Annotated in this window: 55 protein-coding genes (2 of these 55 only partly in view); 27 read left to right on the top strand and 28 right to left on the bottom strand. The window is 62.3% G+C overall.

From position 1 onward, the window contains the following. The 5 genes from VWY60_RS08195 to VWY60_RS08175 form a co-directional block, all read right to left on the bottom strand. Positions 1-624: the 5' portion of a GcvT family protein gene (locus VWY60_RS08195; protein WP_416540249.1), read on the bottom strand. Its footprint begins 1,794 nt before the window's first position; 624 of the gene's 2,418 nt are visible here — the first part of the coding sequence; it begins with the start codon at positions 622-624; its stop codon lies beyond the left edge, outside the window. Positions 625-810: 186 nt separating this feature from the next. Then, on the bottom strand, positions 811-2,121 hold the full coding sequence (locus tag VWY60_RS08190) for an HlyC/CorC family transporter (protein WP_340545425.1): 1,311 nt from the start codon (positions 2,119-2,121) through the stop codon (positions 811-813). A 95-nt stretch (positions 2,122-2,216) separates the two neighbouring features. Continuing rightward, the gene (locus VWY60_RS08185; protein ID WP_416536053.1) at positions 2,217-3,224 is read right to left on the bottom strand and encodes a site-specific tyrosine recombinase XerD; all 1,008 of its coding nucleotides are present in this window, start codon (positions 3,222-3,224) and stop codon (positions 2,217-2,219) included. A gap of 24 nt (positions 3,225-3,248) precedes the next feature. Then, positions 3,249-4,997 carry a hypothetical protein gene (locus VWY60_RS08180; protein ID WP_416540248.1) on the bottom strand — a complete coding sequence of 583 codons (1,749 nt, stop codon included), beginning with the start codon at positions 4,995-4,997 and terminating at the stop codon, positions 3,249-3,251. Further along, complete coding sequence (locus tag VWY60_RS08175) at positions 4,987-5,136, bottom strand: hypothetical protein (RefSeq protein ID WP_340545428.1); 150 nt, start codon at positions 5,134-5,136, stop codon at positions 4,987-4,989. The genes VWY60_RS08180 and VWY60_RS08175 overlap by 11 nt, the downstream gene beginning before the upstream one ends. 81 nt (positions 5,137-5,217) lie before the next feature. On the opposite strand from VWY60_RS08175, the gene VWY60_RS08170 reads away from it, so the two are divergent. Both VWY60_RS08170 and aroB read left to right on the top strand, forming a co-directional pair. Beyond that, a complete protein-coding gene (locus VWY60_RS08170; RefSeq protein ID WP_340545429.1) occupies positions 5,218-5,808 on the top strand; it encodes a shikimate kinase in 591 nt (196 codons plus the stop codon). After that, complete coding sequence (gene aroB, locus VWY60_RS08165; RefSeq protein ID WP_374015288.1) at positions 5,808-6,935, top strand: 3-dehydroquinate synthase; 1,128 nt, start codon at positions 5,808-5,810, stop codon at positions 6,933-6,935. The genes VWY60_RS08170 and aroB overlap by 1 nt, the downstream gene beginning before the upstream one ends. A 143-nt stretch (positions 6,936-7,078) precedes the next feature. Here the strand turns inward: aroB and VWY60_RS08160 are convergent, their stop codons facing one another. Continuing rightward, complete coding sequence (locus VWY60_RS08160) at positions 7,079-9,301, bottom strand: methyl-accepting chemotaxis protein (protein ID WP_416540247.1); 2,223 nt, start codon at positions 9,299-9,301, stop codon at positions 7,079-7,081. 272 nt (positions 9,302-9,573) lie between these two features. Next, on the bottom strand, positions 9,574-10,101 hold the full coding sequence (ssb, locus tag VWY60_RS08155; RefSeq protein ID WP_416540245.1) for a single-stranded DNA-binding protein: 528 nt from the start codon (positions 10,099-10,101) through the stop codon (positions 9,574-9,576). 342 nt (positions 10,102-10,443) lie between these two features. Here ssb and VWY60_RS08150 point away from each other — a divergent pair, with 342 nt between their 5' ends. After that, positions 10,444-11,028 (top strand): lytic transglycosylase domain-containing protein, encoded by a 585-nt coding sequence (locus tag VWY60_RS08150; RefSeq protein ID WP_340545432.1) that lies wholly within the window; start codon positions 10,444-10,446, stop codon positions 11,026-11,028. 296 nt (positions 11,029-11,324) lie between these two features. Next, a complete protein-coding gene (locus tag VWY60_RS08145; RefSeq protein ID WP_416540244.1) occupies positions 11,325-11,699 on the top strand; it encodes a hypothetical protein in 375 nt (124 codons plus the stop codon). A 27-nt stretch (positions 11,700-11,726) separates the two neighbouring features. Here the strand turns inward: VWY60_RS08145 and VWY60_RS08140 are convergent, their stop codons facing one another. The 6 genes from VWY60_RS08140 to miaA all read right to left on the bottom strand — a co-directional run bounded on the left by VWY60_RS08140 (position 11,727) and on the right by miaA (position 20,650). Next, a complete protein-coding gene (locus VWY60_RS08140) occupies positions 11,727-13,814 on the bottom strand; it encodes a dipeptide ABC transporter ATP-binding protein (RefSeq protein WP_416540243.1) in 2,088 nt (695 codons plus the stop codon). 102 nt (positions 13,815-13,916) lie between these two features. Next, positions 13,917-15,359 (bottom strand): ABC transporter permease, encoded by a 1,443-nt coding sequence (locus VWY60_RS08135; RefSeq protein WP_416540242.1) that lies wholly within the window; start codon positions 15,357-15,359, stop codon positions 13,917-13,919. Between the two features lie 14 nt (positions 15,360-15,373). Next, the gene (locus VWY60_RS08130; protein ID WP_340545436.1) at positions 15,374-16,426 is read right to left on the bottom strand and encodes an ABC transporter permease; all 1,053 of its coding nucleotides are present in this window, start codon (positions 16,424-16,426) and stop codon (positions 15,374-15,376) included. 139 nt (positions 16,427-16,565) lie between these two features. Continuing rightward, positions 16,566-18,236, bottom strand: coding sequence for an ABC transporter substrate-binding protein (locus VWY60_RS08125; RefSeq protein ID WP_340545437.1), 1,671 nt, complete (start codon positions 18,234-18,236; stop codon positions 16,566-16,568). A gap of 410 nt (positions 18,237-18,646) precedes the next feature. Continuing rightward, a complete protein-coding gene (locus VWY60_RS08120; RefSeq protein ID WP_340545438.1) occupies positions 18,647-19,471 on the bottom strand; it encodes an AraC family transcriptional regulator in 825 nt (274 codons plus the stop codon). A 306-nt stretch (positions 19,472-19,777) separates the two neighbouring features. After that, positions 19,778-20,650 (bottom strand): tRNA (adenosine(37)-N6)-dimethylallyltransferase MiaA, encoded by an 873-nt coding sequence (miaA, locus tag VWY60_RS08115; RefSeq protein WP_416540241.1) that lies wholly within the window; start codon positions 20,648-20,650, stop codon positions 19,778-19,780. Between the two features lie 146 nt (positions 20,651-20,796). On the opposite strand from miaA, the gene pyrH reads away from it, so the two are divergent. The 13 genes from pyrH (at position 20,797) to lpxB (ending at position 33,322) form a co-directional block, all read left to right on the top strand. Further along, positions 20,797-21,546, top strand: a complete 750-nt coding sequence (pyrH, locus tag VWY60_RS08110; protein ID WP_340545440.1) for a UMP kinase — start codon at positions 20,797-20,799, stop codon at positions 21,544-21,546. A gap of 275 nt (positions 21,547-21,821) precedes the next feature. Next, a complete protein-coding gene (gene frr / locus VWY60_RS08105; RefSeq protein ID WP_340545441.1) occupies positions 21,822-22,385 on the top strand; it encodes a ribosome recycling factor in 564 nt (187 codons plus the stop codon). A 9-nt stretch (positions 22,386-22,394) separates the two neighbouring features. Next, positions 22,395-23,153 carry an isoprenyl transferase gene (locus VWY60_RS08100; RefSeq protein WP_416540240.1) on the top strand — a complete coding sequence of 253 codons (759 nt, stop codon included), beginning with the start codon at positions 22,395-22,397 and terminating at the stop codon, positions 23,151-23,153. Beyond that, on the top strand, positions 23,150-23,941 hold the full coding sequence (locus VWY60_RS08095) for a phosphatidate cytidylyltransferase (RefSeq protein ID WP_416540239.1): 792 nt from the start codon (positions 23,150-23,152) through the stop codon (positions 23,939-23,941). The genes VWY60_RS08100 and VWY60_RS08095 overlap by 4 nt, the downstream gene beginning before the upstream one ends. Then, on the top strand, positions 23,941-25,113 hold the full coding sequence (dxr, locus tag VWY60_RS08090; RefSeq protein ID WP_416540238.1) for a 1-deoxy-D-xylulose-5-phosphate reductoisomerase: 1,173 nt from the start codon (positions 23,941-23,943) through the stop codon (positions 25,111-25,113). Before VWY60_RS08095 ends, dxr begins: the two co-directional genes overlap by 1 nt. Positions 25,114-25,117: 4 nt before the next feature. After that, positions 25,118-26,467, top strand: coding sequence for an RIP metalloprotease RseP (rseP, locus tag VWY60_RS08085; protein WP_340545445.1), 1,350 nt, complete (start codon positions 25,118-25,120; stop codon positions 26,465-26,467). Between the two features lie 187 nt (positions 26,468-26,654). Further along, positions 26,655-26,780 carry a hypothetical protein gene (locus tag VWY60_RS08080; protein WP_340545446.1) on the top strand — a complete coding sequence of 42 codons (126 nt, stop codon included), beginning with the start codon at positions 26,655-26,657 and terminating at the stop codon, positions 26,778-26,780. 125 nt (positions 26,781-26,905) lie between these two features. Continuing rightward, the gene (gene bamA, locus VWY60_RS08075; protein ID WP_340545447.1) at positions 26,906-29,302 is read left to right on the top strand and encodes an outer membrane protein assembly factor BamA; all 2,397 of its coding nucleotides are present in this window, start codon (positions 26,906-26,908) and stop codon (positions 29,300-29,302) included. Between the two features lie 5 nt (positions 29,303-29,307). After that, positions 29,308-29,958, top strand: coding sequence for an OmpH family outer membrane protein (locus tag VWY60_RS08070; RefSeq protein WP_340545448.1), 651 nt, complete (start codon positions 29,308-29,310; stop codon positions 29,956-29,958). 137 nt (positions 29,959-30,095) lie between these two features. After that, positions 30,096-30,560, top strand: coding sequence for a 3-hydroxyacyl-ACP dehydratase FabZ (fabZ, locus tag VWY60_RS08065; protein WP_340545449.1), 465 nt, complete (start codon positions 30,096-30,098; stop codon positions 30,558-30,560). A 5-nt stretch (positions 30,561-30,565) separates the two neighbouring features. Then, a complete protein-coding gene (lpxA, locus tag VWY60_RS08060; protein ID WP_340545450.1) occupies positions 30,566-31,351 on the top strand; it encodes an acyl-ACP--UDP-N-acetylglucosamine O-acyltransferase in 786 nt (261 codons plus the stop codon). A gap of 4 nt (positions 31,352-31,355) precedes the next feature. Further along, positions 31,356-32,144: an LpxI family protein gene (locus VWY60_RS08055; protein WP_416540237.1), complete on the top strand. Its 789-nt coding sequence runs from the start codon at positions 31,356-31,358 to the stop codon at positions 32,142-32,144. Further along, positions 32,141-33,322, top strand: a complete 1,182-nt coding sequence (gene lpxB, locus VWY60_RS08050) for a lipid-A-disaccharide synthase (protein ID WP_416540236.1) — start codon at positions 32,141-32,143, stop codon at positions 33,320-33,322. The genes VWY60_RS08055 and lpxB overlap by 4 nt, the downstream gene beginning before the upstream one ends. Before the next feature lie 272 nt (positions 33,323-33,594). On the opposite strand, the gene mnmA is transcribed toward lpxB, so the two are convergent. Further along, positions 33,595-34,740: a tRNA 2-thiouridine(34) synthase MnmA gene (gene mnmA / locus VWY60_RS08045; RefSeq protein WP_340545453.1), complete on the bottom strand. Its 1,146-nt coding sequence runs from the start codon at positions 34,738-34,740 to the stop codon at positions 33,595-33,597. Between the two features lie 149 nt (positions 34,741-34,889). Between mnmA and VWY60_RS08040 the strand changes: the two genes are divergently transcribed. From VWY60_RS08040 to VWY60_RS08020, 5 genes are all read left to right on the top strand, one after another. Further along, the gene (locus VWY60_RS08040; RefSeq protein ID WP_040104126.1) at positions 34,890-35,168 is read left to right on the top strand and encodes a DUF1153 domain-containing protein; all 279 of its coding nucleotides are present in this window, start codon (positions 34,890-34,892) and stop codon (positions 35,166-35,168) included. A gap of 125 nt (positions 35,169-35,293) precedes the next feature. Next, entirely contained in the window at positions 35,294-36,013 is a 720-nt protein-coding gene (gene ctrA, locus VWY60_RS08035) for a response regulator transcription factor CtrA (protein ID WP_340545454.1), read from the top strand. A 202-nt stretch (positions 36,014-36,215) separates the two neighbouring features. After that, positions 36,216-38,411 carry an NAD-dependent DNA ligase LigA gene (ligA, locus tag VWY60_RS08030; protein WP_416540784.1) on the top strand — a complete coding sequence of 732 codons (2,196 nt, stop codon included), beginning with the start codon at positions 36,216-36,218 and terminating at the stop codon, positions 38,409-38,411. Beyond that, positions 38,408-40,498: an ATP-dependent DNA helicase RecG gene (recG, locus tag VWY60_RS08025; RefSeq protein ID WP_416540235.1), complete on the top strand. Its 2,091-nt coding sequence runs from the start codon at positions 38,408-38,410 to the stop codon at positions 40,496-40,498. Before ligA ends, recG begins: the two co-directional genes overlap by 4 nt. Positions 40,499-40,689: 191 nt before the next feature. Beyond that, the gene (locus VWY60_RS08020; protein ID WP_024097384.1) at positions 40,690-40,812 is read left to right on the top strand and encodes a hypothetical protein; all 123 of its coding nucleotides are present in this window, start codon (positions 40,690-40,692) and stop codon (positions 40,810-40,812) included. Between the two features lie 368 nt (positions 40,813-41,180). Here VWY60_RS08020 and VWY60_RS08015 read toward each other — a convergent pair whose 3' ends face one another. Beyond that, positions 41,181-41,633, bottom strand: a complete 453-nt coding sequence (locus tag VWY60_RS08015; protein WP_340545456.1) for an iron-sulfur cluster assembly scaffold protein — start codon at positions 41,631-41,633, stop codon at positions 41,181-41,183. Positions 41,634-41,692: 59 nt separating this feature from the next. On the opposite strand from VWY60_RS08015, the gene hisI reads away from it, so the two are divergent. Next, a complete protein-coding gene (hisI, locus tag VWY60_RS08010; RefSeq protein ID WP_416540234.1) occupies positions 41,693-42,070 on the top strand; it encodes a phosphoribosyl-AMP cyclohydrolase in 378 nt (125 codons plus the stop codon). Between the two features lie 57 nt (positions 42,071-42,127). Here the strand turns inward: hisI and gluQRS are convergent, their stop codons facing one another. From gluQRS to VWY60_RS07990, 4 genes are all read right to left on the bottom strand, one after another. Further along, positions 42,128-43,003: a tRNA glutamyl-Q(34) synthetase GluQRS gene (gene gluQRS / locus VWY60_RS08005; protein WP_416540233.1), complete on the bottom strand. Its 876-nt coding sequence runs from the start codon at positions 43,001-43,003 to the stop codon at positions 42,128-42,130. Next, positions 43,000-43,614 (bottom strand): class I SAM-dependent DNA methyltransferase, encoded by a 615-nt coding sequence (locus VWY60_RS08000; protein WP_416540232.1) that lies wholly within the window; start codon positions 43,612-43,614, stop codon positions 43,000-43,002. The genes gluQRS and VWY60_RS08000 overlap by 4 nt, the downstream gene beginning before the upstream one ends. Before the next feature lie 33 nt (positions 43,615-43,647). Further along, positions 43,648-44,991 (bottom strand): methylenetetrahydrofolate--tRNA-(uracil(54)-C(5))-methyltransferase (FADH(2)-oxidizing) TrmFO, encoded by a 1,344-nt coding sequence (gene trmFO, locus VWY60_RS07995; protein WP_416540231.1) that lies wholly within the window; start codon positions 44,989-44,991, stop codon positions 43,648-43,650. Between the two features lie 365 nt (positions 44,992-45,356). Continuing rightward, on the bottom strand, positions 45,357-46,145 hold the full coding sequence (locus VWY60_RS07990; RefSeq protein ID WP_416540230.1) for an enoyl-CoA hydratase: 789 nt from the start codon (positions 46,143-46,145) through the stop codon (positions 45,357-45,359). A 128-nt stretch (positions 46,146-46,273) separates the two neighbouring features. Between VWY60_RS07990 and VWY60_RS07985 the strand changes: the two genes are divergently transcribed. Next, positions 46,274-46,696 carry a PaaI family thioesterase gene (locus VWY60_RS07985; RefSeq protein WP_416538703.1) on the top strand — a complete coding sequence of 141 codons (423 nt, stop codon included), beginning with the start codon at positions 46,274-46,276 and terminating at the stop codon, positions 46,694-46,696. A gap of 3 nt (positions 46,697-46,699) precedes the next feature. On the opposite strand, the gene asd is transcribed toward VWY60_RS07985, so the two are convergent. The 4 genes from asd to VWY60_RS07965 form a co-directional block, all read right to left on the bottom strand. After that, positions 46,700-47,590 (bottom strand): archaetidylserine decarboxylase, encoded by an 891-nt coding sequence (asd, locus tag VWY60_RS07980; protein WP_416538704.1) that lies wholly within the window; start codon positions 47,588-47,590, stop codon positions 46,700-46,702. 185 nt (positions 47,591-47,775) lie between these two features. After that, complete coding sequence (gene speE, locus VWY60_RS07975; RefSeq protein WP_416540229.1) at positions 47,776-48,630, bottom strand: polyamine aminopropyltransferase; 855 nt, start codon at positions 48,628-48,630, stop codon at positions 47,776-47,778. Beyond that, positions 48,627-49,148 (bottom strand): adenosylmethionine decarboxylase, encoded by a 522-nt coding sequence (speD, locus tag VWY60_RS07970; RefSeq protein WP_340545465.1) that lies wholly within the window; start codon positions 49,146-49,148, stop codon positions 48,627-48,629. The genes speE and speD overlap by 4 nt, the downstream gene beginning before the upstream one ends. Positions 49,149-49,360: 212 nt before the next feature. Next, on the bottom strand, positions 49,361-49,594 hold the full coding sequence (locus tag VWY60_RS07965) for a DUF1127 domain-containing protein (RefSeq protein ID WP_416540228.1): 234 nt from the start codon (positions 49,592-49,594) through the stop codon (positions 49,361-49,363). Positions 49,595-49,685: 91 nt separating this feature from the next. Between VWY60_RS07965 and VWY60_RS07960 the strand changes: the two genes are divergently transcribed. Continuing rightward, positions 49,686-51,101: a PLP-dependent aminotransferase family protein gene (locus VWY60_RS07960; RefSeq protein WP_416540227.1), complete on the top strand. Its 1,416-nt coding sequence runs from the start codon at positions 49,686-49,688 to the stop codon at positions 51,099-51,101. A 96-nt stretch (positions 51,102-51,197) separates the two neighbouring features. Here VWY60_RS07960 and VWY60_RS07955 read toward each other — a convergent pair whose 3' ends face one another. After that, positions 51,198-51,722 (bottom strand): hypothetical protein, encoded by a 525-nt coding sequence (locus tag VWY60_RS07955; RefSeq protein ID WP_340545468.1) that lies wholly within the window; start codon positions 51,720-51,722, stop codon positions 51,198-51,200. A 296-nt stretch (positions 51,723-52,018) separates the two neighbouring features. On the opposite strand from VWY60_RS07955, the gene rplM reads away from it, so the two are divergent. Beyond that, positions 52,019-52,477 (top strand): 50S ribosomal protein L13, encoded by a 459-nt coding sequence (gene rplM / locus VWY60_RS07950; RefSeq protein ID WP_260101830.1) that lies wholly within the window; start codon positions 52,019-52,021, stop codon positions 52,475-52,477. A 5-nt stretch (positions 52,478-52,482) separates the two neighbouring features. Further along, entirely contained in the window at positions 52,483-52,968 is a 486-nt protein-coding gene (gene rpsI / locus VWY60_RS07945) for a 30S ribosomal protein S9 (protein WP_416536010.1), read from the top strand. A gap of 101 nt (positions 52,969-53,069) precedes the next feature. On the opposite strand, the gene VWY60_RS07940 is transcribed toward rpsI, so the two are convergent. The 4 genes in view from VWY60_RS07940 to metA are tightly spaced (at most 60 nt apart) and all read right to left on the bottom strand, a layout consistent with a single transcriptional unit that may run on beyond the window. Next, positions 53,070-53,687: a TetR/AcrR family transcriptional regulator gene (locus VWY60_RS07940; RefSeq protein ID WP_340545469.1), complete on the bottom strand. Its 618-nt coding sequence runs from the start codon at positions 53,685-53,687 to the stop codon at positions 53,070-53,072. Continuing rightward, positions 53,680-54,549 (bottom strand): polyphosphate kinase 2, encoded by an 870-nt coding sequence (gene ppk2, locus VWY60_RS07935; RefSeq protein ID WP_340545470.1) that lies wholly within the window; start codon positions 54,547-54,549, stop codon positions 53,680-53,682. The genes VWY60_RS07940 and ppk2 overlap by 8 nt, the downstream gene beginning before the upstream one ends. A 60-nt stretch (positions 54,550-54,609) precedes the next feature. Continuing rightward, on the bottom strand, positions 54,610-55,614 hold the full coding sequence (locus VWY60_RS07930) for an alpha/beta fold hydrolase (RefSeq protein WP_416538707.1): 1,005 nt from the start codon (positions 55,612-55,614) through the stop codon (positions 54,610-54,612). Beyond that, positions 55,604-56,418: the 3' portion of a homoserine O-acetyltransferase MetA gene (gene metA / locus VWY60_RS07925; RefSeq protein WP_340545472.1), read on the bottom strand. 103 nt of this gene lie beyond the right edge of the window; the window shows 815 of its 918 coding nt (coding positions 104-918); the start codon falls outside the window, past its right edge; the stop codon is at positions 55,604-55,606. The genes VWY60_RS07930 and metA overlap by 11 nt, the downstream gene beginning before the upstream one ends.

The raw sequence follows: 56,418 nt of genomic DNA, 5'->3' as shown, positions 1-56,418 counted from the left end.
GCGCGCCCAGAGGCCGCCGGCGTTGACGATATGTTCGGCGTGCACTGTGCCCTTGTCCGTGACCACATCCCAGCTGCCATCGGGGCGCTGGCTGGTCTCGATCACCTTGCAGTGGGTTTCAATCGTGGCGCCGCCCATGCGCGCGGCGCGGGCATAGGCGTGGGTGGTGCCGGAGGGGTCGAGGTGGCCATCGAGCGGGTCATACAAACCGCCGATGATGCCGTCGATATTGGTGACCGGGGCGATTTTCTTGATCTCCTCGGGAGAGATGATCTCGGTTTCCAGCCCCATGAACCGGTGCTTGGCGCGCTCCGCCTTCAGCATGTCGAAACGTTCCTGGTTGTCCGCGAGGGTGACGCCGCCGACATGGTGCAACCCGCAGGACATGCCGGTGATTTCCTCCAGCTCCTTGTAGAGCTTGATGGTGTAGCCCTGCAGCGCCGCCATGTTGGTGTCGCCGTTCAGCGTATGGAAGCCGCCAGCCGCGTGCCAGGTGGAGCCTGAGGTCAGCTCCGAGCGTTCCAGCAGCAGGACATCGGACCAGCCGAGCTTGGTCAGGTGATAGAGCACCGAGCACCCCACAACGCCGCCACCGATCACCGCTACCCGTGTTGTCGTCTTCATCTTGCATCCCCCACTGGCTGTTTGCGGTTATTCTGGACAGATGTGTTTAGTAGTCCAGCAAAAACGCGACATCAGCCGTCGGGATTGAGCGCTGCGAGGACGAACCGGGCGTCAGCCGTGGGGCGCTGCATCAAAAAAGCCGCCACCCGGTGGGGCGGCGGCTGATGATGCGGGGGCGCGGTTGCGTTATTGCAGCGGGCGGATTTTCAGCTCCGTCACGCGGTTGCCGTCGCGGGCGGTGACCTCAAAGCGGAAATTATGGAAGGAAAAGACCTGCCCCACGACGGGGATTGTCTGCGCCTCGTGAATGACCAGACCGGCGATGGTGTTGGCCTCGTCATCGGGCAGCGACCAGTCGGTTGCGCGGTTGAGATCGCGAATGGTGGTGGCGCCATCGACCAGATAGTTGCCGTCGCTGGTTTTCTTCACCACGGTTTCCTCATCCGGGTCGAATTCATCGGTGATCTCGCCGACGATTTCCTCAAGGATGTCTTCCAGGGTGATCAGGCCCTGCAGGGTGCCGTATTCATCGACCACCAGCGCAAAATGGGTGCGTGCGCGCAGGAACTGGCGCATCTGTTCATCCAGTGTGGTGGTTTCCGGGACGAAATAGGGCGGTTTGGTCACGCTGGTGATATTGAAGTTGCGCAGCGAGGCGGCATCGCCGTCGGGGCCGCCGATCTGGGCGTACATCTCCCGCAGAAGATCCTTGGCATGGAGCACGCCTATGATGTTCTCCGGCTCGTCCTTGAACACCGGCAGGCGGGTGTGCGGCGAGGTCAGACATTGTTCGAGGATCTTCTGTGGCTCAAGGCTGGCGTCGATCATCTCGATATTGGAGCGGTGCAGCATGATTTCCTCGACAAAGCGGTCGGAGAGATCAAGGGCGCCAAGGATCCGGTCGCGGTCTTCCTTTTCGACCACGCCTTCGGAGTGGCCAAGGTGCAGGGCGCCGGCGATTTCCTCGCGGACGGCCATGATGTGGCTGTTGGGGTCGATGCGTACGCCAAACAGGCGCAGCACACCGCGCACCAGAAGGCGGACGGCCCCCACCACGGGGGCCAGCAGCGTGACCAATATGCCAATCGGAGGGGCAACGGCGGCGGCGGCTTTCTCGGCATTGGAGATGGCGTAGGTCTTGGGCAGGACCTCGGCAAAGATCAGCACCAGAAGGGTCATGACGAGGGTGGCCAGCGCGACACCGCTTTCGCCCAAGGCGCGGGTGAACAGCGCGGTGGCCAGCGAGGTGGCGAGGATATTCACCAGGTTGTTGCCCAAGAGGATCGAGCCGATCAGCCGTTCGCTGTCTTCGGTGATCGCCAGTGCACGTTTGGCGCCGTTGGAGCCCTTGTCGGCCTGCGAACGCAGCTTGCCCCGCGAAGAGGCTGTCAATGCGGTCTCGGAGCCAGAGAAAAACCCCGACAGAACCAGCAGAAAGACAATTGCGCCGGCGGTGGTCCAGAAGGTGGAATCGACAAAGGTCGTGGTGCTGTCCATCAGAGTCCCGAAAGAAATGTTGTGATCCCCATGGTTATGGGGTGCCGACCGCCCTGTCGCAAGGGGGGAGGTGGCGCGCTCGCGCCGTGCGGGAGCTATTCTGTTCCCGACAGGTCGGTTTTACCCGGTGGGGCGGGGTGATCGGCAGCCCCGGCAGGGCGGGCCAGCGGGTGATGGTCCAGCACCAGCTCGCTCAGCCGGGCGTCCAGCACATGGGTGTAGATCTCGGTGGTGGCAATATCGGCATGGCCAAGCAGTGCCTGGATCGCCCGCAGATCGGCGCCATTGGTCAGAAGATGCGTGGCAAAGGCGTGGCGGAGGGTATGGGGCGACACCGCTTCGGGTGCGATGCCCCCGGCGACGGCAAATTCCTTGATCAGCAGATAGAACCGATGCCGGGTCAGATGGCCGGATTTGCCACGCGACGGGAACAGGAAACGCGAGGGGGCGGCCCCTTTGGCAACGGCGGCCTCCTCAGCGGTGTCGCGCGCGGTAAGCCAGGCCGCCAGCGCATCGCGGGCCGGCGGCGACAGCGGCACCATGCGTTCCTTGCCGCCCTTGCCCAGCACCAGCAACATGCGCGGATCGCCCCGCGCGGCCGCCACCGGCAGGCCGACCAGCTCGCTCACCCGCATGCCGGTGGCATAGAGCAGCTCCATCAGGCAGGTGTTGCGCAGCCGGTCGGCGGTGCTGCGGCCAGACTGGCGGGCGGCATAGAGCAGCCGGTCGACCTCGATCACCTCAAGGGTCTTGGGCAGGGCCTTCTGGCGTCCCGGCCCCTTGATCTGGATCGCGGGATTGTCGCTGCGCCAGCCTTCGTCAAAGGCAAAGCGGTAGATCTGCTTGATCGCGGAGAGGCGGCGGGCGCGGGTGGCGCGGGCCAGCCCTTCGGCGTCGCAGGAGATCAGATAGGCCTCGATATCATCGCGGGAGGCCCTGCCAAAACCGAGGTTTTTATGGGCAAGCCAGCTGGCGACATCCTTCAGATCGCGGCCATAGGCCAGCAAGGTGTTGCGCGCCGCACCGAGATCGGCGGCCTGCGCATCCAGAAAGGTGGAGATCCATTGCAGATCATCCTGCGGGGCATGGGCGGGGCTGCTCATCGGGGAGGGGCCATGGCGGCGGGCCTAACGGCGGTTCAGCAGCAGTAGCTGCAAGGCGGCGCGGCGGGCGGTATCCTCGAGTCCGACGGCGCGGAAGGTTGCCAGCGCATCGGTGAGATCGCCGAGATTGCCCTCGGCGCCCTGGGCAAAGAGCTGCATCGCGCGCAGGATCGATTCGCCGAGCTGGCCATTGTCCAGCAGGCGCTGAAGCTTGCGGGGGGCAGCGCTTTCGGGGGCAAAGACGGCGGCGATCGCCTGCTCAAGACCGCTATGTGCCAGCTCGGCCGTGGGCACGCCCTGCGCCACCGCCGCGACAAATGCGGCGTGGCCCTTCAGATCCGGCAGGCTGTGGGAGGCGGTTTCATAGGTCGGGGCCAGCAGGCGGATGCGCCAGGCCAGCTGTGCGGCGCTGCCCTCCAGCGGGATCCGCGCCAGCCGGTCGGCAAAAAGATCGGCAAAGGCGGTTTCGATCTCTGCGGTGCGCATGGCCTGCCAGACCTTTGGCAGGGTCTTGCTGACGGCCTCGGCGCTGCCGGTTTCGAGTGCGGTTTCAAAGCGTTGCAGCGCCGCAACCCGGTCCCAGATGCCGCCGGACGCCGCGGGGGCGCGTTCGGAGTAGAGCCCCAGCAGATGATTGGGGTTCAGCGCGCCGATGCGGGTCAGCCGTTCAGCCGCTTCCAGCTGCGCCTTCCAGCCGGCGATATCGCGCAGATCTGCCGCTGCAAACGCGCGGGGCAGATTGGCGGTCGGGCGGCGTTCTCCAATGGTTTCATACAGGCGGAAGGTCAGCGGATCCGGCGATTTGGGCGCTCGCAGGGGGGCGGCATCCTCGAACACATCGGGGTTGAGGAAGCGGTCCAGAAGATCGAGCTGGCGGCTGTCGACCAGTTCAAGCGCATGGGCGGCCTCCAGCAGCAGCGCGGCGGTCGGCCAGTCGCCGAGTCGGGCGGCGCAGAAGATGCGGGCGGCGTAATCCGGCGCCAGATGCGGCTGTTCCTGCAGGGCACGGCAGGCGGTCTGCTCGTCACCGGTCAGCAGGGTGGCGTCGAACCAGCGCTTGAACCGGGCGGTGCTGCGGGTGGGGCCTGCCTGTTCGGCGAGGGCCTGCGCCGGGTCCGGGGCGCCAAGATCCATCAGCCGGTCCAGCCGCGCCAGCAGCAGCGTCTCGCCGCCCTCGGCAGGCGGGCGGGTTTCCGACAGCAGCAGGGTGAACATCAGCGACTGCATCGCCGGGGAGTTGCGCACAGGCACGGCGGCCAGCAGGGTGGCCAGCTCCTCGGCGCTGCTGCCGCGCCACAGGTCGACGGGCAGTCCGGTGGAGGCGGGTTTGACAAGGCCGACGGGCGCAACAAGGCTGGCGAGCGGCGTCACGGTGACCTCGGGGCGTCGGGCAGACCCGGCGACGGGTGGTTCCAGCAGAACGGTGCCGGGCAGCCCTGCATCCGGCGCCGGCGTGGCTAGCCAGTCGATGGCGGCGAGCGGATCATCCGGTTTTGCGGCCCGGCTGCCCGGTCGCGGCGTCTTGGCCGCGGGGGGCGTGGTTGATGGGGGGGTGGCAGCGGGTGCGGGGGGGCGCGTGGTCGCGGGCGATTGTGCCGGGGCCGAAGCGGCAAGGCCAACGCCGACCGCCACCCCGAGGCTCAGCGTCAGGGGGCGGGTCAGGGACGCGATCTGCGCCAGTCGCTGGGTGATCAGGGCGGGGGCGGCCTCGCATTCTCTGCCCGAGGGAGAGAGCGCAGGGGCCGACTCACCGCGCCGTTTTCTAGTCGGCATTCAGAACCACCGGTTTGCGGACCTCGGAGGTGGGGGCGTCGAAATCCGCCCCGAACCACGGCCCGACATAGGCATAGATCACCAATCCGATCGCTGCCAGTATAACTAAATAAAGTAGGTATTTGATCAATCGCCCCATGGGTGTCCCGCTGACTGCTTCTTTGGCTTTTGTGCAAGTTATATATGGCCTTTTTAGCAATATCACGTCATTCACTGAAGAATGAGCGAAAAAGAGCAAACACTCAGTGGCGCGGGTGACCGCCGGGTGCCCGGAGCGCTGAAGAAGACCATCGTCATGGTGGGGATGATGGGGGCAGGGAAGACGGCCGTGGGCCGGGCCCTTGCTGCCCGTCTGAAGGCCCCGTTTCTGGACAGCGATCACGAAATCGAGGCCGCGGCCAACCGCACCATTCCCGAAATCTTTGCCCGCGATGGCGAGCCGTTCTTTCGGCAGAAGGAGCGCCAGGTGATCCGGCGTCTTCTGGATGAGGAGCGTGGCGTGCTATCCACCGGCGGTGGTGCGTTCCTGGCCGAGGAAAACCGCAGGATCATCTCCGAACGCGGGGTTGCGATCTGGCTGAATGCGGATCTTGAGGTGCTGTGGAACCGGGTCAAACACCGCGACACGCGGCCCCTGCTGCGCACCAAGGATCCCCATGCGACGCTGTCGGCGCTCTATCATGAACGGGTGCCTTATTATGCGCAGGCGGATCTGACCGTGGTGTCGGACGGGCAGGCGTCGATAGATGAAATGGTGAACCGGGTGATCGAGGCGCTGCGCGCCCGCCCGGACGTGCTGGAGTGGATATGATGGTGCAGTTCAGCTTGGAACGGGTTGTGCATGTCGACCTGGGCGAGCGGGCCTATGACGTGGTGATCGGGCCGGATCTTCTTGCGGATGTGGGCGCGCGGCTGAAACCATTGCTGCGCCGTCCGAAAGTGGCGGTGCTGACCGATGAGACGGTGGCTGCCCATCATCTGGAGGCCTTGCAGGCCGGGCTGGCGGAAGCGGGGATCGAGATGGCGGCGCTGGCGCTGCCCCCCGGAGAAAGCACCAAGGGCTGGCCGCAGTTCAGCCGCGCGGTGGAATGGCTGCTGGAGCAGAAGGTCGAGCGCAATGACATCGTCATCGCCTTTGGCGGCGGCGTCATCGGCGATCTGGCCGGGTTTGCGGCGGCTGTGTTGCGCCGCGGGGTGCGGTTTGTGCAGATCCCGACGTCGCTCCTGGCGCAGGTCGACAGCTCCGTCGGCGGCAAGACCGGCATCAATGCGCCGCAGGGCAAGAACCTGATCGGGGCCTTTCATCAGCCCTCGCTGGTGCTGGCGGATACCGCGCTGCTGAGCACGCTGACGCCGCGCGATTTTCTGGCCGGCTATGGCGAGGTGGTCAAATACGGGCTGCTGGGGGATGCGGCGTTTTTCGACTGGCTGGAGGCGCAGGGGCCGACATTGGCGGCCGGTGCGCGCGCGGCACGGGTGGAGGCGGTGACCCGCTCGGTGCAGATGAAGGCCGATATCGTGGTGCGTGACGAGACCGAACAGGGCGACCGCGCGCTGCTTAATCTTGGCCATACCTTCTGTCATGCGCTGGAGGCGGCCACCGGATATGGTGACCGGCTGCTGCATGGCGAAGGGGTGGCGATCGGCTGCGCGCTGGCGTTTGAGCTGTCGGCGCGGTTGGGCCTGTGCAGCCAGGAGGACCCCAGCCGGGTGCGGGCGCATCTGAAGGCGATGGGGATGAAGACCGACCTCGCCGATATCCCCGGCGACCTGCCGGATGCCGAGGCGCTGCTGGCGCTGATGGGGCAGGACAAGAAGGTGGTCGATGGCCAGCTGCGGTTCATTCTGGCGCGCGGCATCGGCCATGCTTTTGTCACCGGGGACGTGCCGCCGGAGGCGGTGCTGGAGGTGCTGCGGGAGGCGCTGGCGCAGCGGTGACGGCCTGAGGGGCGGCGCTGGCTCAGACCTGATCCCGACGTGACGGCGCGCTGCTCAGCACGCCGTTCAACTGACGACAGCCCCTGCCATGGCGGGGGCTGTGTCATATGCCGGATGAGGATCTGGCCAGGCTGGCCTGGGGATCAGGCGACCCAGGATTCGTCGTCGTCAACGCCAGCTTCGATATCTGCGGCGTCATGCTCGGCGGCGGCGGCCATCTGCGCCGCCATCTCTGCGTCGCTGTGCTCCTCCTGCGCTGAGGCGGGGGCTGCTGTGCCTTCCAGCTGAAAGGCGCCGATCATCGTGTTCAGCTCGCGTGCCTGCTGGAACAGCTGCGTGGCCGAGGCGGTGGTCTCCTCGGTCATGGCGGCATTGGTCTGGGTCATCTGTTCCATCTCGCCGACGGCGTGGTTCACCTCGCTCAGCTGGGTCGACTGGGTCTCCAGCCCCTTTGCAATCGAGACGATCAGTTCGGAAATCGCGCTCACCTGGGTGCTGACCTCGGACATGGCGCTGCCGGCAGAGCCGACGAGGCTGGATCCGGTATTGACCTGCGCCGAGCTGCGGGCGGTGATTTCGTCGATCTGCGACACCGCATCGGAGCAGCGCTGTGCCAGCCGCTGCACCTCGCTGGCGACAACGGCGAAGCCACGGCCGGCCTCACCGGCGCGCGCCGCCTCGACCCCGGCGTTGAGCGCCAGCAGATTGGTCTGGAAGGCGATATCCTCAATCACCTTGGTGATCTGGGAAATCTCGTCGGAGGAGGTGCGGATCTCCTCCATCGCGGTCACCGTTTTCTGAACGATATCTTCGCAATCGTTGACCTTGTCCTGAGTAGTGCCGGCGATGGCCTCGGCCTCCTTGGCGTTGCTGGCGGATTCGCCAACGCTGGTGGTGATCTCGTTCATGGCATGGGTGGAGCGTTCGAGCGCGGCGGCCTGCGATTCGGTGCGCCGGGACAGATCATCCATATTGGCGGCAATGGTCTGGCTGTCGTCGCCAACCGACAGGGCGGCGCTGCGGACGGTACTCATGGCATCCTGTAGCGAGGCGGCCAGTTCGTTGAAATCCATGCGCAGGCTTTTGAAATCTTCGGGGAAATGGTCTTTCAGACGGTAGACCAGCACCTTGTTGCTGAGTTGGCTCAGCGCTTCGGCGATGGCGTCGGAGACCAGTTTCTGTTCGGCCATCGCGCGGTCCAGATGATCATCGGCCGCGCGTTTTTCGAGGGCGTGACCGCGCAAGATTTCGGCCTGTCGCGCGATATTGCCGATCTCGTCCTTGCGCGATTTGCCGGAGATGTCGATCTCCAGCTCACCGGAGCTGATGCGCTCCAGCGCAGTGGTTACCATCCGCACCCCGCCTGCGATATCGCGGGCGATCACCAGCGCGCCAAGGCTCATCGCCACGATCACAAAGGAAAGGCCAGCCAGCGTCTGGTAGAAGGAATTGTTATTGAATCTGTCGAAAGCCTCGAAATCGGCCATCAGCTGATCGCGGATCTCGGTTTCGACCTCTTTGACAACTTCGATCGCTTGGGTGGCGATTTCGAACCACTCGTCGCCGGACAGGTCCTGAGGGGCGCGACCGGCGAGCACATCCGACCGGATATTCGCAAAGGCCTGATAGGTTTCGCCTGCGGCCTGACCGTCAAAAAGCTCGGCGCTTTCGCTGTCGGACAGTTCATGGAAAACGCGTATGCGTTCTTTTGACTGCATATAGGAAATGAGCATCCGTGATTGCAGGTTTTCGGTCCAGCCATTGGCGAAGCCCTGGGCACCGACCGCACGCTGGATGCCATAGGCGTCTTTGGCCATTTGAAAATAGGTAAGGGCCATCGCACGCTCGGCCAGTTCGGTGTCGTGGACCAGCACCTCAAAGGCAAGGGCGGTTTCCAGCAGGTGGAGGTTCAGTTTGCTGTAGAATTCGACCGCTTCCGGCGCGCTGATGGCCCGATCCGCGATCTTGAGGCGCATGTCATCCAGGGCTTCCAGCTCGTCATGGGCGAGACTGACGAAGACACGCGTGTTGTCGTGCAACTGTGACAGATCGGCGGTTTCGATCACCTCCAGCATATGCTCACGCAACTCCTGCGATGTCTGGCGCTGGGTTTCCAACCGGGCAGGGAGCGCGGTCGCCTCGGTGGAGAGGAAGGCCGCAGACAGGCCGCGCTCCAGTTGCAGATTATGAACCAGCTCGCCCGCGGTCAGCATGATATCCCGGGTCAGCGTGGTGTCGAAACTCGCCCGTTTGTTCAGCGTGTACAGCACCGCGCCGGATACCCCGATAATAATCAGGAGAGGCAACCCGATGAGGGTCATAATCTTTGCCCGGATGGACATACGCTGCAACAGTCGGCTGATCATACTCTAGGCTCCGGCTTAACGTTATCGGTCCGCAAAACCGTAGGTTCGAGGTGCTAATAGAATATGTATTTTATCGCCCGATAGAGATTTTAGATAAAAGATGAATTCAAAATCGCCTTGTTTTGCTGGTTATTGGCTGGGATCAATCGCCGCCGCTATCGCTATGGGAACTAAGGGTTTTGCAAAAAAAATGCGCAGACCGGTGAAGGTCTGCGCAGGAAAAACACCATTCGACCGGGCTTTTGGCGCCGGTTCGTGGCTGTGATTCGCCCTTAGAACGGGATCTCGTCATCGTCGATATTATGCGATGCGCCGCCCTGGTTGCCGCCGCCGAAGCCGCCGTCCTGACCGCCGCCGCTGGGGCCGCTGTCGTAGCCACCGCCGCCGCCATAGCTGCCGCCGCCCTGACCGCCACCATAGCCGCTGCCACCACCCTGGCCGCCTTCGTTGCGGCCATCAAGCATGGTCAGCGTGCCGCCGATGCCCTGCAAGACCACCTCTGTCGAGTAGCGGTCCTGGCCGCTCTGGTCCTGCCATTTGCGGGTTTGCAGCTGGCCCTCGATATAGACCTTGGAGCCTTTGCGCAGATATTGTTCTGCCACGCGCACCAGACCTTCGGAGAAGATCGCGACCGAATGCCATTCGGTTTTTTCGCGACGCTCGCCGGTGTTGCGGTCTTTCCAGGTCTCGGAGGTTGCGATCCGCAGGTTGCAGACCTTGCCGCCGTTCTGGAAACTGCGCACTTCGGGATCACGGCCGAGGTTGCCGATCAGGATTACTTTGTTGACTGAGCCTGCCATGGGTCTGTCCTCTTGGTCTGGTCGTTCGGAGTCGCGAAAATCAGCAAAAGCCGGGTGGTTTACCCCTCCAGCTCAGCGGTTTCGGCGGGCCCCGTCGGGGTATGAAATCTGTCCGGTCCGAATCTGGTCGCGCCGGGTTGGCGGCCACACTACCGCTCCGGGTCGCCACATGAAAGTCGGCTGGCGGCGATATCTGAGGTCATCCTCATATTTTGCGCGAGAGGCGCCCGCATCACCGGCCGCAGCCGCAGGAAACGCGAAGGTTCTTTTCTTTTTAGTCAATCCGGATATAGTTTCGCGCAATCCAGGATACGGAAAAACAGGGACAGGGCAGGGCGTTTAATGCGTAGGCTGTTGGTGGGGGTCACGCTGGCCGGTGTTGTATCGGGCCAGATGGCAACGGCAGATATGTTCAGCACAAAGAGCCAGCGCAAGCTGTTTGCCTCGCACGCGCGGGTTCTGGATGAGCGCGCTGCCGGGCAGTACAAGAATTCGATCCGCCTGCAACCGCCCACCATCCATACGCCCTCCAAACACGGCAGCCTGCCGTATAGTGGCAAATATCGGGGCCAGTATCTGAACATTGCGCGGGCCGCGGCGCAGAAACACGGGGTGCCGGAGGATCTGTTTCTGCGACTGGTGCAACAGGAAAGCGGCTGGAACCCGACGGCAAAATCCCACAAGGGCGCGCTGGGGCTGGCACAGCTGATGCCCGCCACCGCCAAGGCGCTGGGGGTGGATGCCACCGATCCCAGGCAGAACCTGGAAGGTGGCGCGCGCTATCTCGCCCGGCAGTACCGCAAGTTCGGATCCTGGCGGCTGGCGCTGGCGGCCTATAACGCAGGCCCCGAAGCGGTGCGCAAACATGGCGGTGTGCCGCCCTACCGCGAGACCCAGAACTACGTGAAGAAGATCTGGGGCAGCTAAGCCCCTCCGGCAGGGGATTGCGCCAGAGTGACCGTCGCGCAGCAGCCTGACCACGCCGGGCCTGCGCGCTGGGGGCGCGCGCAATTGACCGGGGGTCTGCGTGTTTTCTCTGTTTGAAATCTGAGCTTCAAATCTGAAATTCTACGCAGTTTCGGCAGCAGCTTGCCGATTGTCCGGGGGATCGGCATTAATACGCTGATAATCTTCCTTAATGCCGCGTTAACTCCGTCTGACTGCCAGAAAGTTGCCTTAATCTCTTGGCAACTAATCGGAAGCTTCAGAAGAGGAATATCCCGGTGTCTTTCAAACGCTTCGACGAACGCCTGAACCAGATGCAATGGCAGCCCCAGTCCGGCCCGTCGCCGCAGATCGTTGACAGTGTGATTGCCGACCGCGCGCCGCTGGCGATCCGTGGCGTGGAGTTCACGCTGGCGGGCGCCATTCTGGGCATCCTGATCGGTGTCGGCCTCAAGGGGATCTATACGCCCGGCGCGCCCTGGGGACCCAATACCGGCCAGATCGGGCTGCTGATCGGCGGCGCCTCTCTCGCCAGTGCGGCGGCCTCTATTGCGCTGGCCGCCTATGCGGTGCTGCGCCGCCACGATATGCCGCGACTGATGCAGTTTGCCTCGATGAACCTGCTGATCATCGTGATGCTGCTGCTGGGCTAATCGTTTCCCAGGCGCCCTGACCGCCGATCACTCGGCGGCGATTTTGATCACCGGTTCCATCTGGGCCAGTTCGGCATCGTCGAGATGGCATTTCACCTGATGGCCCCCCGCAAGGGTGCGGACCGGCGGAACCTCGCGTTCGCAGAGCCCATCGGCCACCTTCGACTTCCAGCGGCAGCGGGTCTGAAACGGGCAGCCGGGCGGCGGGTTCATCGCCGAGGGAATATCGCCTTCCAGCACGATATGGCGTTTCTCAACCGAGGTATCGGCGATCGGCACGGCGCTTAGCAGCGCCTCCGTATAGGGGTGATAGGGCGGGGCAAAGACCTGATCGGTGGTGCCCAGTTCCACCACATGGCCGAGATACATCACCATCACCCGGTCGCTGAGATAGCGCACAATGCTGAGGTCGTGGGAGATGAACAGGAGCGTTGTTTTCTCCTTGCGCTGGATTTCCATCAGAAGATCGGTGACCGCCGCCTGCACCGAGACATCCAGCGCCGAGACCGGCTCATCCGCCACCACGATGCGGGCGCCACCGGCAAAGGCGCGGGCAATGCCGACGCGCTGTTTCTGCCCGCCTGACAGCTGGCGCGGCATCCGGTCGGCAAAGGCCCGCGGCAGCTTGACCAGATCCAGCAGCTCCAGCATCCGCTCCCGGCGCGCCGCCGTGCTATCGCCGATGCCAAAGATTTCCAGCGCCCGCATGATCTGACGGCCCACGGTCATCGAGGGGTTCAGCGTGTCGAACGGGTTCTGAAACACCATCTGCACATCGGACACCGTGCGGGTGTCGCGCTGTTCGATCGGGGTGGCTTCGATATTCTTGCCATCCAGTTCGATGGCGCCATCGGTCGCCGTCTCCAGCCCCATCAGCACCTTCGCAAAGGTGGATTTGCCGCAGCCGCTCTCGCCGACGATGGCCAGGGTCTCACTCTCTCGGGCCTCGAAACTCAGGGTTTCATTGGCCTTCACCACTTTGCGCGCGCCGCTGTCAAACAGCGCATTGGCCGAGACCTCGTAATATTTGCGCAGATTGTCGATTTTCAGGACCACCTTGCCGACCTCGGGTTTTTCCTTTTGCACAGCGGCGGCAATCGGGGCGTTCCAGTCGATTTCATCATGGCGCAGACAGCGGGTGTGGTGGCGGTCGTTGCCATGGACGGCTGCCATCGGAATATCCTGGGCATCACAGCGCCCGGCCACGAAATAGTCGCAGCGCGGGCCAAAGTTGCAGCCGGGCGGGCGTTCGTGGGGCAGCGGGAAATTGCCGGGGATCGCCACCAGCGGGCGGGCATTCTTATCCGCGCCGGGCAGCGGGATCGAGCGGAACAGCGCCTGGGTATAGGGATGCTGCATCTCGTCAAAGACATCATGGATGGAGCCGCGCTCCACCGCCTCGCCGGAATACATCACACAGAGCCGGTCGCAGGTTTCCAGCACCAGCCCGAGGTTGTGGCTGATGAACAGCATTGAGGTGCCGTATTTCTTGCCCAGATCCTTCACCAGCTCGACCACGGCGGCCTCCACCGTCACGTCGAGCGCGGTGGTCGGCTCATCAAGGATCAGCAGCGCCGGTTTCGACATCAAGGCCATGGCGATCACGATACGTTGCTGCTGGCCGCCCGACAGCTGATGCGGAAAGGAATTCAGCATCCGCTCAGGGTCGGGAAGGCGGACATCGCTCACCACCTCCAGCGCGCGCCGATAGGCCTCTTCCTTGCTGACGCCCTCGTGGATCATCGGCACTTCCATCAGCTGCTTGCCGATCTTCATCGCCGGATTGAGCGAGGCCATCGGCTCCTGATAGATCATCGCGATCTCATTGCCGCGCACATCGCGCAACTCTTCGGCGCTCATTTCCGCCAGATCGCGGCCCTTGAACTTGATGGAGCCGCCGGTGATGCGGCCGTTCTTGCCCAGATCCTGCATCACGCCAAGCGCCACTGTGGATTTGCCGCAGCCCGATTCCCCGACCAGCCCCACCGCCTCGCCGGGCTGCACGGTGACGGAGAAATCCATCACCGCCGGAATTTCGCGCAACCGGGTGAAAAAGGAGATCGACAGCTTGTCGATTTCGAGGATCGGGCCGTCATAATCTGCCAGTTTGTTCATCATCTTATCTCCCTGTTGGAGCTGGAAGGGTGGTCTGCCCTTCTTCTGGCCCCAAAATATCCCGGGGGTCCGGGGGCTGGCCCCCGGTCCGACCGGTTCGGATCAATCGCGCAGGCTTTCTTCGCGCAGGCCATCGGCCAGGAGGTTCAGCCCCAGAACCAGGCTCAGCAGCGCCAGCGCCGGCGGCAGCGGCGGGTGCAGGTAGACCGACAGCAGCTTGCGCCCGTCGTTGATGGTGCTGCCCCAGTCAGGGCTTTCCGGTGGCAGGCCCAGTCCGAAAAAGCCCAGCGTGCCGAGGAGGATGGTGGTATAGCCGATGCGCAGGCAGAAATCGACGATCAGCGGCCCGCGCGCATTGGGCAGGATCTCCCACAGCATGATGTACCAGGGCCGTTCACCCCGGGTCTGGGCGGCGGCGACATAGTCGCGGGTCTTGATGTCCATGGTGAGCCCGCGCACGATGCGGAACACGGTGGGCGAATTGACAAAGACAACCGAGACAAAGACCACCAGAATACCGCCCGGCACGTCAAAGAGATCGAGCGGCCAGAAGGTGATCTTGGATCCCGCCTCATTGATCAGCGACAGATAGCCCAGCAGGCCCGGGATCAGCACAACGGCCAGCCAGAGCGCGCTGTGCTGCGGCCGGGTGCGGAAGCGCGAGTGGATCAGCACCCCGACAAAGATCAGCGGAAAGGCAAAGAGCACCACGGCGATATATTGCGGCAGGCCGGTTGCGATGATCTCCGGGGTGACCAGCAGGTAGAACAGCAGGATCACCGGGAAGGCCAGGATCAGGTTGGCGAGGAAGGACAGCACCGTGTCCCACAGGCCGCCGTAATAGCCCGCAGGCAGCCCCAGCGTGATCCCCACCATAAAGGCAAACACCGTGGCCAGCGGCGCGATCTGCACCACCACCCAGGCGCCATCTATCAGGCGGCTGAAGACGTCGCGTGCCAGGTTGTCACCGCCAAGCAGATACCAGGCCGCAATGCCACTGTCGGCCTCGGCGCCGGGCAGGGGGGTGCCGGGCAGCTTGTTCTTGAGGCCACTGACCTGGGTCAGCGGGTCGTGCGGTGAGATCAGATCCATCGCGCCCAGCACACCGGTAAAGACCCAGAACATCACCAGCGCAAAGCCGATCATACCGATTGGGCTGTCGAACAGCTTGCCATAAAGACCGAGCCGCCGCTTGAAGGTCATCGACACCGCAAACAGCACCACCAGCGCGATCCAGACCGGCAGCAGCAGCCGCGCCATGGCACCGACGATGCCGCCGCTGGCGCCAAACAGCACGCCGAAGAGGATATAGATCAGGATCAGTCCGATCACCGCAAGAAAGCTGAGGCGCACCGCCCTGCCGGCCAGCACATCGGGTGTGGTCGCGAGACCGGCGCTGCCATGGGCGTTGATCATCGTTGTCGGGCTGACCGTGACGATGCTGAGCACCAGCCATGCAACGATGCAGAGCGCCAGTGCCACAAGGGCAAGGATCAGCACCGGGTTTAGAAAGGCAAGACTTCCGGTCCAGCTGAGAGGGTCCATGCTGCGTTCCTCCTTCAGGAAATCCGGATACGGGGATTGAGATAGACATAGCCAATGTCGGAAATCAGCTGCGTGAGCAGCACGACAACGACAGAGACCACCGAAATCCCCAAGAGCAGTTCGATGTCATTATTGCCAGCCGCCTCGACCAGCGCCCAGCCGAAGCCCTTGTAGTTGAACAGGGTCTCGACAATCACCACGCCGTTCAGCAGCCAGGGAAACTGCAGCATGATCACCGTGAAGGGGGCGATCAGCGCATTCCGCAGCGCGTGACGCATGACGATTTTTGGAAAACTGACGCCCTTGAGCCGGGCGGTACGGATATACTGTGCGGTCATCACCTCGGTCATGGAGGCGCGGGTCATCCGGGCGATATAGCCGATGCCATAAAGGGCGATGGTCAGTACCGGCAGGAAGAAGTTTTCGAAATTGGCGTCGACCATCGCCGAATTTGCGGTGCCCTTGAACCATTTCAAGCCAACGGCAGAGGAGGTGAAGACCGCCATGAAGATCACACCGGAGACATATTCCGGGGTTGCCGTGGTCAGGATCGAGGCGGTTGACAGTGTGCGGTCCGTGACGGAGCCTTCGCGCATCCCGGCCAGGATCCCGATCAAGAGCGCCGAGGGCACCATCAGGATCAGCACCCACATCATCAGAAAACCGGTATTGCCAAGGCGCGTTGCAATGATGGAACTGACATCATCCTTGAAAACGCTCGAATGGCCCCAGTCGCCCTGAAGAATGCCGCAGAAACGTGGGGCGGCTGCTGCCTCTTCGGCGGGTTGAACCCCGGTGATGCAGCGCCCTGTGGTCCCCTCATCTGTCACCGTAGTCCAGCCCGGCAGCACTCCCAGCCATTGGCCGTATTTCACCGGCATCGGTTGCAGATACCCTCCCTTTTCCAGCCAGCTGGCAACCGCCTCGTCCGACATGCGGAAGTTGCCTTGGGTCTTGGCGAGTTTTTCAAGGTTCGGGTAGAGATTGGTCAGCGTGAAGACGATGAAGGTCAGGCAGAGCGCGGTCAGGATCATGATCCCGACACGCCTGAGGATGAACAGTCCCATGGAATGCTCCCGTTGGTGGCTGTACGCCTTGAGTTAGGCCAATGGTCAGGCCGCAGTCGGCGGCCTGCCAGGCTATTGAGCGTTTTCTTGCGGCCAGAAGCTTTGGGCCGCGCCGTGCGGCGCGGCCCGCTGTGTCAGATCAGGCCTTGAAAGCCCATTTGTAGATCTGGGGCAGATCGGCGATGTGCTTGTCGACGCCGACCACATTGTCGGTGTGGTGGCGGATGGCGGTCCGCCAGAAGGGCTGGATGGTAACGCCTTCGTCAATCATGATGGCCTGTAGCTTGGCCATGACTTCGCGCCGTTTATCGACATCTGCAAGTGCGTTGGCTTCGGCCAGCAGGCTGTCGAACTCTTCATTCGCAAAACCGGCTTCGTTCCAGGCTTCGCCGGAGCGGTAAGCCAGTCCCAGAACCTGGGTGCCGAGCGGGCGGTGGTTCCAGTTGGTGGAGCTGAACGGGTATTTCGCCCAGTCGTTCCAGAAGGTCGAGCCGGGCAGAATGGTCCGTTTGACCTTGAAGCCCGCGTCACGAAGCTGGGCTGCGACCGCGTCGGTCGTGTTGCGGCGCCAGTCGTCGTCGATGGAGTGCAGCTCGTGCTCATAGTCGAGCATGCCTGCCTCTTCCATCAGCGCCTTGGCCTTGGCCGGGTCAAACGGCAGCCGCGTCACAGTCGGGTCGTGTTCGGGGTGCATTGGGCCGACATGGCAGTTGTCTGCCGGAATGCCATAGCCGGACATGCCCAGTTCAAGGCAGACGGTGTTGTCCACCGCCATGGCAATCGCCTGGCGCACGCGCTTGTCGGCATAAGGCTTGGTGCCGTTGACCTCGGCCAGCTGGTTGGGGCGGATCACGATGGTGAAGCCGGAGGCGATTTCCGAGCGGTTCAGGCCGATGCCGTCAAAGATATCGACGTATTCCCCCACGGATTCCCAGTTCATATCAATTTCTTCGGCCTCATAGGCCGCCAGGAACGACGCCGGATCGGTGCCGTAATCAATGAATTCGATCCGGTCCAGATAGCCGCCTTTGCCCGCTGCGGTGCCCCACCATTCGTGGTCTTCGTTGCGTACGAGGACGCCTTTCACGCCGACTTCCATCGACTCAGGCAGCATGTAGCCGGTGCCGATGGGGTTCTCCAGCATGGTGTCGCCGGTATGGCTGGCATGGGTGATCTGCGCGGGATAATCAGCCATCCCCGGAATGATGGTGATGTCCGGAGTGTTGGTTTTCAGCAGCACGGTATGGCTGTCGACAACGGTGATGGCGCCTTCGGCGGCTTGGCCGGTCTCCGCGTCGATCAGCGACGCCATACGGCCTGCCATCGAGTTGCCCTCGACGCTCTTGTCGCACCAGCCAGTGATGTTGCGGGCCACGTCCTCTGCGGTGAAATCGTCGCCATTGTTCCACTTCACCCCTTTGCGGACATGCAGGGTGAACTCGGTCGCGTTTTCGTTGACGTCCCAGCTTTCCAGCAGCAGCGGTTCAAAGGAGCCATCGCTGTTGTATTCGACCAGGAATTCCAGCCAGCCGGAGGTAAAGGTTGCGATCTGCGCCCAGTCATAGGTGCGCGGATCCTTCAGGGCGCGCACTTCCATCTGCATGCGCAGGGTGCCGCCGGTCTGTTCATGACCTGCGGCCTGAACAGGGGCGTCAAGCCCAAGGAGGCCGTATGCCGCAGCCGAACTGACGCCAAGCGCGGTGGCGCGGACCATGAATTCGCGTCGATCCATCTTCCCAGCAAGGGTTTCTGTCGCATACATCTTTGCCGCCGGGTGGATATCGGTCCCGGTGATGGTGTCTTTTGTCATGTGGCTCTCCCTGTTGCACCGCAAGTTTTCGCTTTTGGAACGGCGGGCCGTCTGAGCTGGCTGGCGCCGTTTGAGGTGCTGTGTTCAAAGATTGTTTCCCCGTCTGGTCATTCGGCCCCAGATCGCGGGTTAGGTCAATGTAAGAAGTCGACGTTTCGCATGACTTTTGCGACATTGTTGGTGTCGGTTTTGTGTTTTTCCCCAAGGGAGGCCAGTCCGAAAGTTTTAGTACTGGGCATATGTGCACAGTTAGCCGGTAGGCCGCGCGTCTGTGGCCGGGGTGACTCGTGGACGTTTAGCGCGGTCCAGGGGCTGGGGAATTCGGCGCGAGGTGGTGCAGGCGCGCAGGCGCGGCGTCGCTGCGCCCTCGGTGGACACGGTGCGGGGGAGATCTGGTGCGGCCTGATATCTCAGGCGGCGCGTTTCAGCTTTTCGCGCGCCTGTTTGCGCAGACGGCTTGGGGTTTCACCGGTGTGCTGGGTGATGAAGCGGGTGAAATAGGCGGCGCTGCCAAAACCGAGGGTCGAGGCGATATCGCGCATCGGCAATTCAGAGTTGATCAGCAGGCTGCGCGCCGCGTGCAGCTGGCGCTCGGTCAGCAGAGCGCCCGCCGTCTTGCCGGTTTCGGATTTGCAGACGCGGGTCAGATGTGTCGGCGTCACATTCAGCGCGGCGGCATGATCGGCCATGCTGGCATGTTGGGCATAGCATTCGACAATGCGCCCGCAATAGCCCTGAGCCAGCCGCTGGGCAGCGGTGGGTTTGCCGCTGGTGCTGCTGCGTTCCGCCATCAGGCGGCGGATGTGGATTGCGATCAGCGTGCCATGGGCCTGCATCGCGCGATACCACAGTGCGGGGCGATCCTGCTGTTCGGCCTGCATGGCCTGGAACATGCTGTTGATCACCGCCTGATCCTGAGCATCGGGGATGCGCAGCGTGTCGGCGGCATCGGGGAAATCCATCGGGGTCGAGGTGGGCACATTCATGACTTGCCCGATGCACTGCCGACCCAGCTCCAGCGACCACAGGGTCCCGGCCGGAACAAAGATGGCGCTGTTGGGGCCAAAGCCACGCTGCTGCCCGTTCAGAAAGACCCGCCCCTGGCCACGGGTGATCCAGATCAGCAGATTTTCGGGGCGGTCATGTGCCAATTCGACCTGCCAAGGCCCATCGGGAGTCAGCTGCGACAGCGGTGCGACTGTGATCTCGCCGATATGGGTGGGGTCAAAAGGCATAGGCTGGTTGATATGTGATGCTCGTATTTTCGGTTGGCGCAAATGGACATGAAAAATTGATTCTGGCAAGTTTTTGCCGAAAAATGCTTAAGGATTTAATAGAATTGCAGGTCTCTGCATGGGGTTTGGGCAACAATGTGCGTATGACGCGCGGTCATCTGGACATTTTGTCCACATCTGTTCCGCGCACCGTGCCGCCGATGTCATTCTGGCCAGCGAAAGCGCTATCGACCGGACGCAAGCCGGGGTGCCGGGCAGTACCAAGGCGGCGTTCCGACGGTATTTTCGAGGCTGTTCGGACGGCCCTCAGGCCGGACGGTAGGGCGTCCACTGCTTCATTCGCGCGCGGAACCACGTGCGCTGACGTTTGGCAAACTGCCGGGTCGCAACCGAGGCCCGCTCGCGCGCCTCCGCCTCGGTCATCGCGCCCAGGTAATGCGCCATCAGCTCCGGCACGCCAATTGCGCGGCAGGAGGGCAGCGCGGGATCATAGCGATCCTGCATGGCGGCAATCTCCTCCATCGCACCGGCCTCCATCATCGCATCAAAGCGGCGGCGGATGCGCGCTTCGAGCCAGCCCTTGTCGGTGTCAAAAACAATCGCGGTGCAGCGATCCAGCGGCAGCGGCGGCGGCGGTGTTTCGGCCTGCCAGTCGGCCAGGCCGCGACCGGTCGCAGTCAGCACCTCATAGGCGCGCTGCACCCGGGCGCGATTGAGAAGGTCGATCCGCTCAGCCGTCGCGGCATCCAGCGCCGCGCGCATATCCTCAAGCGACAGCAGATCGGCCTGCGCCCGGACCTCGGCCGGCGTGGCAGGGATCTCCGCAAGGCCCTGCGTGAGGGCGCTGAAATAAAGCCCGGTGCCACCGACGATGATCGGACGGGGGCCGTGGTCCAGCAGCGGCAGCACCTCGCGCAGCCAATGCCCGACGGAATAGTCGGCGTCATAAGGCTGGTGGCCATAGAGCAGATGCGGGGCCTGCGCCTCTTCCTCGGAGGAGGGGCGGGCGGTGATCACCCGCCAGCAGTCATAGACCTGACTGGCATCGGCATTGACGATCACGCCGCCCTGAGCTTCGGCGATCTGAAGCGCCAGCGCCGATTTGCCGGAGGCGGTTGGCCCGGCGATCAGCACCGGCTGGTGCGGCGGGATGTCTGGCAGCTGGGTTGCGGTGGTCATGCGGGCGTCCTGTTCTTTGGATGTTCTGCGGCGCGCGGGGCGTTGCTGCGGTGGGGCGCCGAAAAACATCTCAGGCCGCATTGATCCTGCCGCCGATTTGCTTCATTTTGCGCGCAAATTAACCCCGTCATATTCCGGAGCGCAACATGCCCCTTACAAACGATCAGCCGGAGGCCACGCCGGCGGCAACCTATAAACGTGTGATGCTGAAAATCTCAGGCGAGGCGCTGATGGGGGACCAGGGGTTTGGCCTGCATCCGCCGACCGTCCAGCGCATCGCGCAGGAGGTGAAATCCGTGCGCGACATGGGCGTAGAGATCTGCATGGTGATCGGCGGCGGCAATATCTTCCGCGGGTTGTCCGGCTCGGCCCAGGGGATGGAGCGGACAACGGCGGACTACATGGGGATGCTGGCCACGGTGATGAATGCGCTGGCGATGCAGTCGGCGCTGGAAGGTCTGGGTGTGTTCACCCGCGTGATTTCCGCCATCCGCATGGATGAGGTGGCCGAGCCCTACATTCGCCGCCGCGCCGTGCGTCACCTTGAAAAGAAACGGGTCTGCATCTTTGCCGCAGGCACCGGCAACCCCTATTTCACCACCGATACCGCGGCCACGCTGCGCGCCAATGAGATGGCCTGCGAGGCGATCTTTATGGGTAAGAATGGCGTCGATGGTGTCTATGACAAGGATCCCGCGCAGCATGACGACGCGGTGCGTTATGACACCATCAGCTACGACGAGGTTCTGGCCAAGCGGTTGAAGGTGATGGATGCCTCGGCCATTGCGCTGGCGCGCGACAACAACCTGCCGCTGATGGTGTTCCCGCTGGATGAGCCGGGCGGCTTCCGGGGCATTCTGGCGGGCAAGGGGACCTACACGAAGGTTCACGGCTAACCGCGCCGGGGTGGGCGGGGCGCACTTGCCCTTGCCACATGCACAATGAACCGCGCGCCCGGATCGAGATCCTGCGCGCGGTTTTTTCATGTGGCGCGCGGCGCTGGCGGCGGGTTTTGTGCGGCGGCGGCTGACCGGCTGCGGTGCCGGGCCGTTCCGGAGAAGGGCAGAACCCTGCCTGTGGCCGCTTCAAATCTGCGGCAAGATCGCTATACAACGCCGCACCAATGTCTTATGAGCAATGCAAACACCGCCTCAAGTCAGGGGAGAGCAGAATGTCTGACGATTTTATTCTCGATACCGATGATCTACAGCGCCGCATGGATGGTGCCATGGCCAATCTCAGAACCGAATTCGCGTCGCTGCGGACCGGTCGTGCCTCCGCCTCGATGCTGGAGCCCGTGATGGTGGACGCCTATGGCTCGATGACGCCGATCAACCAGGTTGGCACCGTCAACGTGCCGGAGCCGCGCATGGTCACCATCAACGTCTGGGACAAGGCGCTGGTCGGCAAGGTCGAAAAAGCCATCCGTGAATCCGGTCTGGGCATCAACCCGCAGCTCAATGGCACCATCATCATGCTGCCGATCCCCGAGCTGAACGAAGAACGTCGCCGCGAGCTGACCAAAGTGGCCGGCCAGTATGCCGAGCACGCGCGGGTGTCGATCCGCAATGTGCGCCGCGATGGGATGGACCAGATCAAGAAAGCCAAGGCCGACGGCATGTCCGAGGACGACCAGAAGCTCTGGGAAGGCGAAGTTCAGGAGCTGACCGATAAGATGATTAAGGTTGTCGACGCGGCTCTGGAAACCAAACAAGCCGAAATTATGCAGGTCTGACACCTGCTTATGTCACAGAGCACAGACACCGTCCTGGCGCCGGATGAGAGCGACCCCGCACCGGAACGCGGCCCGAAACATGTTGCCATCATCATGGATGGCAATGGCCGCTGGGCACAGGCGCGGGGCCGTCCGCGTCTGTTCGGTCACCACGCGGGCGCCAAACGGGTGCGCGAGGTGGTGGAATGCTGCCCTGCGCTGGGGGTGAAATACCTCACCATCTTTGCCTTCTCGACCGAGAACTGGAAGCGCACTCAGGTGGAGGTCGCAGGCCTCATGAGCCTGTTCCGCCGCTATATCTCCAAGGAGATGAAAGCGCTGTCGCAGCGCAATGTCCGGGTCCGTTTCATCGGGGACCGGGTGCGGCTGGACAAAAAGCTGGTCGCGCTGATGGACCAGCTGGAGCAGGAGACCGCCTGCAATGACGGTACCCACCTGACCATCGCGCTGAATTATGGCAGTCGTGACGAGGTGGCGCGGGCCACCAAACGGCTGGCCGAGGATGTGGCAGAGGGGCGCCTGAACCCTGCGGATGTGGATGAGGAAACCCTGCCACGTTATCTCGATACCCATGTGTTGCCCGATCCAGATCTGGTCATCCGCACCAGCGGTGAAGCGCGGATCTCCAACTTTCTGCTGTGGCAGTCGGCCTATGCGGAATATGAGTTCATCGACACGCTGTGGCCGGATTTCACCGCCGACGAGATGGACCGGCTGTGCCGCAGCTACGGGCAGCGGGATCGCCGGTTTGGCGCGGTGAAGACATGAGCGCCGCGGGACGTTGGGCCGACCTGATGCCGCGGGTGATCTCCGCCATCGTGATGATCGTCGTGGGTGGCTGGGCCGTATGGCGCGGGGGCGTGGTGTTTGACCTGCTGATCGCGGCGGCCTGTGGTGGCATGATCTGGGAATTGCTGCGCATGGTGGTGCCTGATCGTCAGGGGCTGGCGCTGCCGCTCGGCGTCCTGTCGATGGGGGCGGTGCTGGCCGCAGCGCTAATGGGCGGCGGCTGGGCGCTTGGCCTGCTGCTGATACCGGCGGTGCTGGGCGCGCTGGCCATCGACATCCGCCGGGGCATTTACATCGGTTTCGCGCTTTGGGTGCTGTTCGCGGCCTATGCGTTCATCTGGATGCGCAGCGCGCTGGGGCTGGATTGGATGATCTGGCTGATCTCGGTTGTGGTGGCCACGGATATTGCGGGCTATTTCGCCGGTAAGACCTTTGGCGGGCCGAAATTCTGGCCGCGTGTCAGCCCGAAGAAAACCTGGTCCGGCACCTCTGCGGGCTGGATCGCGGCCGCAGTTGTTGGTGCGGTCTTTGCGGTGCAGGGCGGGCTTGGCTTTGGCGTCGTGCTGCTGTCGGTGCTGGTCTCCATGGCCAGCCAGGCCGGTGACGTTGCCGAAAGCGCGCTGAAACGCAAGATGGCTGTGAAGGATTCCAGCGGCCTGATCCCGGGCCACGGCGGGCTGTTCGACCGCTTTGACGGTATGCTGGGCGCTGCGGCCATGGTGCTGCTGGTACTCAGCCTGTGGGGTCTGCCCGGCGGGACGATCTGATGCGCAAGATCTCGATTTTCGGGGCCACCGGATCCATTGGTCAGAATACGATTGACCTGATCCGGCGGGCCCCCGGTGACTACAATGTGGTGGCGCTGACCGGTGGCGCTAATATTGCCCAGCTGGCACAGGATGCCAGAGCGCTGCGTGCCGATATCGCCGTGACCGCCTATGATGACAAGCTGCCGGAGCTGCGGGCCGCCCTGGACGGTTCGGGCATCGTGGCGGCCGCCGGGCAGGCGGCGCTGGTCGAGGCGGCGTCGCGGCCTGCGGATTGGGTCATGTCGGCGATTGTCGGCGCGGCTGGCCTTGCTCCGGGGCTCGAGGCGCTGAAACAGGGCGCGACTCTGGCGCTGGCGAATAAGGAATCGCTGGTTTGCGCCGGAGCGCTGCTGCTGGAGACCGCCCGCAGCCATAATGCGCGGCTCCTGCCCGTGGACAGCGAACATTCGGCGGTGTTTCAGGGGCTGGTCGGTGAAGACATCGCGGCGGTGGAACGTGTGGTGATCACCGCCTCTGGCGGGGCGTTTCGCGACTGGCCGCTGGAGCAGCTGAAGACCGCCACGGTGGCACAGGCCTCCTCGCATCCCAATTGGGACATGGGCCAGCGGATCACTATCGACAGTGCGTCCATGTTCAACAAGGCGCTGGAAGTCATTGAGACCCGTGAGTTTTTTGGCGTCGATCCAGACCAGATCGAAGTGGTGGTGCATCCTGAATCCATCGTTCACGCGCTGGTCGGTTTTCGCGACGGTGCGCTGATGGCGCATCTCGGCGCGCCGGATATGCGCCATGCCATTGGTTATGCGCTGCATTGGCCCGAACGGCGCGAGCTGCCGGTGGAGCGGCTGGATCTGGCGCGGCTGGCGCAGCTGACGTTTCGGGCGCCTGATCCCGCGCGCTATCCGGCATTGCGGCTGGCCTATGATGTGATGGCGCGGGGCGGGCTGATGGGGGCGGTGTTCAATGCCGCCAAGGAACGGGCGCTGGATCATTTCATCGCCGGGCGCATCGGCTTTCTGGACATGGCCGAAGTGGTGGCGCGGGTGCTGGATCAATTTGACAGTGCCGATCGCGGGCTAGATGAGGCAATGACACTTGATACGGTGCGCCGGACCGACCATCTCGCCCGTATGGACGCCGACAATGAAATTTTGAAATATGTAAGGTAAGCCCTTGGATCTCGTCTCCTTTCTTCCGCAGTTTGGCGGGTATCTCTATGTGATTGCCAGCTTTGTGGTGGCCCTGTCGGTGATCGTGGCTGTGCATGAATATGGCCATTACATCGTCGGGCGCTGGTCCGGGATCCATGCCGAGGTCTTCTCGCTGGGATTCGGTCCGGTGCTGTTTTCGCGGGTGGATAAGCGCGGCACCCGCTGGCAGGTGGCGCTGCTGCCGTTTGGTGGCTACGTGAAGTTCCTAGGTGATGCGGATGCGGCCTCGGGCAAGGATAGCGCTGCAATGGCGGATGCGGCGGCTGATCCGGTGGCGCTGCGGCGCACGATGCACGGCGCGCCGCTTTGGGCGCGGGCGGCCACCGTCGCGGCGGGGCCGGTGTTCAACTTCATCATGTCCGCGCTGATTTTTGCCGGTGTTTTCATGGTGCAGGGCACCATGCGCGATCCGCTGACGGTGGAGCGGCTGGTGCCACTGCCGGGGCTGCAAACCGGCCTGCGCGAAGGTGACGCGCTGTTGCAGATCAACGGTGTCGATGTTCCCTCGCTGGAGGATAACACTGCCTTTGCGGCCTTCCGCGATGCGGTGCCGGAACAGCAGCCGCTAACCTATACCGTGCTGCGCGACGGCCAGCAGACCGAGGTCGAGGGACCGTATCCCTGGCCGCCGCATGTGCGTGGCGTGGCACCGCGCAGTGCCGCGTCTGACATCGACCTGCAGCCGGGCGATGTGATCACCGCCGTGGATGGCGCGCCGATCTTTGCCTTTGACCAGCTGAAACGTGCGGTTGAAAGCGCCGAGGGCAAGGTGTTGCTGCTGAAGGTCTGGCGCGCTGGCGAAGAGTTCGAGATGGCTCTGGCGCCCCGCCGTGTGGATGAGCCGCAGGCGGATGGCGGCTTTGCCACCCGCTGGCGTATGGGCATTGTCGGTGGTCTGGCGTTTGAGCCTGCGACCGAGAGCCTGGGCCTTGGAGAGGCGCTTGGCGGTGGCGCGGCGCAGGTCTGGGGCGTGGTCGAAATGTCGCTTTCCGGGCTGAAACATATGATCACCGGTGCGATCAGCACCTGCAACCTGTCGGGTCCGATTGGCATTGCCGAGACCTCTGGTGCGATGGCAAGCCAGGGGGCGGCCAGCTTCATTCGGTTTATCGCCGTGCTCTCCACTGCCGTTGGCCTGCTGAACCTGTTCCCGATCCCGGCGCTGGATGGCGGGCATCTGATGTTCTACGCCTATGAGGCGGTGACCGGTAAGCCGCCGAATGATGCGGTGATGCGGGTACTGATGGCGGTTGGTATCTCCGCCATCCTCAGCCTGATGATGTTTGCGCTTTTCAACGATATCTTCTGCTAGGCGCTTTCTTGCCGACCGGCCACGATCCGGCTGGTCGGCAGATCCCGCAGCAGCAGGGCGCGCCAAACTGTCGCCACATTCCCCTGTTAATCCTTTGGTAAGCCGCCGGTGGGCAGCGGTGCCGCGGATCGCGGCGCGGTTGTGGCGGATGTGGGATCTTTTTTAGATAAACGGGAGAGTGGACGCCATGAGCAGCCTGCATATTACCAATACGGGATTGGGTCTTTTTATGCGCCTGAACTGGGACCGCGCCATGTCTGTGGCGACGATTTTGGGAGCGCTGGTGGCTGGGGCCTGGATCGGCAGTCTCTGAGTTTTCAACCTGTTGCAAGCAATCTGGCGCGTGGGGTCATCCTGCGCGCCTTTTTGTTGTTTTTGACAAGCGCTGATAAACCCGATACGCACGGATTAAGCTGTAAAAAAATCGGGTTTTGACTGATGGTTCGGGGGAAGCACACAGGTAGATCCTGTGGGGGGCGCAAATTAGGTGCCCATATTTTGTATAGAAACGCATCTGCTGTAGCGCTGGCTGTTGCCTTGGGATTTGTCCTGACGCCAGAGTTCGCAGTGGCGCAGAGCTATAGTTTCACAAACGTTCAGGTCGAGGGCAATCAACGCATCCAGACCTCAACAATTGTGGCCTATACCGGCATTGAGCGGGGCAAATCGGTGAGCGCCGGGCAGCTCAACGATGCCTATCAGCGCATTCTGGACAGCGGCGTATTCGAAAGCGTCGAGATTGTTCCGCAGGGCAATACGCTGGTGATCAAGGTCACCGAATTTCCGACCATCAACAAGATCAGCTTTGAAGGCAACCGCCGCATCAAGGACGATGCCATGGCCGAGCTGATCGAATCGGCACCGCGCCGGGTGTTCAACCCCACGGTCGCCGAGCGTGATGCCTCCAATCTGGCCGAAGCCTATGGTGCACAGGGACGTCTGGCCACAACCGTGACACCGCGCATCATCCGGCGCAGCGACAACCGTGTCGATCTGGTGTTCGAAATCTCCGAAGGTGACACCATCGAGGTCGAGCGCGTGTCCTTCATCGGCAACCGGGTCTATTCCGATCGGCGTCTGCGCCGCGTGCTGGAGACCAAACAGGCCGGTCTGCTGCGCACCTTCATCCGCGCCGATACGCTGATCGAGGACCGTCTGGAATTCGACAAGCAGGTGCTGCGCGATTTCTACCTGTCGCGCGGCTATGTTGACGTGCGTATCAACAGCACCAATGCCGAGGTGACCGAAGAACGCGACGCCGCCTTCCTGGTGGTGGATATCAGCGAGGGCCAGAAGTTCGAGTTTGGCGAAATCTCGGTCACCAGCGAGATGTCGGAAGCTGACGCCGATGAGTTCCGCAAGGTTCTGAGAGTCCGCCCCGGGGTAACCTATTCGCCGAGCGTGGTGGAAAATGCCATCCGGCGCCTGGAAACATATGCGATCCGCAAGGGGATTGATTTCCTGCGGGCCGAGCCGCGGATCAGCCGCAATGATCGCGAGCTGACGCTGGACGTGGATTTTGTGCTGACCCGTGGTCCGCGCGTGTTCGTTGAGCGGATCGACATCGAAGGCAACACAACCACGCTGGACCGGGTGATCCGTCAGCAGTTCCGCACCGTCGAGGGCGACCCGTTCAATCCGCGCGAAATCCGCGAAAGCGCTGAACGCATCCGTGCGCTGGGGTTCTTTGAAACCGCCGAGGTGGACGTGCGCGAAGGCAGCAGCGCCGGTGAGGTGGTTGTCGATGTGGACGTCGAGGAAAAGCCAACGGGTGCACTGAGCCTTGGTGGTGCCTACTCGGTCAACGACGGCTTCGGTCTCAGCATCGGCCTGTCGGAGAATAACTTCCTTGGTCGGGGGCAGCGCCTGTCGTTCAACATCTCGACCGCTCAGGACGCCGAGGAATACACGCTTGGCTTCACCGAGCCCTATCTTCTGGGGCGCGACCTCCGTCTCGATCTGGATCTGGGTCTGTCTGAGACGGATTCCAGCTTTGCGCTTTACGACACCAAACGTGCGTTCTTCTCGCCCGCGCTGACCTTCCAAACCTCGGAAAACAGCAGCCTTCAGATCCGGTACACTTGGGATGAGGATGAGATGATCACCCGTGGTGATGATTCCGCCGGGATCCCGCTGGCCGGTCCTGTGGTTCGTAGCGAGATCAACCAGGGTGCGATCAACGCCAGTTCCATCGGCTTTACCTATACTGTTGACAGCCGCCTGAACGGACTGGATCCGAATTCGGGCTATCTGTTCCAGGTTGGGGCCGATTATGCCGGGCTTGGCGGGGATTCCGAATATCTGCGCACCACCGCAAAGATCATCGCCCAGCGTCGTGTCTTCAACGAAGAGGTGACATTGCGGGCAACGATCGAGGCAGGCGCCTTTGCCTGGCAGGGGGATGGCTTCAGCCGCTCCATTGATCGGTTTGTCCTGTCGCCCAATATCCTGCGTGGTTTTGAACCGGGTGGTATCGGTCCACGGGACCAGTCGCCCAATGGCGCAGGCGGGACCTATAACGACTTCCTCGGCGGCAACTATTACGCGGCGGCCCGCTTTGATGCGGAATTCCCGCTGGGCCTGCCGGAAGAGATCGGCCTGCGAGGCGGTCTGTTCTATGATGTGGGCAACCTCTGGGGTCTGAACAATGCCGATACCGGCGCGGCGGGCGGCAATATTGTCGGGCGCGGCGGGTCGTACCGTCATGTGGTCGGCTTCTCGCTGTTGTGGACAACCGGATTTGGTCCTTTGCGGTTCAATTTCTCCAAGGCGCTGAAGAAAGAAGACTTCGACCAGGAGCAGAGCTTTGACCTGACGTTGCAGGCGCGGTTCTGATCGCAATGACACGAGCTGTGGACACACGGCACACGGGGGCGCTGGCTGAGATGCTGGCGCCTTTTGTGCGCGGGCTTGCGATGCTGCCGCTGCTGGTGCTGCCTGCGATGGCGCAGGAGACGGCATTACCGGGGGCGGGCTTTGCCTTTGGCGAGACATTGCAGCTGGGCGCACCGCAGACCGGGCTGCTGACCATCCAGTCCGAGCGGCTCTATGCCGAGAGCGCCTTTGGTCAGCGTGTTTCCCAGGAACTGGATGCCGAGGGTGCGGTCCTGACGGCCGAAAACCGCCGGATCGAGGCGGAGCTGCGTGCAGAGGAACTTGAGCTGACCGAGCGCCGCAGCAGCATGGATCCTGCGGCGTTTCGCGCTCTGGCCGATGCTTTTGACAAAAAGGTGCAGGAAACCCGTCGTCAACAGGATCAGAAACTGCGCGATATCAATCAGATCGGCGAAGATGCACGGCGTGATTTCTTCACCGCTTCGCTGCCTGTGCTGCAACAGATCATGTTGGAAGCCGGGGCTGGAGCCATTCTGGAACACGCCAGCGTGTTTCTGAGCGCAGATGCCGCGGATGTCACCGATCTGGCGATTGCGCGGGTGAACGAAGTGCTCGGCGACGGGCGTGAGAGCCTGCCCGAGGCCACCGGCGAATAGGCTTACCGCGCCCGGCTGGCGATTGCCTCAGGCGGAGGCAGGGCGCCGACCGTGCAGCCATCGCCGGGTCTGCGGCTTGCCGAAGCTGTGGGCAGTTGCTAGGACATACCTAACATTCAGAAAACGGGGAAACCGCAATGACAACCGAGCTGAAAAGCGCCGATATTCACCTGATCCAGCGGATCCTGCCGCATCGCTACCCGTTTCTGCTGGTCGACAAGGTGGTCGAGATCGACGGCTATTCCTCGGCCTGCGGGATCAAGAACGTCACCATGAACGAGCCGCATTTCCAGGGCCATTTCCCGGGCACGCCGATTATGCCGGGCGTCACCATCGTCGAGGCGATGGCACAGACTGCGGGCGTGATGCTGGGCGTAGGCATGGATATGATCGACACCGAGCTGCTGATCTATTTCATGAACATCGACAAGTGCAAATTCCGCCGCAAGGTGATCCCCGGCGATGTGCTGGAGATGCGGGTGGAGACCACAAGGGGCAAGCCCGGTGGCAAGATCTTCAAGTTCAAGGGTGTTGCAACCGTCAATGGTGAGACTGCGGCGGAGGCCGAGTTCTCGGCCATGATCGACGTGCAGAAGGATTGACACAGATGACCCGGATCCATCCCAGCGCGGTGGTCGAAGAAGGGGCGAAGATTGGCGCCGATTGCGTCATTGGCCCGTTCTGCCTGATTGGCCCTGAGGTCGTGCTCGGCGACCGGGTTGAGCTGAAATCCCATGTGGTCGTCACCGGAGATACCGAGATCGGAGAGGATACCACGGTGTTCTCCTTTGCCGTGCTGGGCGAGATTCCGCAGGATCTGAAGTTCAAGGGCGAGCGCTGCAAGACCGTGATCGGCAAGCGCAACCGCATCCGAGAGCATGTGACGGTGAATGCCGGCACCGAAGGCGGCGGCGGGATCACGCGGATCGGTGATGACGGCTTGTTTATGGCCGGCTGCCACATCGCCCATGATGCGCAGATCGGAGATCGTGTGATCGTGGTGAATTCCGCTGCGGTTGCGGGCCACTGCGTGCTGGAAGATGACGTCATCATCGGTGGCCTGTCCGGCATTCACCAATGGGTGCGCATCGGTCACGGCGCCATTGTCGGCGCGGTCACGATGGTGACCAATGATGTGATTCCCTACGGGCTGGTTCAGGCGCCGCGCGGTGAGCTGGACGGGCTGAACCTTGTCGGCCTGAAACGCCGGGGCGTGCAGCGTGCGGATATCACCGCGCTGCGGGCGGCCTTTCAGATGCTGGCCCAGGGCGAGGGCACGTTTCAGGAGCGCGCGCGCCGTCTTGGCGCAGAGAGCGACAGCGAATACGTGCAGGAAATCGTTGATTTCATTACCGGCGAGAGTGACCGCTCTTTCCTGACGCCGGGAGGCTGAGACCATGCTGGCATTGATTGCAGGGCAGGGCGCACTGCCTGCCGAACTGGCCGCGCGCCTGTCCGACCGGCCACTGGTCTGTGCCATGCGCGGCTCCGAGCCCGATCACATTGAGCCGGAGCTGACCTTTCGCCTGGAACAGCTCGGCAGCTTTATCGCGCGCCTGTCGGCCAGCGGTGTGCGCGAGATCTGCCTGGCGGGCGCAGTGCGCCGCCCGGCCATTGATCCATCGCAGATTGATGCCGAGACCATGCCGCTGGTTCCGATCCTGCAGGGGGCGATTGCCGCAGGTGACGACGGCGCGTTGCGCGCCATCATCGGCCTTTTTGAGCAGGCAGGCATGTGCGTGCGCGCTGCCCATGAGGTAGCACCAGATCTGGTGATGGCCGAGGGCATCCCGACCGAGGTGCAGCCCGGCGAATTGGACCGGCGCGATGCAGAACGCGGCGCAGAGGTTGTCGAGGCCATGTGCCGCGCCGATGTCGGCCAGTCCTGCGCGGTGCGGCGCGGACAGGCGATTGCGGTCGAGAACCTCTTTGGCACCGACTGGATGCTGACGGCGTTGCAGAACCGGCCTGACGGCACCGGAGGTCTGCTGTTCAAGGCGCCCAAACCCGGACAGGACCGCCGCGCGGATCTGCCCACGATTGGCGTGCAGACGGTAGAGCTGGCGGCCAAGGCTGGGCTGTCGGGGATCGTGCTGGAGGCAGGCGGTGTTATCGTGCTTGATCAGGATGAGGTGGTGGCCACCTGCAATCGGCTCGGGCTGTTTCTCTGGCTGCGTCGCGCATGAGCCTCTCGGTCTTTATCCTTGCCGGTGAGCCGTCGGGCGACCGCCTTGGCGGTGCGCTGATGGCAGGTCTGCGGCAGCTGCGCCCGGATATCATCTTTGAGGGGGTTGGCGGCGCGCTGATGGCTGAACAGGGCCTAAAGTCGCGCTTCGATATGTCGGAGCTGTCGGTCATGGGGCTGGCCGAGGTGCTGCCGAAATACCGTCAGCTGAAGCGCCGCATTCGCGAAACCGCAGAGGCGGTTCTGGACATGAAGCCGGATGTGATGATCACCATCGACAGCCCGGATTTCTCCCTACGGGTCGCCGCATTGGTGAAAGAAGCCAGTAGTATTCGCACGGTACATTATGTTGCGCCCTCGGTCTGGGCCTGGCGCCCCAAGCGGGCCGAAAAAATGGCCCGGGTCATCGATCATGTGCTGGCGCTGCTGCCGTTTGAGCCGCCCTATATGGAAGCGGCTGGCATGGAGTGTGATTTCGTTGGCCACCCCGTTGTGGGTGAGCCACAGGCCACGGCGGAGGAGATTGCCGCCTTTCGCAGCCAGTACCAGCTGGAGGAGGCGCCTTGCATTCTGGCGCTGCCGGGATCGCGGCGCTCTGAGGTGACACGTCTGGCGCCGGTATTCGGTGCGGCCCTGAAACAGTTTCAGGACAGCCACCCGGAGTATCGGATCGTGGTGCCGGCCGCAGCTCCGGTTGCCGATCTGGTGCGCAGCCATCTTGCGGAATGGTCGGATACCGCGGTGGTGATCGACCCCAATACGCTGGACGGTGAGGTGGCCAAGGCGCATAAACGCGCGGCTTTTGCGGCGGCGGATCTGGCGCTTGCGGCTTCTGGTACGGTCTCGCTGGAGCTGGCGGCGGCGCGCACCCCAATGGTGATTGCCTATAAATTCCAGTGGCTCACCTGGCATATCATGCGGCGCATGGCGTTGATTGACACCGTCACGCTGGTCAATCTGGTCAGCGATACACGCGTGGTGCCGGAATGCCTCGGCCCTGAGTGTACGCCGGAGGCTATCGCCAAGGCGCTGATCAAGGTCAAGGCGGCGCCTACCGCGCAATCCTCTGCCATGGCGATCACGATGGAGCGGCTGGGCGAGGGGGGCGAAGACCCCGGTCTGCGCGCGGCCCGCGCAGTGTTGGATCGTCTGTCTGCGCAGGCCTCCGCCGTCTCCTGAAGCCTGCCGGATGCAGAGCCTCCGGCAGGTGGCCTCTCGTAGCGCGGGCGCTATGCACCCGCGCGGTGCGCGCCGCAATGCGGGTAACTGAGCATGTGCCGTTGGGCGTGGTGTTGTGGTGGATTATATTTTGCTGAGATGCGCCTAAGGGCAGGTCTGCCCTCAGGCGCTATCTCGATTTTGGGTTTGGGGAGGGGCTGTCAAGGACAAGCCGCGCGCACCCGCGCGGAGGCTGCGCCTTCCTTGACAGACGCACCGTGTTACTGGCCGTGTCAGTAGCCGCGCCAGATCCAGCCGCCGCCAAAGATACGGCTGCCCTCCTCAGCATAGAACACGCAGGCCTGTCCGGGAGAAATACCCTCTTCCGGGGTCAGCAGTTCGACCTCGGCTTCGGTCTCCGAGATCGGACGGATCACCGCATCGCGCGGGGGCCGGGTCGAGCGGACCTTGACCTTCAGATGCCATTCGTCGCGGCTGGTGAAAGGCTCATCGCCGAGCCAGTTGATTTCCCGCACCGGGATGGTGCGGGTGGCCAGTAAGTCCTTGGGCCCGACGACCACCTGTTTCTTGTCCACATCCAGTTTCACCACATAAAGCGGTTCGCTCAGCCCGCCGATGCCGAGGCCGCGACGCTGGCCGATGGTGTAGTGGATGACACCGTTGTGACGGCCGAGCACCCGGCCATCGGCATGAACGATGTCCCCCGGCTCCGCCGCGCCGGGGCGCAGTTTCTCGATCACGCTGGCATAATCACCATTGGGAACAAAGCAGATGTCTTGGCTGTCGGGTTTATCGGCCACCGCCAGACCATATTGCGCCGCCATCTCGCGGGTGGCGTCCTTTGACGGCAGATGTCCCAGCGGGAATCGCAGATAGTCCAGCTGCTCGGGGGTGGTTGAGAACAGGAAATAGCTCTGGTCGCGGTTGGCATCCTCGGCCGAATGCAGTTCGGGCCCGTTTGGCCCATCCTTGCGCTGGATATAGTGGCCGGTGGCCATGCAGTCGGCTTCCAGATCGCGGGCGGTTTCCAGCAGATCCTTGAACTTGACCCGTTCGTTGCAGCGGATACAGGGTACCGGGGTTGCGCCAGCCAGATAGCTGTCGGCGAACTCATCGATCACCGCATCCTTAAAAATGTTCTCATAATCCAGCACGTAATGCGGAAAGCCGCGCTCCTCGGCGACTCGGCGCGCATCATGGATATCGATCCCCGCACAGCAGGCGCCTTTCTTTGCAAGCGCCGCACCATGGTCGTAGAGCTGTAGCGTCACGCCCACAACATCATAGCCTTCATCGGCCAAATGTGCAGCAACAACAGAGCTGTCGACGCCACCCGACATGGCGACAACCACCCGCGTCTCCGACGGTGGTTTGGCAAAGCCAAGCGAATTCAGTTGGGGATTGGCATCCTGCGCCATCAGGCGACTCCTCGGATATGTGGGAAAGACACCGCAGAATATAGGAAAATCCTAATGATCCTCAAGGGGGCAGGTTCACCCCTCCTTAAGGCGTTTGCGCGAAATGTGGGGACGGACCAATTTCTATGCTCCACACGAAGGAAGAAAAGATGTTCTTGAAGAAAGTCGATGGCCCACGCGCTGTGACCCTGCCGGATGGCACGGTGATGACGCGCGCGGATCTGCCGCCAAAGACCACGCGGCGCTGGGTGGCCTCACGCAAGGCGGCGGTTGTGCGCGGTGTCCTCTACGGCTTGATCCCGCAAAGCGAGGCATTGCGCAGATACAGCCTCTCCGAAGAGGAGTTTCGCAGCTGGGTTTCCGCTGTTGCGGACTTTGGCGAGGACGCCCTGAAAGCCACCCGTCTCAAAGACTATCGTAAATCCTGACGCAAAAAAATCATTCAGACTTGAGGTGAACGCGCAAATTAACCATCATGGTAACGGGCCATTAACTTTTTTCCACCAAGGTTAATTCGACCTGAGGGAAACAGTGTACAGGCGGAGAAAATAATATGCGCATTCTTCTTGTTGAGGATGATCCAACAACGGCGAAGAGCATTGAGTTGATGCTGACTCATGCCAACCTCAACGTTTATTCGACCGATCTCGGCGAAGAGGGGATCGATCTTGCTAAACTCTATGATTACGATCTGATCCTGCTGGATCTTAACCTACCCGATATGAACGGCCACGAGGTGCTGCGGCAGCTGCGCATGGCCCGTATCGAGACGCCCATTCTGATCCTGTCCGGTGCAGATGACACCGAAAACAAGATCAAGGGCTTTGGATTTGGCGCCGATGATTATCTGACCAAACCCTTCCATCGCGAGGAACTGGTGGCCCGTATTCACGCCATCATCCGCCGCTCCAAGGGGCATTCGCAGTCGATTATCAACACCGGCAAGATTTCGGTCAATCTGGATGCCAAGACGGTGGAAGTTGCAGGCAAGGCCGTGCATCTCACCGGCAAGGAATACCAGATGCTGGAGCTGCTGAGCCTGCGCAAGGGCACCACATTGACCAAGGAGATGTTCCTGAACCATCTCTATGGCGGCATGGATGAGCCCGAGCTGAAGATTATCGACGTCTTTATCTGCAAGCTGCGCAAGAAGCTGAGCACGGCGACAGGTGGCGATAACTACATCGAAACAGTCTGGGGCCGCGGCTATGTACTGCGTGATCCGCAGGACGATCAGCTGACTGGGGGTCACCGGATGGCTGTTGGCGCCTGATCCGGCGCGACCTTCATCTCACCCGGTTCCCGAACGATCCCGCTACGGCGGGATTTTTCACGTCTGTCACCTGCGCTGTGGCTGGACGCGATGGCGTCACCGTCCTATCACCTAGCTAAGATAAAGCGAGGCGACAGACGTGACACAGTCAGGCAACAGCGATTTGAACGGTTTGACCAAGGATCAGGCGCGCCGCGAATTTATGGCGTTGCAGGAGCAGTTGCGCGCCGCCGATCTTGCCTATCATCAGGCCGACGATCCCGAGATCAGCGATGCGGAATATGACGCTAAGAAACGCCGCTACCGCGCGCTGGCGGAGCAATTTCCCGATCTGGCTGAGATCGCAACCGAGCTGGAGACGGTTGGTGCGCCGGTAGCCTCCGGCTTTGGCAAGATCACCCATGCACAGCGGATGATGTCGCTGGGCAACGCCTTTGACGACGAGGACGTGCGCGATTTCGACAAAGGTCTGCGCAAATATCTCGGCCTCGGCGCCGAGGACCCGCTGGCCTATACGGCGGAGCCGAAGATCGACGGGCTGTCGCTGTCGCTGCGCTATGAAGCGGGCAGGCTGATCCATGCGGCCACCCGTGGCGACGGGGCGGTGGGGGAGAATGTCACCGAAAACGCCCTGACCATTGCCGATATTCCGCAGCGGATCGACGATGCTCCGGCGGTACTTGAGGTGCGCGGCGAAGTCTACATGAGCCATGCGGATTTTACGGCGCTGAATGATCGGCACGCCGCACAGGGTGGCAAAACCTTCGCCAATCCGCGCAATGCGGCGGCGGGATCCCTGCGGCAGCTGAACGCTGAAATCACCCGGTCGCGGCCGCTGCGCTTTTTTGCCTACAGCTGGGGCGAGCTGTCGGAGCCGCTCGCCGATACGCAGTTTTCAGCGCTTGAACGCCTGAAGGGCATGGGCTTTCAGACCAACCCGCTGACCAAATATTGCAAGGGCACCACCGAGCTGATTGCGCATTATCGCCTGATCGAGGAACAGCGGGCGACGCTTGGCTACGATATCGACGGCGTGGTTTACAAAGTGGATGCGCTGGCCTTGCAGGACCGTCTCGGCTTCCGCTCAACCACCCCGCGATGGGCGATTGCGCATAAATTTCCGGCTGAACTGGCCTGGACGCGGCTGGAGGGCATCGACATTCAGGTTGGACGGACCGGCGCACTCAGCCCGGTGGCGCGGTTGCAGCCGGTGACGGTGGGCGGCGTTGTTGTCTCCAATGCGACGCTGCACAATGAGGATTATATCGCCGGGCTGGATTCCAAGGGTGAAGAGATCCGCGACGGCAAGGATATCCGGGTCGGCGACTGGGTTCAGGTCTACCGCGCCGGGGATGTGATCCCGAAGATTGCCGATGTGGATCTGTCCAAACGTCCCGAGAGCGCGGTTGCCTTCGCCTTTCCGACCGTTTGCCCGGAATGTGGCAGCCCGGCCGTGCGTGAGGAAGGCGACGCGGTGCGACGCTGTACCGGCGGCTTGATCTGTCCGGCACAAGCGGTTGAGAAGCTGAAGCATTTTGTCTCGCGCAAGGCTTTCGATATCGAAGGTCTGGGCGCCAAGCAGATCGAAGCCTTTTACAGTGACGCGGGTCTGGCGATCAAAACGCCGGCCGATATCTTTACCCTTCAGGCGCGGGATGCGCAGAATCTGGCCAAGTTGAAAAACCGCGATGGCTGGGGCGAGACCTCTGCCGCCAACCTCTTCGCCGCGATTGACGAGAAGCGCAACATCGCGCTGGCCCGGCTGATCTTTGGTCTTGGCATTCGCCACGTGGGCGAGGTCGGCGCGCGCGATCTGGCGCTGCATTATGCGGATTGGGACGCGATGGCGGCGGCTGTTGATCTGGCCCGCCCGGCCGCCCTGGCGCAGCGCGCAGCGGATGAGGCCGAGGAGGCCGAGCGGGTTGCAGCAGCCCAGCAGGGCCGTCGCGCCCGCATCAAGGAAGCGCGAGACCGGGCCATTGCGGCGCTGAACGTGCCTGCGGAGGCCGCCGCGGCATGGGAGGATCTGATCGGGATCGACGGCATTGGCGCAACGCTGGGTCTGTCGCTTTCCGATGCTTTTGCCAATAGCGATGAGCGGGCGGCCTTCGACGCCTTGCGCGGCCATCTGACGATCATTCCGCCCGAAGCTCCGAAGAACGACAGCCCGGTCACCGGCCTGACGGTGGTCTTCACCGGGACGCTGGAGAAAATGACCCGCGCCGAAGCCAAGGCGCGCGCCGAAGCCCTGGGGGCGAAGGTGGCCGGCTCGGTGTCGAAAAAGACGGATATTCTGGTCGCAGGTCCCGGTGCGGGGTCAAAGGAGCAGAAGGCTCGCGATCTTGGCGTGCGGATCCTCGACGAAGACGGCTGGCTGGAGCTGATTGCGGGCGCATGAGCGGCAGACCAGAGATCCTCTTCCCGCTGTTTGCCGGGTTGGAAACGCTTCAGGGTATCGGCCCGAAGACGGCGCAGCATTTTGCGCAGATTGATATAGAAACGCCGCGTGACATGTTGTTTTCGCTGCCTTATTCGGTGGTGGATCGACGGCGGCGCGATAGTATTCGCGGGCTTGATTTTCCCACGGTTGCAACGGTTGAGGTGACCATCGGCGCGCATCGGCCGACGCGGAACAAGGGGGGCGCCTACCGGATCCAGGTGAGCGACGCCGAGGAGGAATTCCAGCTGGTATTTTTCCACGGTCGCAGCCGCTATCTGGAGGCCCAGCTGCCGGAGGGGGCGCGGCGGGTGGTGTCGGGCAAACTGGAACTGTTTGATGGCATGGCGCAGATGGTGCACCCTGACCATATGCTGCCGCTGGCAGAGGCTGCCGAGATCCCCGATTTTGAGCCGGTCTATCACCTGACCCATGGTGTGTCGCAGAAAACCATGTTCAAGGCGGCGCAAAGCGCGCTATCGCGCTTGCCGGAGCTGGCCGAATGGGCAGATCCCTCGCAGATCACCAAGGAATCCTGGCCAAGCTGGCAGCAGGTGCTGCGCGCTGCGCATAACCCCGATGGGCCGGATGCGCTGGCAGCAGAGGCACCCGGTCGGACACGTCTTGCCTATGATGAGCTGTTTGCCCATCAGCTGACACTGGCGCTGGCGCGGCTGCGGGATCGGACGTTGCCGGGGCGCAGCAGCCTGGCCAGCGGGGCGTTGCAATCGCGGGTGCTTGCGGCCTTGCCCTATCGGCCGACCAATGCGCAGGCCCGCGCAATTGCGGAGATCACCGCCGATATGGCGGCTGGCGCGCGGATGAACCGTCTGTTGCAGGGCGATGTCGGCGCTGGCAAAACTCTTGTTGCTTTCATGGCTTTGCTGGTCGCAGTTGAAGCAGGCGGGCAGGGTGTCATGATGGCGCCGACAGAAATTCTGGCCCGTCAGCATCTGGAGGCGCTGCGCCCGCTGGCGGAAACCGCAGGCGTGGTTCTGGAAATCCTGACAGGCCGCGACAAGGGCCGGGAGCGGGCCGCAAAATGCGCGGCGCTGGCGCGGGGGGACATTCATATTCTGGTCGGCACCCATGCGGTGTTTCAGCCGGATGTGGTGTTTCGGGATCTGCGGCTGGCGATTGTCGACGAACAGCATCGGTTTGGCGTGCGTCAGCGCATGGAGCTGGCGGAAAAGGGCAAAGGCGCGGATGTGCTGGTGATGACCGCAACACCGATTCCGCGGTCGCTGGCGCTGACGCAATATGGCGATATGGAAGTTTCGGTACTGGATGAAAAACCGCCCGGTCGCAAACCGGTCAAGACTGCGGTTATCAGCACCGAGCGGATGCAGGAGGTGGTCAGCCATCTGCGCGGCGCCATCGAAGCCGGGCGGCAATGCTACTGGGTCTGTCCGCTGGTTGAGGAATCCGAGGTGATGGATCTGACCGCCGCCGAGGAGCGGTTCAAACATCTGCGGGCGACGCTGGGAGAGGGCGTGGTCGGGCTGGTTCACGGACAGATGCCCCCGGCGGAGAAAGACGCGGCGATGGCTGCCTTTCAGGCTGGAGAGACCAAGGTTCTGGTGGCCACGACGGTGATCGAGGTCGGAGTCAATGTGCCCAACGCGTCGATCATGGTGATCGAGCGGGCCGAGATATTCGGCCTTGCACAGCTGCACCAGCTGCGCGGCCGTGTCGGGCGCGGCGATGCGGCTTCGACCTGTCTGCTGCTCTATCAGGCGCCGCTCAGCAAGGGCGGCCAGAAACGGTTGGAGATCCTGCGCGAGACCGAGGATGGTTTTCGCATTGCCGAAACCGATCTTGAGATGCGCGGTGCGGGCGATGTCATCGGCACCGCACAATCGGGGCTGCCGCGATTCCGCATCGCCGATCTGGACCGTCAGGCCGGGTTGATGGCTGTTGCACAAAGCGACGCGCGGGCCCTGCTGGCCAGCGATCCCGATCTGTCCAGCCCGCGCGGACAAGCGGCGCGGGTTCTTCTGTGGCTGATGAAACAGGATCAGGCGATCCGTTTGATTTCTGTCGGTTAGCACGTCTTCCTGAGCTGAAACCTTCATCAGCGGCGGCCCTTATGATCGGGACGCTGCTTTGTGTTTTTGCGCCGTGTTCTCATGTGTTCGCAAATGTTCTCATAAAGTTCTTTACAGCCGTGTTTGAATGTGAGAACAAATAGGCAACAACACGCCAGAGAGCGAGCGCAAGACAGACAGGAGGATGCACCATGATGACCCAAATCAAGACGACTGTTCAGAATGCCCAATCGACACTGTTGCAAGACGCCATTGGCGCGGCGGCACTGGTTGTGATGCTGGTCGCGGGGTTGCACCTGCCGGGTCTGCTGTGATGACGCCGGGCGACCAGCCTTGAGTTTTTGAGATTTCCTGATCGCACTCTTTATGCCGGACGGGGCCGCCTGTCCCAAGCCTGCCCGGTTTGCCTGCCGGTCTGGCCGACCTGCCTCAGGTCAACAGGCCCCGTTCGGGTCCCGCATGAGAGAGCATACTGCCGCCGCCACCTGTCAGGTGTGCGGCGGTTTTTTCATGTGGCCCTTTTGGAGGGGTTGTTCTGGCTGTCTTCACGGGCGCTGGTGAGACGGGCATATCAATCGGCGGCTGAGATGGTGGCCTTGGATCATGACTGCGGATCTGCCTTACTGGCGTGCGCGACTGATCCAACGTGTTGAACTTGTAACGCTGGATCGGCAGGCGGCCATCAGGCGCAGCTCTGTTCCTGATGGGTCTGCATAGCCTCATAGGTGGCATCGAGCGCCAGCATGATCGAGGCGTGGCGGTTCTTGAACTCGCGGGCGGGGATCAGGACTTCAAACCCGTCAAACGGCGCGTCCGGAACCGGGCCATCTTCGGTCAGCATGGCCTTCAGCTGCTGGCGGGCACGCTCAACCTCGGGCAGGGTGCGACCCAGGATGACCTCGCCGACAACCGCTGCCGAGGCCTGGCCAAGCGCACAGGCTTTGACGTCCTGACCAAATCCGACAATCGCGCCATCCTCGATCCGAAGATCGACGGTCACGGTCGAGCCGCACAGGGGCGAGCGTTTTTTAACCGTAACATCCGGGGCGTCGAGACGATCCAGATGCGGGATATCGGCGGCCAGGGCCAGGATCCGTGCGGAGTAGAGTTTTATCAGATCAGTCTCGCCGGACATCGGATACCTCGGGCTTTCCCTTACGTGCTGTTCCCAATACATAGGGAGCCAGTCTCCAGATGCAAAAGGTTTTTGCCATGTCGTTTGATCCTCTTAGCCTAAAGTACAATGAGGCCGGGTTGATCCCCTGCATCGCGCAGCAGGAGGGCAGCGGCGAGGTCCTGATGATGGCCTGGATGAATGCCGATGCGGTGAGACAGACGCTGGACAGTGGCCGGGTCACCTATTGGTCGCGGTCGCGGCAGGCATTCTGGGTCAAGGGCGAAAGCTCGGGACATGTGCAGGAACTGGTCGATCTGCGCGTGGATTGCGATCGCGATTGCCTGCTGGCGGTGGTGCGTCAGACCGGGCCTGCCTGCCACACCAACCGGCGCAGCTGTTTTTATGCGGCCCTTCGCGATGGCGAGGAGGTCGAGCTGATGGCGCCGATGGTCTGACAGAAACCGGCTGAAGGGGACGGCCCGGTGCGGGCCGTGCCTCCGGCGGGGATATTTCTAGCCAGAAGATGTCTGTTCGGGCACCGCAGCGCAGCCGACCATGGCGCGGATCTGCGACGGGCTGACGCCTTCGGCGCGGTATTTGGCGAGGGCACGGGCATCGTCGCGCTTGGCAAGTCGCTTGCCCTGATCGTCACGGATCAGCCCGTGGTGGTGGTAGATGGGTGTCGGCAGGCCGAGCAGTGCCTGGAGCAGCACGTGGATCTGCGTAGCCTCGAACAGATCCTCTCCACGCACGACATGGGTGATCTGCTGATCGGCATCATCGACCACTACGGAGAGGTGGTAGGCGCTGCCCATGCCGCGGCGGACGAGGATAATATCGCCGACCGCGGTGAGCAGCTGATCGGGGTTCAGCCGGTGCCGGCCCTGATGGGATAGGCCGGTTTCCGAGAAGCTGCGCAGGCTGGCCGCATCCAGCGCTTTTGCCATGTTGATCCGTATCACGTCCTGCGGCGCGGCGTCGGCCATTGCGCGGCTGCGGCAGCTGCCCGGATAGATGCGCCCGTCGGGGCCGAATTGCGGTACGCCTTCTTGCGGCGCGCCTGCGGCGGCCTCGATATCGGCGCGGTTGCAGCGGCAGGGATAGGTGAGCCCCATTGCCGCAAGCTGATCCAGCGCGGCGCGATAGCGTGGCAGCCGTTCGGACTGGCGCACCACCGGTTGCGGCCAGCGGAGGCCGAGCCAATGCAGGTCGTCATAGATCTGCGCCTCCCAGCTGGGCCGGGAGCGGGATTGGTCGATATCTTCGATGCGCAGCAGGAAAATGCCCTCCGCTGCCCGCGCCATATCATGTGCCAGAAGCGCCGAGTAGGCGTGGCCGAGGTGCAGCGGTCCAGTTGGGGATGGCGCAAATCGGGTTGCGAATGTCACGCTTTCTCAATCACATAAACGGTGGACTTCAGGTTGATTCCGGGCAGGTGGTCACCGTGTTCCCGAAACAGCAGCCGTGCCGCCGAACAATCCAGCCATTCGTTGAGCTTGCCGGTATAGGCGGGATCCTCCAGTGCGTGATCATTGTAGGAAAAGGCAAAGAGGCCGCCGCGCGGCAGGGCGTGCAGGATGCTGTCGAAGACCGCAGGCGGAGCGGCACCGGTGCCCAGAACGCCGCAGCCGGTGATCAGACGATAGGCGCCCTTGGGGATCGGCTGGCGGTCGGCGGCGTCGATCTGCGTCAGTTGGCGGTAGGCGTCTTTGGCACGGGCCTGCTCCAGCATCCGGGCGGAGGGCTCGATCCCGTCGACGGTTTCAAACCCCTGGAGGCGCAGTGCCAGACCTGACAGGCCGGTGCCGCAGCCAAAATCCAGAACGGGTTCGCTCATATCCGATTGGAATTTCGCCAGCGCCAGGGCAATCCGTCCCGGCGTCGCGTAACCGTTCTCGGCGATTTCGGCATCGTAGGAAGCGGCCCATTGGTCGTAATGCGCCAGGGTCGCTTCCGGTGTTTCCAGGTCATAGGATTTGTCGAGGAACTTTTTGCTCATGACGACAGTTTATGCCTTCGCCGCCCGAAGCGTCTAGGAAAAGTTGCCAAGCCAGTCCTGCCACGCGGCTTTGGCCCGGTCGGTATAGGCCTTGTAGCGGTCCTTGCGGCCACGGCGGCCGCCTTTGAGACCATCAACCGGGCGGAACAGGCCGAAGTTCACATTCATCGGCTGGAAGGTCTTGGCCTCGGCGCCGCCGGTGATGTGATGGATCAGGGCGCCCATGGCGCTGTCCTGCGGCACTTCCGGCAGTTCCTGGCCCAGGATCTCGGCAGCGGCCATACGGCCGGCCAGCAGGCCCATGGCGGCGCTTTCCACGTAGCCTTCGACCCCGGTGATCTGGCCGGCAAACCGCAGGTGCGGTTTTGATTTCAGCCGCATCTGCGCGTCGAGCAGGGTGGGGGAGTTCAGGAATGTGTTGCGATGGATGCCGCCGAGGCGGGCAAAGCTGGCGTTTTCCAGCCCCGGAATCATCCGCAGCACTTCTGTCTGGGCGCCGTATTTCATCTTGGTCTGGAAGCCGACGATGTTGAACAGCGTTCCCAGCGCATTGTCGCGCCGCAGCTGGACCACCGCGTGCGCCTTGACCTCCGGCTGGTGCGGGTTGGTCAGCCCCACCGGTTTCATCGGGCCATGGCGCAGGGTTTCACGGCCGCGTTCGGCCATCACCTCGATCGGCAGGCAGCCATCAAAATAGCCTGCGGTCTCACCCTCGTGGAATTCGGTCTTGTCGGCGGCCAGCAGCGCGTCGATGAACGCTTCGTACTGATCCTTGTCCATCGGACAGTTGAGATAGGCGGTGCGCTCTTCTTCGGTCTCACCCTTGTCGTAGCGCGACTGCATCCAGGCCTGCGACATGTCGATGCTGTCGGCGTAGATGATCGGGGCGATGGCGTCGAAGAAGGCCAGCGCCTCGGCGCCGGTCTCACGTTGAATGGCCTTGCCGAGTTCAGGCGAAGTCAGCGGGCCGGTGGCAAAGATCCAGTGGCCATCGGCGGGCAGCTCGGTGATTTCCTCATAGGAAACGGTGACATTCGGCAGCGCCTTCAGCCGCGCGGTGACGGTTTCGGCAAAAGGCTCGCGGTCCACCGCCAGTGCGCCGCCGGCGGGCAGGCGGTGTTGTTCGGCGGTGGACATGATCAGCCCGTTAGCTGCGCGCATCTCCCAATGCAGGAGGCCCACGGCGTTCTGCTCGTCATCGTCTGAGCGGAAAGAGTTGGAGCAGACCATCTCGCCCAGATTGCCGGTCTGATGGGCAAAGGTTTCCACCTTTGGGCGCATTTCGTGGATCACCACCTCTACGCCCATATGTGCGGCCTGCCATGCGGCCTCTGAGCCGGCCATGCCGCCGCCCACGATATGCAATATTTTTGTCATGCCCGCCACATAGGGCAGCTGGGGCCGTCACGCAATATTGCGCGGTGCGGCTTGTGCAGATCGGCACGAAAAACTGGTGCTTTTGGGCCAAGCGAGCCTGTTGCAAGCAGTGGAAATGTCGACTGATCTGAGCGGGAGGGGTATTGGGGTCGCTGGGGAACTGTCTGGCCGGGGGAGAGACCCGGTGGAGGGACGGTCCGCATCAGCGACCCTAATTGTGCTGGGGTTCGTGACCATGTCTCACCAACCCTGCCCAATCTTTGCCATGATCTTGCCTTGTTTGAAAGACCTGACATGGAAACAATAAATCACCAATCGTAAACAAAGACTAAAATTTTCGATGTCTTTTAGATTTTTTGAGCAGATCAGCGATTTTTCCAGTCCGGGTCGCGTTTTTCCAGAAAGGCATCAATGCCTTCGACGGTATCCCGCAGCATCAGGTTTTCGACCATGACGGCGCCGGTGTGGGCATAGGCAGCGGCCGTGGGCAGCTGAAGCTGGTCGTAAAACGCGCGTTTGCCGATCTTGACGGCGGCGCCGAGTTTGCTTGCCACGGTTTGGGCGAGGGCATTTGTGGTCTCGGTCAGATCCTCAGCTGCGGCGATGCGGTTGATCAGCCCCAGCTCCTCGGCGCGGATGGCGTCAATGAAATCGCCGGTGGTCAGCATTTCAAAGGCATGTTTGCGCGAGATATTCCGGGTCAGCGCCACCATGGGAGTGGAGCAGAACAGGCCGATATTGACGCCATTGACGCCAAACCGTGTGCCCTCGGCGGCGACGGCCATATCGCAGGAGGCCACCAGCTGGCAGCCGGCTGCGGTGGCAATACCGTGGACTTGTGCGATTACCGGCTGCGGGATCTGTTGCAGCCCCAGCATCACCTCGGTGCAGCGGGCAAAGAGATCGGCGAAATAGGCCTGTCCGCCATCCTCAGCCTGCCGCCCGGCTGTCATTTCACGCAGATCATGGCCCGCGCAGAACGCCTTGCCCCGTCCGGCGAGGATGACGACGCGGGTTTCGTCGTCGTCGCGCAGGCTGTCGATCTGCCCCTGAAGTGCGGCCAGCATCCCGTCCGACAGCGCATTCAGCCGCTCGGGCGCGTTGAGATGGAGCGTGGCGATGCCGTTGCTGTCGTGACGTTCCAAAATTGTCATCTTGTGTCCCTCCCCGGATTAAGGCCAACGTTAGAACATGTTGCACTTAGGGGGGAACCGGTATTGCGCCGCCACCCCATGCGACATCGGCTCGCAGGGAACCGGCAACAGTGAGGGAGAGAGACAGCATGGGCTTGGCGTTTGATGCCGCAGGGTTGGGAGCTTATCTGCATGAGGTGTTTGCAGAGGTGGCCAATGATTTTGTGATTGACCGGCTGGATGAGGACGGGATCACGATGCGGCTTCTGGTGGATGAGCGTCACCTGCGCCCCGGTGGGACCGTTTCAGGACCGTCGATGTTTGGTCTGGCCGATGTCACCATCTATGCGCTGGTGCTGTCGCGGCTGGGGCGCAAGGCGCTGGCGGTGACCACCAATGCCTCGTTCGACTTCATGCGCAAACCGGCAGGCGGCACGCCCCTGATTGCCGAAGGCAAGCTGCTGAAACTGGGACGCCAGCTGGCGGTGGGCGATGTGCTGTTGTTCTCCGAAGGGGATCCGCGTCCGGTGGCCCGCTCCACCATGACCTATGCCATCCCGCCAGACCGGTAGGACCTAGCGCGCAGTGGCCAGCGGCTGGCCAACTTTTACCAGGGTTTCGCGCCCCCTGGCGCTATTGGTGACCAGATCGTCACTGAACTGCACGCGGCCCGGTTCAAACACCACCACAACGGTGGAGCCTCCGAATTTGAAATAGCCCTTTTCGTCCATCTTCTGCACCGCGCCCGAGGTGCGGGTGTTGACGATGGAGCCAACGCCAAAGGCGCCGACCTCGACAAAGGCGTAGCTGCCAATGGTGTCTGTGTCGATCAGGGTCCAGCTGCGTTTGTTCTCGCCAAAGACATCCGGACCTGCGCCAAGCGCGATGGGGTTCACCGAATGCAGCGCGCCCGGAATATCCTGCGCGGCGGTGATGCGACCGGCGGCCGGGAAGTGGTAGCGGTGGTAATCCGCAGGACAGAGCCGGACGATGGCCAACGCGCCACCAACAAAGCGGTCAGAAATACCGGGCAGCATGGTCCGCACCGACATCGGATGCCCCTTTACGGGGACAAAGACATCCTCCGCCAGCTCGGGAAAGACCAGCACCCGACCATCGGCGGGGCTGACGATTTCGCTGGGATCGTCGCTGTAGGGGCGTGCCTCCGGCCTCAGGTGGCGGGCAAAGAAGGCGTTGAAAGTTGCATAGTTTTCCGTCGGTTCCGTCGCCTCGCTCATGTCGATGGCAAGATCGTCGACCACGGTCTGGATCTTCCCTCTGGAGAGGGACGAATCAAACCATGCTCCCATCAGGCGGCTGATCAGGGCGGAGCGGAACAACAGTTTTTCCACCGGTTTTGCGCTGGCGTTCTGATAGGCCCAGCGGATCCATTTTTCACCCAGAACGACCTCTTCAAAGGTGTCTCCGGTGTCGCGGTCAACAACTAGGATAGGGTCGCGCTGCATGGGGCCTGCCAGATTTTGTTTCGCTCCCGCCGCGCCTAGCAAGAAGCAGCAGTCACGCCAAGGGGGATTTGGAGCGCAAGGCGACGGGCAGGCCGCCACGGCCCAAAGGTCCGGTGTCCGTGCGACGTGATTTTTTGCCAGGAGAGCAACGAAAAAGGGGGCCGAAGCCCCCTGATGCCTGCCCCTTACGGGAACAGCTTTTTCACATAGTTCGGCAAGGCGAATGCGGCCTTGTGAACCTCCGGGTTGTAATAGCCGGTGTCGATCCCCGCGGCGGCAAAACGTGCCTCCAGATCCGCAAGGCTCACGCTGCGCGCCTTGTCCGAATGGCTGCCCCAGCCGAACGCCATCGGGCCACCCGCATAGGTCGGCACGGTCGCCAGATAGCAGGAGGCATCGGCAAACAGCGCCTGAAACGCCCGCAGGGTGCCGGTCAGCTCATCGCCCTGCATGAAGGGCACGCCATTCTGCGTCACGATGATGCCATCCTCAGTCAGCGAACGGGCTGCGTGGCCATAGAAAGTATCGGTGAACAGCACCTCGCCGGGGCCGATCGGGTCGGTTGAATCGACGATGATCACATCGAATTTCTCGGTGTTCTCTTTCATGAAGAGCGCACCATCGTTGATCACCAGATTGAGGCGGGCATCATCAAAGGCGCCATCGCTCAGCATCGGTAGGTATTCTTTGGAGAATTCCACCACACCGCCGTCGATTTCCACCATGGTGACATGCTCGACCGATGCGTGGCGCAGCGCTTCGCGCGCCATGCCGCCATCGCCGCCACCGATGATCAGCACCCGCTTTGCATTGCCATGGGCCAGAATCGGCACGTGGGTCAGCATCTCGTGGTAGATGAAGTTATCGCCTTCGGTGGTCTGCACCACGTCGTCCAGCGTCAGAATGCGGCCAAACTGGCCGTTCTGAAACACCTTCAGACGCTGGTGCTCGGTATTGCTGTCATAGAGCATCTCATCGACGCGCAAACGCTGGGCGTAATGGGCGTGTAGGCCTTCGGTGATCCAGGTGTGATCACTCATGCCGCCACTTCCTTGGTCAGGATGCCCTTTGCCAGGAACTCCTCGCCGCGCAGCAGTTCGCGCACCGCAACCGTCGGCGTGTCGAAGGCTTCTTTCAGCACATCAACCGCTTTCCAGGGCTCGGCATCGCCGCACATGAAGACGTCAAAGGCGCCATAGCCGATCTCGGGCCAGGTGTGGACGGAGATATGGCTTTCGGCCAGAACGGCCACGCCGGAGACGCCTTGCGGCGAGAATTTATGCGTATGGATGTGCAGCAGCGTCGCGCCGCAGACCTCGACACATTTGCGGAAGGCGTTCTGAATGCGGGTTTCGCAATCCAGACCGCTGCCGTTCATGACCTCGATAATGAGATGGGTTCCGGCAAATACCTTTCCATCCCGACGGATGAAATGGTCTTCGCGATCCGAATCCACAAGTGAGTTTACGATCGCAGTGGTTGCACTGCGGGCGGTATCTTCCTCTTGGGCGCCTGTCTCCAGACCGATCCCCAGTTGGAAGAGGTTGGCGTCCGTCATGACACTCCCCTTCGTTCCAGTAGATGACAATCCAGCCGGCCCTTAGCGCCCCCCCGGATAAGAGTCCGGGGTTGGGATCGGTACCGAAAGTGAGGGGGCATCTATTGTGGGGGCGGGATTCGATCAAGGGGTTTTTTGTAAAATGAACACCATCGTGCCATAAAAAAGACCGGGGCAAGCCCCGGTCATCAGGTGGTTCCGTTGCCCGGGGATCATGGGCGCCAGAACGGAAGAGTCGCTTGATACTCGGCGTCTTCGCGGGTCAGCCCAACATCTTTGAGCAGTTCCGGCGGCAGTTGACGCAATGCCTGTCGCGTGCGCTGACGCACGGTCCATTTGGTGACCAGAACCGCAAAGGAGACCGCGATCTCAGCCAGCACCGGCAGGGTGGGGCGGCTGGAAAGATAGATCATGTCGGGCGAAGAGGGTGTTGCGTTCTGTGTCATGGTAGTTTCCTATTGTATTGATACAATCCTGTGTTTATATCACAATCAATGGGTACAATTAGCGCGACGTCTTGTCCAAGAAAGGATTGTAATGGGTACAATTTGGCCAAACGAGCTGCCGGCTGATCTTTCCGGGCGATCCGGGCCGAAATATCAACGGGTGGCTGATACCATCCGGGCGGCGGTTGAAGATGGCACACTTTGTATCGGTACAAAGCTGCCGCCGGTGCGGGAGCTGGCCTATCAGCTGAAGATCACCCCCGGCACGGTGGCGCGGGCCTATTCGCTCCTGACCGATGACGGGCTGTTGCAGGCGGAGGTCGGGCGCGGGACTTTTGTGGCGGAACCGGAAACCAAGGTGCTGGATGATGTCTGGTCGCGCCAGCTGCATCTGCTGGAGGCCAGTAATCCCGGCCACGTCAGCCTGTTCAGTCCCCGCCTCGCGGATGTTGGTCAGGTTGCGGCATTGCGCGAGGCGATGGCGAAAGTGTCCCAGGGCGATCCGCTGCAATTCCTGAACTACCCCACACGCGATGCCTATGAACCGGTACGCGAGGTGGTTGCCGACTGGCTCTCGGATGAGCTGCTGGGCAATGTGCATCAGAATGACGTCGTGCTGACCCACGGCGGGCAGAACGGCATCCTGACAGTGCTGCAAACCGTGCTTGAGGGGCCGCAGCCGACGATTCTGGTCGAAGATCTCTCATATGCTGGGTTTCGGCGCGCCGCAGAGCTGGCGCGCGCCCGCGTTGTGGGGGTGGCGATGGATGACAAGGGCATCCTGCCGGATTCACTGGAACTCGCCATTCGCAAGACAGGCGCCACCGTTCTATGCACCAGTCCGGAGGTGCATAATCCGACCGGGCTTTATACGCCGCTGGAGCGTCGCAAGGAGATTGTCGAGATCGCCCGGCGCCACGAGGTCCAGATCATAGAAGATGACTGCTACCGGATGGGGGAGGCGCGTGCGCCAAGCTACCGCGTGCTTGCTCCTGAGCTGGGTTGGCATGTCACCTCATTTTCCAAAACGATAACACCGGCGCTGCGCGTGGGGTTTGCACTCGCCCCCAAGGGGCGTGGTGCCGATCTGCGGCGCACGGCGGAATACAGTTATTTCGGAATCGCACAGCCACTGGCGGAGCTGACCCGTATCCTGCTGTCCGACCCCCGCACGCCGCAGCTGGTGCGCGATGTCCGCAAGGAGATGGCCAAATACGTCCGCATTGCCGTCAACGCTCTGGGCAGTTTTGAACTTGTCTGGTCGGACAGCGTGCCCTTCCTGTGGTTAAGGCTGCCATCGGGCTGGCGTTCGGCCGCGTTCACCCGCGCGGCAGAGGCGCAGGGGGTTCAGATCCGCTCGGCTGATGAATTCGCCCTGCGCGACGGCCGCGCCCCAAATGCGGTGCGGATCGCGGTGAACGGCCACGTCACGCCCAAACGGTTTGAGGAGGCAATGCTGCGGCTGCGCGCACTGCTTGACAACCCACCGGAGCAAATCAGCGTCTGAACTGCTGCCCGGCTCGAGGCGGGCTGTTTGGCAAAGGAAAAGGGGACCTGAACACTCAGGCCCCCCTTATATGTAAGCGGTGATCGACCGGGGTGCTTATTCGACCAGGATCGACACGCCCGAGGTGTGGTTCCCGATAAAAGACCAGTTGTCGCGACCAGCAGCGATGCCAGCGGTGATGGCAGCGGCCAGAAGACCTGCTGCCGAGGCCCCACCAACCACTGTGCCGTTCAGCTCAGGTTTAAGCGTGGTCTGGCCGGACTGTTGGCCCGCGTCGCATTGCACATAGGCCGGGGTCGGACGGCGTTTGAGCACCGGAACGTTGACGAGAGCCGGGGTGATGAATGTCGCCTTGAATTCGGCGCTTTCGACGGTGCACCGGGCGCCTACAACTTCGCGCATGTTGGCGCTGCTGGGCTGACCGCCTGTCGCCTTCATCTTTTCCTTGTCCAGCACGACATGCGTGCGGAAGGTCAGCTCTTTGTAGCCCTGAACGCGCGGCGCTGTTGAGCCTTGATTCTTGAGCGCGACCGTCACCGGGGGAGCGGTGACTTCGGCGTTTTGCATGCAGGCACCAAGGGCCAGCGGCAGGGCGCCAACCAGAGCAAGTTTTCGAAACATGTAGTAGGATCCTATAATTTGTCTTTCAGGTGCAGCTTTAGCGTGTGAAACACCGGCTGAAAAGGAGCCCAGACCTGTTCCGCGACGACAGATGCGGTCTGGATCGGGGCAGGAGCGTATCCGAGGGTGTTCAAATATGGGGTGTTATAATACCTATTTTGTAAGATACTGTATTTAAACGTTTTAATATGATTTCAGGGTGTTGACCTATGCGCAGGCCTGCCGTAAACCCCGTCCATCGAATTCGGGCGCGCCGTTTTGGGGGTGCCCTTCACGTCAAACAGGATTGACCTGCTATGAAAACCTTCTCTGCTACACCGGCAGACATCGAGAAGAAGTGGATCATCATCGACGCCGAAGGCGTGGTGCTGGGCCGTCTTGCCTCGATCGTCGCCATGCGCCTGCGTGGTAAGCACAAGCCGTCCTTCACTCCTCACATGGATATGGGCGACAATGTCATCGTGATCAACGCTGACAAGATCCAGATGACCGGCAAGAAGCGCGAAGAGCACTTCTACTGGCACACCGGCCACCCCGGTGGTATCAAATCCCGCACCAAACAGGAAATCCTGGACGGTGCCCACCCCGAGCGCGTTGTCTATCAGGCCGTCAAGCGGATGCTGCCCGGCAACCGTCTGTCGCGTCAGCAGATGACCAACCTGCGCATCTATGCAAGTGCCGAGCACCCGCATGAAGCCCAGTCCCCCGAGGTTCTGGATGTCAAATCCATGAACAAGAAAAACACCCGGAGCTGAGACCGATGGCTGATCAGATCAACACTCTCGAAGAGCTCGGCGCCGTTGCAGGCGTAGAAACCGTAGCCGAAGAAACCATCGTGCGCGAACCTGTTCGCGACGAGCTGGGCCGTGCCTATGCCACCGGTAAGCGGAAAGACGCGGTTGCCCGCGTTTGGATCAAGCCGGGTTCCGGCAAGGTCTCCGTCAACGGTAAAGAGCTGAACGCATATTTTGCACGCCCTGTGCTGCAGATGATCCTGCGCCAGCCGTTCCAGGTTGCCGGTGTCGAAGGCGAATTCGACGTCTACGCAACCGTCAAGGGCGGTGGCCTCTCCGGTCAGGCCGGCGCGGTCAAGCACGGCATCTCCAAAGCACTGCAGCTGTACGATCCGTCGCTGCGTGGCGCGTTGAAAGCCGCAGGCTTCCTGACCCGCGACAGCCGTGTTGTCGAGCGTAAGAAATTCGGCCGCCGCAAAGCGCGTCGTTCGTTCCAGTTCTCCAAGCGTTAATCGCTGGATCACATGGATTTGGAAAAGGCCGCAGAGCAATCTGCGGCCTTTTCTTTGTGTGGATTGTTCGAATGCTGCCTGAGCCTGCGCAGCGGTCAGTCTTAGCTGTCCGGTTCGATCAGGCCCAGCCCGCGCAGGTAGATGCCGATGCCGCTCTCCAGCAGATCCTCGGGCGGGAAGGGGGAGGCCGCACCGGGAGAGTTCCGGGCATATAGCTCCACCACGCCATGGCTCATCGCCAGAACATGCGCCGAGAACATCGAGGCGGGCGGGCGTTTTTCGGCCGGGATATGTTTGCTCAGATCTGCGGCGGCGCGTTCCAGAATGGCACGGGCGCGGTTGGCGGCCTCGGCCAGCTCAGGCGTACGGTTGACGGAGATCCCGCTTTCGAACATCGCGATGTAATGGCCTGGATGTTTGCGCGCAAAGGCGAGATAGGCCCGGCCCGTCGCTTCAAACGCTGCCAGGGCCGAAGGTTGATATTTGTCATAGGCGTGCTGCATCAGATCGGCAAACATCACATAGCCCTGACGGCCTGCCTCGGCGATCAGATCCTCGCGCCCGTTGAAGTGACGATAGACCGCGGCCGGGGTGACGCCGGCCTGTTTGGCCGCCTCCGACAGGGTAAAGCCGGTGGGGCCCTTGGCCTCGATCAGCTTCAGTGCGGCTTCGACCAGCGCCTGGCGCAGGTTGCCGTGGTGATACCCCCGCTTAGGCATCCCAGAGATCCGGTCCGCCACTGATGGAATCATCCAGATCGCCAAGCGCTTTGGCGTCCTTGTTGGTGTAATCGACGGCGTGCAGCACCCGTCGAATGGCGGCCAGCCGGGCCCGGCGCTTGTCGTCGGAGCGCACGATGGTCCAGGGGGCGTGCTCGGTGTGACTACGTGTCAGCGTATCCGTAATGGCGGTGGAGTATTCCTGCCAGAGGCTCAGACCTTTGACGTCGATCGGGCTGAGTTTCCACTGCTTCAGCGGATCGGTCTCGCGCGAGAGGAACCGCCGCAGCTGTTCGGCGCGTCCGACGTTGAGCCAGATCTTGAACAGCTGAATCCCATCCTCGACCAGCGCCTCCTCAAAGCCGTTGACCTGATCAAAGAACCGTTCGCGCTGACCGTCGGTGCAAAAGCCGAAGACCGGCTCGACCACGCCGCGATTGTACCAGCTGCGATCAAAGAAGACGATCTCACCTGCGGCGGGCAGATGGGTGATATAGCGCTGGAAATACCACTGGGTCTGTTCCCGCTCGCTGGGTTTTGACAGCGCCACGATCCGCGCTCCGCGCGGGTTCAGGTTTTCGCGAAACCGTTTGATGGTGCCGCCCTTGCCAGCGGCGTCGCGCCCTTCAAAGAGAATGGCGACACGTGCCCCGGTCTCACGCACCCAGGACTGCATCTTGACCAGTTCGATCTGAAGCCGCGCCATCTCTTTCTCATAGCGCTTGCGGCTCATCCGCGTGTCATAGGGAAAGCCCGGATCCAGCAGGTCATCCTTCTGCGAAGCTTTGATCGCGGCGCGGATTTCCTCTGGGGCCTTGGTCTCGTAGAACGCGCTGATTGCGCCGTCAAAGGGCAGGGGCATAGAAAATTCCTTCTGTCTTCTGTCCCTTATATGGGGCTTTGCGGCGAAATGTGAATCGTTTTAACGCAAATTCCGTGCCGTAGCTGCCCGCGCCGCCGCCCGGTCTACTGCCGCCACAACCGCATCGGTGGCCACCTGATGTGGCATATGGCCGACGCCATCCAGCACCGTGAGGTTCAGCGAGGGGACATCGCGCTCCAGCTGGCGCGCGTGCAGATCCAGCCCCACCGTGGTGTCGGCGCTGCCATGAACCGCCTCAATGGGCAGGCTGAGATCGCCGTAGCGGGGGGCCATCGCTCTGATTTCGGCCAGAAGGTCAGCGCGCTGCCGCGCATTGGCCCGCAGGGCGGAGCGGCGCAGGGTCAGCCCCGGGCCGAAATGTTCGAAATACCCCGCTGGCACGGCCTGCGGCGCAAAGACCTCGGTCAGGGTGTCGCGAATGGTGCTTTCGGGCACATAGGCGGTCAGCAGCGGCACCGCCAGCCGTTGGCCCAGCGGCGAGGAAGTGACCTTGTAAAAGGTGCTGAGCGGCGTCCGCCAAGGATGGGAGACCGCGCCGACAGTGACCAGCGCCGAGAGGCTGTCGGGCGCATCCAGCGCCCAGGCGAGGGCGACACCGCCGCCATAGCTCTGGCCCAGCACGATGGGATGCTCTGCACCCAGAGCGGCAACCGCTTGGCGAATGATGGCGGCCTGCTTGCTGAGGGACGCCTGCGCGCCACCGGTGGGATCGCTATAGCCCAGCCCGGGGCGATCCACGATGATCACCCGGAAGCGGCTGCTGAGGGCCGGGGCCAGCCGGAAGGTCATATCGCGGATGTGCCCGCTGGCGCCGTGGATCAACACCAGATCCGGCGCTGCCGCATCCGCAGGCAGCCCGTCGGGCCGGGGTGTCGGCTGCCCCAGATCAAGCAGGTGCAGCTGCTGGCCATCAACCGTGACAAAGCTGCCGAGCGGCGGATAGGCGGCGATGGCGTCCGCCTCGCGAGCCTTGGCCCGCCACAGCGTCCCGCCAGCCGCAAGCGCCAGAATCAGACCCGCTGTCAGCACGCGCTTAACGCCCAATCTGCGCCATATCAAACGGGGTGGACTGGTAGATGTCATTGATCCAGTTGCCATAAAGAAGATGCGCGTGGCTGCGCCAGCGGTTCTGCGGTTTGCGGCTGGGATCGTCGTCCGGGTAGTAGTTCATCGGAATATTGATCGGCGTGCCGCTGGCGATATCGCGATCATATTCCTGCTTCAGCGTATCGCTGTCGTATTCGAAATGGTTGAAGATATAGAGCGCACGGTGGCTGGGATCCTCGATGAGGCAGGGGCCGGCATCGGGGCTGCCCAGCAGGCTGCGCAGGCCGGGTCGGGCATCAATTTCAGATTGGCGGATTTCGGTCCAGCGCGACACCGGAATGACACAGTCATCTGAAAACCCCCGCAGATAGGGGGATGCGGGATCAAGGTTCTGATGCCGGAAACAGCCAAAGACCTTGTGATCCAAGAGGTGTTTCTTCACCCCATGGAAATAGTTGATCATCGCCATGCCGCCCCAGCAGACACCAAAGGTGGAATGCACATTGGTCTGGGTCCAGTCAAAGACCTCACACAGCTCATCCCAATAGGTGACATCCTCGAACTCGAGATGTTCGATCGGCGCGCCGGTGATGATCAGACCGTCAAAACGCTCGTCCTTGATCTCCTGGAACGGCCGGTAGAACTCCGCCATATGCTCTGCGGCGGTGTTGCGGGTCTGATGTTCGGTCATGCGGATCAGGGACAGCTCGATCTGCAAAGGTGTGGCGCCGATAAGCCGGGCAAACTGGTTCTCGGTCTGGATCTTCTTCGGCATCAGGTTGAGCAGGCCGATGCGCAGCG

Source organism: Phaeobacter sp. JH20_26 (genome assembly GCF_048056275.1).
Lineage (GTDB): Bacteria > Pseudomonadota > Alphaproteobacteria > Rhodobacterales > Rhodobacteraceae > Phaeobacter > Phaeobacter bryozoorum.
This window is presented reverse-complemented; position numbering and strand designations above follow the sequence as displayed.

Coding starts and splice junctions, on each gene's coding strand:
- VWY60_RS08020 (WP_024097384.1), top strand. CDS start 40,690: ATGATGACCCAAATCAAGACGACTGTTCAGAATGCCCAATCGACACTG.
- hisI (WP_416540234.1), top strand. CDS start 41,693: ATGCAAAAGGTTTTTGCCATGTCGTTTGATCCTCTTAGCCTAAAGTAC.
- aroB (WP_374015288.1), top strand. CDS start 5,808: ATGGTGCAGTTCAGCTTGGAACGGGTTGTGCATGTCGACCTGGGCGAG.
- VWY60_RS08185 (WP_416536053.1), bottom strand. CDS start 3,224: ATGAGCAGCCCCGCCCATGCCCCGCAGGATGATCTGCAATGGATCTCC.
- VWY60_RS07955 (WP_340545468.1), bottom strand. CDS start 51,722: ATGTTTCGAAAACTTGCTCTGGTTGGCGCCCTGCCGCTGGCCCTTGGT.
- VWY60_RS07965 (WP_416540228.1), bottom strand. CDS start 49,594: ATGACACAGAACGCAACACCCTCTTCGCCCGACATGATCTATCTTTCC.
- VWY60_RS08120 (WP_340545438.1), bottom strand. CDS start 19,471: ATGCCTTTTGACCCCACCCATATCGGCGAGATCACAGTCGCACCGCTG.
- mnmA (WP_340545453.1), bottom strand. CDS start 34,740: ATGGCGCAGGATGCCAATCCCCAACTGAATTCGCTTGGCTTTGCCAAA.
- VWY60_RS08180 (WP_416540248.1), bottom strand. CDS start 4,997: ATGCCGACTAGAAAACGGCGCGGTGAGTCGGCCCCTGCGCTCTCTCCC.
- ctrA (WP_340545454.1), top strand. CDS start 35,294: ATGCGCATTCTTCTTGTTGAGGATGATCCAACAACGGCGAAGAGCATT.
- VWY60_RS08015 (WP_340545456.1), bottom strand. CDS start 41,633: ATGTCCGGCGAGACTGATCTGATAAAACTCTACTCCGCACGGATCCTG.
- VWY60_RS08055 (WP_416540237.1), top strand. CDS start 31,356: ATGCTGGCATTGATTGCAGGGCAGGGCGCACTGCCTGCCGAACTGGCC.
- VWY60_RS08135 (WP_416540242.1), bottom strand. CDS start 15,359: ATGGACCCTCTCAGCTGGACCGGAAGTCTTGCCTTTCTAAACCCGGTG.
- VWY60_RS08150 (WP_340545432.1), top strand. CDS start 10,444: ATGCGTAGGCTGTTGGTGGGGGTCACGCTGGCCGGTGTTGTATCGGGC.
- frr (WP_340545441.1), top strand. CDS start 21,822: ATGTCTGACGATTTTATTCTCGATACCGATGATCTACAGCGCCGCATG.
- ssb (WP_416540245.1), bottom strand. CDS start 10,101: ATGGCAGGCTCAGTCAACAAAGTAATCCTGATCGGCAACCTCGGCCGT.
- VWY60_RS07990 (WP_416540230.1), bottom strand. CDS start 46,145: ATGACAATTTTGGAACGTCACGACAGCAACGGCATCGCCACGCTCCAT.
- speD (WP_340545465.1), bottom strand. CDS start 49,148: ATGACGGACGCCAACCTCTTCCAACTGGGGATCGGTCTGGAGACAGGC.
- rplM (WP_260101830.1), top strand. CDS start 52,019: ATGAAAACCTTCTCTGCTACACCGGCAGACATCGAGAAGAAGTGGATC.
- lpxB (WP_416540236.1), top strand. CDS start 32,141: ATGAGCCTCTCGGTCTTTATCCTTGCCGGTGAGCCGTCGGGCGACCGC.
- VWY60_RS07940 (WP_340545469.1), bottom strand. CDS start 53,687: ATGCCTAAGCGGGGGTATCACCACGGCAACCTGCGCCAGGCGCTGGTC.
- asd (WP_416538704.1), bottom strand. CDS start 47,590: ATGCAGCGCGACCCTATCCTAGTTGTTGACCGCGACACCGGAGACACC.
- VWY60_RS07985 (WP_416538703.1), top strand. CDS start 46,274: ATGGGCTTGGCGTTTGATGCCGCAGGGTTGGGAGCTTATCTGCATGAG.
- VWY60_RS08160 (WP_416540247.1), bottom strand. CDS start 9,301: ATGATCAGCCGACTGTTGCAGCGTATGTCCATCCGGGCAAAGATTATG.
- fabZ (WP_340545449.1), top strand. CDS start 30,096: ATGACAACCGAGCTGAAAAGCGCCGATATTCACCTGATCCAGCGGATC.
- VWY60_RS07960 (WP_416540227.1), top strand. CDS start 49,686: ATGGGTACAATTTGGCCAAACGAGCTGCCGGCTGATCTTTCCGGGCGA.
- VWY60_RS08130 (WP_340545436.1), bottom strand. CDS start 16,426: ATGGGACTGTTCATCCTCAGGCGTGTCGGGATCATGATCCTGACCGCG.
- VWY60_RS08140 (WP_416540243.1), bottom strand. CDS start 13,814: ATGAACAAACTGGCAGATTATGACGGCCCGATCCTCGAAATCGACAAG.
- ligA (WP_416540784.1), top strand. CDS start 36,216: ATGGCGTTGCAGGAGCAGTTGCGCGCCGCCGATCTTGCCTATCATCAG.
- trmFO (WP_416540231.1), bottom strand. CDS start 44,991: ATGACAAAAATATTGCATATCGTGGGCGGCGGCATGGCCGGCTCAGAG.
- miaA (WP_416540241.1), bottom strand. CDS start 20,650: ATGACCACCGCAACCCAGCTGCCAGACATCCCGCCGCACCAGCCGGTG.
- rpsI (WP_416536010.1), top strand. CDS start 52,483: ATGGCTGATCAGATCAACACTCTCGAAGAGCTCGGCGCCGTTGCAGGC.
- VWY60_RS08040 (WP_040104126.1), top strand. CDS start 34,890: ATGTTCTTGAAGAAAGTCGATGGCCCACGCGCTGTGACCCTGCCGGAT.
- pyrH (WP_340545440.1), top strand. CDS start 20,797: ATGCCCCTTACAAACGATCAGCCGGAGGCCACGCCGGCGGCAACCTAT.
- VWY60_RS08000 (WP_416540232.1), bottom strand. CDS start 43,614: ATGAGCAAAAAGTTCCTCGACAAATCCTATGACCTGGAAACACCGGAA.
- VWY60_RS08070 (WP_340545448.1), top strand. CDS start 29,308: ATGACACGAGCTGTGGACACACGGCACACGGGGGCGCTGGCTGAGATG.
- VWY60_RS08125 (WP_340545437.1), bottom strand. CDS start 18,236: ATGACAAAAGACACCATCACCGGGACCGATATCCACCCGGCGGCAAAG.
- bamA (WP_340545447.1), top strand. CDS start 26,906: ATGGTTCGGGGGAAGCACACAGGTAGATCCTGTGGGGGGCGCAAATTA.
- VWY60_RS08170 (WP_340545429.1), top strand. CDS start 5,218: ATGAGCGAAAAAGAGCAAACACTCAGTGGCGCGGGTGACCGCCGGGTG.
- dxr (WP_416540238.1), top strand. CDS start 23,941: ATGCGCAAGATCTCGATTTTCGGGGCCACCGGATCCATTGGTCAGAAT.
- lpxA (WP_340545450.1), top strand. CDS start 30,566: ATGACCCGGATCCATCCCAGCGCGGTGGTCGAAGAAGGGGCGAAGATT.
- VWY60_RS08080 (WP_340545446.1), top strand. CDS start 26,655: ATGAGCAGCCTGCATATTACCAATACGGGATTGGGTCTTTTTATGCGC.
- VWY60_RS08190 (WP_340545425.1), bottom strand. CDS start 2,121: ATGGACAGCACCACGACCTTTGTCGATTCCACCTTCTGGACCACCGCC.
- speE (WP_416540229.1), bottom strand. CDS start 48,630: ATGAGTGATCACACCTGGATCACCGAAGGCCTACACGCCCATTACGCC.
- VWY60_RS08095 (WP_416540239.1), top strand. CDS start 23,150: ATGAGCGCCGCGGGACGTTGGGCCGACCTGATGCCGCGGGTGATCTCC.
- VWY60_RS08175 (WP_340545428.1), bottom strand. CDS start 5,136: ATGGGGCGATTGATCAAATACCTACTTTATTTAGTTATACTGGCAGCG.
- recG (WP_416540235.1), top strand. CDS start 38,408: ATGAGCGGCAGACCAGAGATCCTCTTCCCGCTGTTTGCCGGGTTGGAA.
- ppk2 (WP_340545470.1), bottom strand. CDS start 54,549: ATGCCCCTGCCCTTTGACGGCGCAATCAGCGCGTTCTACGAGACCAAG.
- VWY60_RS08100 (WP_416540240.1), top strand. CDS start 22,395: ATGTCACAGAGCACAGACACCGTCCTGGCGCCGGATGAGAGCGACCCC.